We start from the raw sequence: 54,682 nt of genomic DNA, 5'->3' as shown, positions 1-54,682 counted from the left end.
GCTGGCCGGGCCCGGGGACGTGCTGATCGCGACAGTCGGCCCGTTCGAGCGGATCGGCCACGCGGCCGCCCAGGCCGCCGCCGACGCCGGAGCGCACTACCTCGACTCGACGGGCGAGGTCGGTTTCGTCCGTACTCTGCGTGCCCGGCACCACGAGCGAGCGACCGAAACCGGCGCGGCAATGGTCCCGGCCTTCGGGTACGACTACGTCCCCGGCATCCTCGCCGGCGCCCTGGCCGCGCAAGAAGCGGGCGAGGGCGTGCGCTCGCTGGAGATCGGCTACTTCGCCACCGGTCCGTTCGCCCGGGGTCTGAGCCAAGGCACCCGGGCGACCATGCGCGACGGGCTGACCCTGCCTTCGCTGCGCTGGCGAGGACGGCGCTTGGTCGAGGAGCGAACCGGCAGCCGGGTGCGTTCGTTCCCGGTTCGGGGCCGGTCGAAGGCGGCTTTTCTGGTCTCCGGCACGGAAGTGCTTTTCCTGCCGGGAATTTCCCGTCGCTGGACGAGGTCACTGTCTACAATGGATGGGTTCCCCGCGTTGAGCCGGGCGATGCCGGTGGTGTCCGCGCTCGCCTCGGTGGCCGGACCGGTGCTGCGCGCGCTGAGCGGACCGATGGCGGGCCCGCCCGGCGGACCGGACGCGGCCGCCCGCGCGAAAACCGGCGCACAAGTCGTCGCGATCGCCGATTCCCGGATCGAGGTACGGCTCGAGGGACCGAATGCGTACACGCTCACCGGGGACCTGCTGGCCTGGGCCGCGATCCGGCTGAGCGTGGACGGTCCGGCGACGCCGGGAGTGGTGGGTCCGGTCGACGCGTTCGGCCTGGAGCCGCTTCGGGACGGATGTGCGGAGCTGGGCCTGGTGCGGCAAGTGCCGTGAAGGGCTCCCCGAAGGAATCAGATTCCCTCAAGGAGCCCTTCACGGACCACTGGGCCTACTCCGACCGCAGCGTGTCCAGCCGGGTCACCTGGCGCAGCAGCGGCAGCGTCAACGCCGTCACCAGCAGCACCGCGGCCACCGCGGCGCCCGCCAGACCGGCCAGGACCGTGCCGTCCACCATCATCGGCAGCTTCGCCAGCCGCAGGATCGGCGCGGTCAGGCCCAGCCCGGCCCCGACCGCCAGCACGACCCCGACGACCACCGGAACCGCGGTCTGCCACAGCGATCCTCGGGCCAGCACCCCGATCGGCACGCCGGCCGCGGAGAGCGCGGCGAGCGGGCGGCGGCGTTCGCTGATCTGCTCGATCGACAGCATCAGCAGGCTCATCGCCGCCACCGCCAGCACGAACAGCGACGCGGTCAGCAGCACCGCGCGGAAGTTCTCGACCATCCGCTGGTCGCGGCCGGCGTAGTCGGACAGGTAGTCCGTCTTGCCGACCTCGGCCTTCCACGCCAGCGGACGCACCGCGGTCGCGACCCGGTCGATCAGCGATTCGACGCTTCCGGGGCCTGCCACGAACAGTTCGATGCGCTCCGTAGGCAGCTTGTGGTCGCCGAACGCGCCCGGCGTGACCAGCAGGCTGCTGGCCGCCGCCTTCGCGGTGTTGCTGGAAGGCACGACCCGGACGTGGTCCGGCACCGTCCACTGTGGACCGGGCACCGGCTTGCCGTCGCGGTAGCTGGTCAGCTGGTAGTCGCCCTTTGGCGCGGCCTGGGCCGACGAGCCCGCTACATAGAAGACGTCCCCGTCGGCGCAATCGCCGATGTCCGCCTGCGTCTTCAGCGCCACGCAGTCCCCGACCGTGCCGTAGACCTCCCGCTCGCCGGAGGTGAGCTGCAGGGATCTGGCGCTGTGCACGCCGGTCACCCCGGGCACGCCGGACAGCCGCTGGCGGACTTCCGCCTCGTGCGCGCTCGTCGTGTCCACCCGCACCGGCGCGGCCGCGACCCCGGCCGGCGTCTCGAACGACCGGGAGGTGCGGGCGGTCATCGACGTGAGCACGCCCTGGATCAGGATCGTCCCGGCCAGCACGACGACCAGCCCGGACACCACCCGGCTGGCGGTGCCGCTGTCGAGCTGCAGCCGGCGCACCGCGAGCTGCCACGACGGCGGGCCGCCCCGCAGCCGTTCCACGATCCGCTCCACCAGCCACGGCAGCAGCGCCGCCACGCCCATGAGCAGGAACACGCTGCCCGCCGCGAGCGCCAGCGCCGCGGCCTGGTCGCCGGATCCCGGGGCGAAGACGAGCGTGCCGAACAGGAACACCGCGCCGACGCCGGTGATCGTCCAGCGCCACCACATCCGCCGCCGAACCGGCTTGCCCTGCCGGACCACGCCGAGCGGTTCGACGATCGTCCGGCGCAGGCCGAACAGCGCCGAGCCGACCGCGAGGCCGGGCACGAGCAGCACGATCACCAGCAGCGCCACCCACGACGGCGTGAAATCGTCCGGGAACACGCGGAGGCCGAACGGGAGCCAGTCCCCGATGAACGGCCGCAGCGCGTAGAACAGCGCACCGCCGGCCACGAGCCCGAGCACCGCGCCCACCAGCGATTCCGCCGCCGCGACCCGTTTGATCTGCCGGGCGTCCACCCCGATCAGCCGCAGCGCGGCGAGCCGCCGTTCGCGTTGCGCCGCGCCCATCCGCGACGCGGTGGTCACGAAGATCAGCAACGGCAGCAGCAACACGGCGGCGATCGGCGCGACGACCATCCACATGATCGCCGACAGCGCGAACCCTTCGACGGGCTTGCCGTAGGCGTACACGCTGCTGGCGTTCTCGCCCTCGGCCTTGATCTCCGCGGCGGTCGACCCGTAGTACGCCGTCAGGTCGGCCGCGTCGCTGACGCCCTGCTCGGCGATCTGGCCGACGACAGTCCCCGGCAGCCCCGCCCGGAGCGACGCGCTCTGGGCCGAATTCAGCTTCTCCGCCAGCGCGGGCGACACGATCAGCTCGCCCGGCGCGGGCAGCCGGGAAAGGCCCGGCGGCACCGGCGAGTTCGGCCCGGTCGCCGCGACCGCGGTCAGCTGGAGGAAATCCTCGCCGACCGACGGGTACCAGCGGTAGGTCGCCAGCGGCGCGATCCCCTCCCGCGGCGTCGTGTCCTGCTTGATCGCCGCCGCCCGGTCCGCCCTGGCGTCCACCAGATGGCTCACCGAGGCGGCGGGCAGGAGCACGGCGACCGCGAGCGCGATCCCGAACGCGGTCATCGCGAGCCGCAGGAGCGCCGACCCGGACATCCGGCCGCCCCCGACGGCCAGCCGGAGTCCCAGCAGCAGATCCCGCGTCATGCGACCAGCTCCCGGTCGACCGTGCGCCCGTCCCGGACCACGATCTCGCGGTCGGAGTACGCCGCGACCCGCGGTTCGTGGGTCACCAGCACCACCGCGGCGTGCGTTTCCCGCGCCGCCTGGGTGAGCATCTGCATGACCTTCTCGCCGTTGAGCGAGTCGAGCGCGCCGGTCGGCTCGTCGGCGAAGACGACCTTCGGTCCGGTCACCAGCGCCCGCGCCACCGCGACCCGCTGCGCCTGCCCGCCGGACACGTCGCCCGGACGCCGCTTCGCCAGGTTGTCGACCTCCAGCCGGGCGAGCCATTCCTTCGCCTTCGCCTCGGCCGGCCGCCGCTTCGCCCCGGTCAGCCGCAGCGGGAGCGCGACGTTCTCCAGGCAGGTCAGCTCGGGCACGAGCTGGCCGAACTGGAACACGAAGCCGAATTCGGTGCGCCGCAACGCGCTCCGGCCCTTGTCGTCCATCGCGACGAGGTCCTGGCCGCCGTAGCGGATGGTCCCCGAATCCGGCCGGACGATCCCAGCGAGACAGTGCAGCAGCGTCGATTTCCCCGAACCCGACGCGCCCATGATCGCGAGCACTTCCCCCGCCGAAACCGCGAGCGCCGCCCCGTCGAGCGCCCGCGTCTGGCCGAACGATTTGTGCAGTCCGCTGCCCGCGAGCAACGCGGTTCCCGGCCTGGTCATCAGCGCACCGCCGTCTCGAGTTCGCCGAGCCGGGCCGCGGTGAGCTCGAGCCACCGCAAATCCGCCTCGAGGTGGAAGAGCGCGTGGTCGCAGATCAGCTGATCGGCGAGGTCGCCCTCGTACTTGCGTTTCGTGAGCGAGCGCATCGCCTTGAGGTGCTCGCCGCGCTGGACGTCGAGCACGTCGGTGGCGTCGCGTCCGGACAGCAGTGCCAGGACCACCTTCGTGTACAGCGTGTTCTGCAGATACGGCTCCGGGTTTTCCGGAGTGCTCAGCCACTTCTCGACGTCGGTGATCCCGGCGTCGGTGATCGTGTAGCGCTTCCGCTCCGGCCCTTCGCCGCTCTCGACCCCCGCGACCTCGACCATGCCGTTGCGCAGCAGGCGCGACAGCGTCGAGTAGACCTGGCCGTACGCGAGCGGGCGGTCCTGCCCGAACTGCTCGTCGTACGCCCGTTTCAGGTCGTACCCGTGCCTCGGACCCGACTCGAGCAACCCGAGCAAGGTGTGTGAAACCGACATTCCCCTGTTCCTCCCTTGACCCCGGAATCCCGAGGGTGAAGATCACTATACAACAGAGGTATACGCACCGTGTATACCTCCATAGAGTAGTGCTTCTCCGCAGGTCAGCGAGGCAATGCGGTTAGCGTCCGACGGTCACCGCGAAGCTGGTGCGAGCCAGCGGATCTGGTCTAGCGCGTCCCACACCGGCAGCCCGGTGGCGGCACGCAAGGCGGCGCTGTACGGCGGGAGGTTGGCGCATTCGACGACGAGCGCGCCGACCTCTGGGCTTGCCGCGTGAACGCACTCGCAGATCTCCCGTTCCGCGAGCTGCGGGTCGATGGCGAGGCCCTCGCGCAGCGCCGGGACGAAATGCCGCGCGCCGGAGAGGTCCAGCACTTCGACACGCTCCGGCGCGATCCCCGCCGCGGCAAGCCTCCCGGGGGTGAGGAGGTCGGCGAGCACCGTGACCACACCGATCTTCCGCGGCGCGATGGTCTCCAGCAATCCAGGGACCTGCAGCAACGGCGATACCGCCACCGGAACGTCGAAGCGCGCGGCCAGTTCGGGTTGGAGAGTGGTCAGCAGGCCGCAGGTAGTGGTGAGGACCGTCGCGCCGCGCTCGACCAGCGTTTGCCCGGCCTGTTCCAGGGAGGACAGCATGTCCCGCTCGCGGCCGTCGAAGACCTGTTGCATCGACGTGCCTGCTGCGGTCTCGAACAGGACCGGTTCCGAGTAGGTCTCCGGGCAGCCGACGTCGCCGCGGACCCGTGCTCGGCGGCCGCCGATCGCGATCACTCCGAGCAAGAGCCGAACTCCGCACGCAGCACCGGCAAGACCTCCTTGCCCAGCAGCGCCACCGCGGCCAGTGCGTCCGGGCCCATCGGCGGGCCGAACGACAAATGCCGCGCGCCGGCTTCGGCCAGCGTCCCGCACTGCTCGATCACCTCCGCCACTCCACCGGCGACCCCCAGGGTGAGCATCGTCGAGGACGTGCGCACGGTGTGGATCGCAGCGTCTTCGTCGCCGTCGAGCACCAGTTGCTGGGTACGCGCGAATTCCTCCGGATCGAGGCCATTCGCGACCAGTGCGTCAGTGCTCAGCGAGCCGCTGTAGTGCGCGATGTGCCGGGCGAGCAGGTGCCGTGCCGCGTCCGCGTCGGTGTCGATCGAGCACCACAGGCACGCGGCGACATCGAGATCCGCCACCAACCGTCCCGCCTTTGCCGCGCCAGTGCCGATTTGCTCCATCGCGCGGTACACCTGCCTCGGCGGCAGGCAGAGCGGCAGCGCGCCGTCGGCGTACCGGCCGGTCATCTCCAGCATGCGCGGACCCATCGCGCCGACGTAGATCGGCACCGGCCGCGGCTGCTGGATCCGGGCTTGCTCCGCCCAATAGTCCCCGGCCCCCGGCACGCCGGCCGGGCTGCGGCCGTGCGTCAGCTCCCGGATCGCGACGATCGCCTCCCGCGTGCGCACCACGGGTTTCGCCGGTTTCAGCCCGCCCCAGCTCAGGAACAGGTCCGAGCCCGCGCCGAGACCGAGCAGGAACCGGTCGCCGGACATCTCCTGGAACCCGCTCGCCAGCTGCGCGATCTGCGCGGGGTGGAGCGACACCGGGTCCAGCACGCCGGCGCCGACCGCGATCCGGCTGGTCCCCAGCAGCATCGACGCGAGCCCGGCGATGCCCGGCGGGCCGAAAATGTCGTTGCCCGCCCAGACCTGGTCGAATCCGGCCTCCTCGGCGTTGACCGCCGCCGCGGTCAGCCCGCGCGTGCCGTGGCCCGCCGCGCCGACCCGCACGCTCAATACGAGGTCACGTCCCATGTTCACGATCCTTTCTCCGGCAGCGCGCGCACCCGCAGCACCAAGTTCTCCGGCGGATCCGGACAAGCCACGAGCGGTTCGCGCGCCAGCCACGCGTCGAGGGATTCCGCACCGTCCCGCCCGGCGAGCGCGGACGCGACCGCGGCGATCGCGAACATGCAGAACCCGCGTCCTTCCGGCAGCGAGACGCCGCGGTCGCCGAGGTCGAAGCTGTCCCCGACGGCCAGGTCGCACGCCGAGTAGTTCATCGATTCGACCGTGCACCGCAAGCGCGCGGTCACGGCCCGACCCGATCGAGGCGCAACAGGACGTCGTCGGCCGGGTCCGGACAGCACACGAACGGCTTGCGCTCCAGCCAATCCCCCGGCGGCCGTTCGTCCATTTTGGACATCACGAGCGGAACCGCCGCCAGCATCGCCTGCAGGCAGAACGGCTTGCCGGAAGGGATCCGCAGCACCGGCCCGGTCACCTCGAACGCGTCGCCCGCCGCCAGGCCGCAACGCGGCGAACCGCCCTCCTCGACCACGACCCGGACCGTCGTCACGACGCCGCCCCCAGCAATTCCTCGGCATACCCGGCCCAGTGGAATTTCTTCGCGCCGAAGTGCGCGAGCGCGCCCCACGCGTCGCGGATGACCCGTTCCAGCGGATCGGACTGGTAGATGTAGCGGGAACCGTAGAGGTCGGCGCACAGGTCGAGGACCCGCCGCAGGGTCTCGCCGGCCTGGCTGTTCGCGACCCGCAGCCGCGCTTCCTCGACCGGATCCAGCACGCGGCCCGGCGTGAAGATCGCCTCGTCGGCGCGCCGGGCGACCTCCTCGATGCCGCGGTACACGAGGTCCGTTTCGGTCGCCGCCTGCCCGAGCTGCTGCTTCGTCGCGGTGTCCAGTTTGGACACGTCGCCGCGGCAGCGCGCGCGGACGGCGTCCAGGGTCAGCTCGACCACGTGCTGCGCCAGTCCCAGGCACACTCCGGTGAGCGGGAAGAACAGCAGCCCTACGTGTTTGTTGAGCGGATCCGCGTCCGGGTTAGGCGGCGCTTCGCGGTCGAAAACATGCGTCTGCGGAACGAAAACCGGCTCGGCGATCTCGTAAGAACCGCTGCCGGAACCGCGGATTCCCAGCGCCTGCCAGTTCCCGGTGTGCCGGACCGCGGCGCGCGGAAGCCAGACGCCCAGCAGGAGCTGGCGGCCGTCGGCGCGCCGCACGGGTTCGCCGTCGCGGTAGACGAGGCAGCCGCCGACGACGTGTTCGGCGGTCGGGGTGCCGCTCCCCCAGTCCCAGCGCCCGCTGACCAGGTAGCCGCCGTCGACGACCTCCGCGCGGCCGGGCGGGTGGAACGAGCCGCCGGTCGGCAGGTCCCGCGTCGGGTACAGCTCGTCGTACGCGGCCTGTCCCAGCCGTCCGGCGTAGTAGCCCGAGGCGTTGAGGACCGCGACGTTCCAGCCCGCACCCGCGTCGTGGCGCGCGATTTCCGTGACGACCGCGAGCTGGTCCGCAAGCGGCATTTCGAGCCCGCCGCGGCTCGCCGGGAAGCCCATCTGGAACAGGCCCGCGGCGCGGAACGCACGCATCAGCGCGTCGGAAAGCCGGGCTTCGGATTCGCAGCGGTCCGCTTCGGCGCGGACCAGCGGGCCCAGCGCGACGGCGTTGGCCCGCACCGCCGCGCTCGACAACGGGGCCTGCCAGTCGTTCCCCCGGACCTCGCCGGGCGTTGCGTAGGTCGACGTCATAGCCGGTATTCTTCATCGCACCGGAGCGCACTGTCAACTATCTGGGACCGGCCGGGCGTCGCGGCGGCTGGGCTATGCTGGCGGCTTGCGCACCTCGACCGACGATCCGCTGTTCGACCCGAAACCGCAGGGCCTGCTCTTCAGCATGTTCGGCGCCTACCTGCAGCCGAGGACGGCGCCGATGTGGTCCGGCGGGCTCGTCGTGCTGCTCGAAAAGTTCGGCGTCACCACCGCGACCGGCCGGATCACGCTCAACCGGATGGTGCACCGCGGGCTCGCCGAACGGCACCGCCGCGGCCGCGCGATCTCCTACACGCTCAGCCCGCGCGCGCTGCACCTGCTCGAGGACGGCGACAACCGGCTCGCCACCCTCGCCGCGGTCGACGACACGCCCAAGACCTGGACCGTGGTGTGGCACAACCTCGGCGACAACCGCAAGGCCGACCGGTCGAATTTCGTCAAACAGCTGCGGTTCCACGGGTTCGGGCAGTTGCAGGAAGCCGTGTGGGCCTCGCCGAAGGACTATCTGCGCGAGGTGAAGGACTACGCGAAACTGCTCGGCATCTCCGACGAGGTCGCGATTTTCCAGTGCCGCCTGGACGAGGAGACGGTGCCCGCCGCGCTGCTGAGCCATCTCTGGCAACTCGACGACCTCGCCGGACACTACGAACGGTTCGCCGGGCGCTACGCCGCTCTCGCCAGCGAGCCCGAGGCGACGCCGGAGGAAGCGTTCCTCGCGTGCACCACGATGCTGCACACGTTCCGCTCCTTCGCGAACCTCGACCCGGAGCTCCCTCCTCTGTGGACACCGCACGCCGGAGCGCGCGCGAAAGCCCTCACGGTCTACCGCGAAGCCCTCGACGCACTCCGGCCGCGCGCGGCCGCCTATTTCACCGAGGCCGTCGACCCCGCCTCCGCGACTCCCTGACCAGGCAGCACCCGGTACTGTCCATTGTAGAACAACAACGGGTCCCGCTCGGCCAGTTTGGTCGCCACCACGCAGCCGATCACGATCACGTGGTCGCCCTTCACCAGGGTCGAGTCCACTCGGCACAGCAGCCCGGCCGGAGCGTCCCGAATCACCGGCAACCCGTGCGCGACTTCGAAGGCTTCGTCGTCCACAGTGGGCTGAGAACGCGCCAGCCGCTCGGAATGCCGCCGGTGGTCGTCAGCCAGCACGCACACGCTGAAGAATCCTCGCCGCTCGATCGCGGCGCAGGTCCGCGAGCCGACCTTCAGGCAGACCAGGATCAGCGGCGGGGCAAGGGAAACCGAGGTGAACGAGTTCACCACCGCGGCGAACGTCCGGTCCTCGTCCGCGGTGGCCACGACCGTCACGCCGGTCGCGAATCCGCGCATCACCGCGCGCAGGCTGCCCGGATCCACCGGATCGGTCTCGCGCGCCACCACGCTGGCGCCCAGCCGGTTCGCCGTCATCGCCGCTCCCCTTCCGTCTCGAATTCCTTTGCGCTGCCCCGCAGCAGCAGCGTGCAGACCGCGAGGATGCCCGCCAGCAGCACGCCGAACAGCGGCACCGACCACGCCGCCTGCCCGGAGACGTCGAAGAGGAACACCGCCGCCGCGGGGGCGAATCCGCTGATCGCCGCGCCGGTTTGGTACGCGAGCGAAACGCCGCTGTAGCGGACTTTCGTCGGAAACAGACTCGCGAAATAGACTGGCGTGGGCCCGGTGATGAGCGCGTTGATCACCCCAGCGACGGCGAATGCCGCGAAGAACGCGATCTGGCTGTGTCCCGCGATCACGCCGAAGAGCACGAAGTTGAACACCGCGGTCAGCACCGCGCCGAGCACCACCGCCTTGTGCGCGCCGATCCGGTCGGCGAGCGCACCGGCGAAGAGCACCGCCGCGGCGACCGCCGCCACGAGCACGACCTGCCCGACCAGCGCCTGCGAACCGGACCAGCCGTTGTCCTTGCTGTAGGTGATCGCGAACGTGAGCAGGATGTAGATGAGGCCGTTCGTGCCGACGCTCAGGCCGGTCGCCAGCAGCAGCGCACGCGGATGTTCGCGGAACAGCACCCGCAACGGGGTCCGGTCGGCCTTTTCGGTCCCGCCTTCCGAGACGAAATCCTTGGTGTCGCGGGTGCGTGCCAAGGCGAGGATGCCGATCAGCGTGACGATTCCGCCCGCCAGGAACGGGATTCGCCAGCCCCAGCTGAGCAGCGTGCTCTCCGGCATCGCCGCCGATACGACCGTGAACGCGCCGATCGCGAGCAGCGCGCCGAAGCTCTGGCCCATGCCGGAGTAGCTGCCGAACACGCCGCGTTTGCCCGCCGGCGCGTTCTCCACGCCGTAGACGATCGCGCCGCCGCTTTCGCCGCCGGTCGCCAGTCCCTGCACCAGTCGCAGCACCACCAGGAGAACGGGAGCCCACCAGCCGATTTGGCGGTAGCCGGGCAGCAGGCCGACGAGCGTGGTCGCCGTGCCCATCGCGACCAGCGAGGCGAGCAGCACCGGACGGCGGCCGTAACGGTCGCCGAAATGCCCGGAAAGGATCCCGCCGAGCGGCCGCGCGACGAAACCGACGCCGAAGCTCGCGAGCGCGAGCAGCGTGGCCGTCAACGGATTCGCCACCGGGAAGAACACCGGGCCGAACATGATCGACGCGGCGATGCCGAACAGCATGAAATCGTAGTATTCGAGGGCCGTCGCGCCCGCCGCCACGAGGAACGCGGAGTTGCCCCTCCCGCGTTCGGTCGCCGCGTTTTTCCTTGGGTCGATGGTGATTTCGCGAGAGTTGTCCGCCACCCCGCACCTCCTGTGCGCCCGGTCGTCTTCGCCGACGTGGTGTGGTGGGCGGCGGCCGAAACCGCACTGCCCGGGTAGCGCGGTAATCTACATCACAGCCTACTGCGATGTCTATTAACCGCGTACGGTACCGGCATGGCAGACGATCCCGCGTCCCGTTTCTTCGCCGAGCGGTTCCGCCCCGCCGGAGTCCGGCTGGGCTTGCTGCTGCTGTCCGAATGCGACCCGGCCGCCGCGGAAGCCGCCGCCGGGACCCTGGCCGCGCACGGCCTGCGCCCGGCCCGGCGGCTCGCGAAACTCCGCCCTCGCCTTGGTCTTCCCGCCGTGACCACGCGGGAGCTGGTCGGGTTCCTGGACCGGTACGGGCACGAGTACTGCGCGGCCTGGTTACCGGTCGCGACCGCGGACGGGCAGGCTCTCGACCAGGTCGCGATCGAGCAGGCCGGGCGGGCGTGCGGCTGTGCTGTCGGCTGGTACTAGCGCGCTTCGCCCGCAACCGACGTACGCTCCCCGGATGAACCGTGTCGCCGGGATCGCCGAGCTCGTGCGGATGCGCGGGCAACGGATCGTGAGCGCCGCCGACGACGTCGACCAGGTCGTCGGCGCGTGCAGTTCCGCACTGCGCCCGCATACGTTGCGGGTCCGCGACCGGTTGTCCGCGCGGCTCGACCACCTCGCCGCCGGTTCGGTTTCGGTGAACCGGCTGCGGTACGGCGCGGCCGTGCGCATCTCGGAACTGGCGCCCGAACAGGACGAGTTCCTGCTTTCGCTGCCGGTGGCCGGCCGGGCACGGTTCGCCTACGGCACCGCGAGCGCGGTGCTGCGACCGGGGACGGCGTCGGTGGTGAGCCCGTACCGCGCGTTCCAGCTCGATTTCGACGACGAGTTCGAGCAGGTCGTGCTCCGCCTCGACCGGCCGCTGGTCGAGCGGACCGCGGCGCTGCTCGCCGGGCGGCCCGGTCCGGTCGCGGTGCAGTTCGACCTTCGGGCGGACACCGTCTCCCCCGGCGTGCTGGCGCTGGTCGAAGCGGCGATCCACCTGTCCGCCGAGGGTGCGCGGCCCGGTCATCTCGAGGCGCTGCTGGCCGAGACGCTGCTGCTCGGCCACCCGAACACCCTCAGCGAAACCCTTGCCGCCGACGGGAAACCACCGTCTTCAGCACGCGTGCGGCGCGCGATGGACTACCTGCGGGCACATCTGGCGGAGTCGTTTTCGATGGCCGAAGTGGCGCGGCACTGCGGGGTGTCGCTGCGCAGCCTGCAGATCGGCTTCCGCCGCGAAACCGGCCGGACTCTCAGCGAATGGCTCCGCGAACAGCGTCTCGACCGGGCCCGCGCGCTGCTCGCCGCCGCGGATCCCGCCAGCACCACGGTGACCGCGACCGCGATCGCTTGCGGCTTCGTGCATCTCGGCGATTTCGCCGCCCAGTTCAAACGACGGTTCGGCGAATCGCCGTCGGCGGTGCTGCGCGAAACCGACGACGGCGGTTCGCGCAGGCGATAGTCCCGGCGCGGCGGGCTGCGCAGACTCTGCGCAACGCAAGTCCGCACCGGCAAAGGAGATCGCCGTCATGCCACTATCCACTGAGGACAAGCTCGCGATCGTCGAGCTTTCGAACGCCCAGATGCGCGCCCTCGACAACCACGACGTCGACGGGTGGCTCGACGCCTGGGTCCCGGACGGGCAGTTCATTTCCACCTACGGCACCTTTGCCGGCCGCGCCGAACGCGCCGAGTTCATCAAGGGCCACATCGCCGCGGGCAAGGAGGACGGTGCCCGCCACCTGCTGACCAACTACGTCGTCACCGGCGACGCCGACCGCGCCGCCGTCGCCTGCCTGGTCGCCAAACTGCAGGTCGACGCGCCGCCGTTCGTCATCGCCACCGGGGTCTACCAGGACGTGGTGGTCCGCACCGCCGACGGCTGGCGTTTCGAATCCCGCCGCCTGGACATCGACCGCGGCGTCTTCGCCCGCGCCGAGGCGGCCGCCCGATGACGGACCTGGCCGCCGAACGGTGGGGAGAATCCGGCCCGCCGATCGTCATGGTCCACGGCAGCCTGAGTTCGGCCGCCGCCGCGTTCGGCGAGCAGAAGGCGCTCGCCGACCGGTTCCGGATCGTCGCGCCGTACCGCCGGGGCTACCAGCCGAGCCCGCCGACCAGCCGGATCGACCCGGACCGCGACGCCGCCGACGTAGCCGAACTCCTCTGCGACGGCGCGCATCTGCTCGGCACGTCGATGGGCGGGGTGGTGGCGATGCGGGCCGCCGCGCTCGCGCCGGACAAGGTCTGGTCGCTCACCGTGGTCGAGCCGCCTGCCCTGCCGAACGGCTCCGGCCGTCCCGCCGCCGACCGGCTCGCTGCTGCCCTCCGCGACTACTGGGCGGATGCCGGGGACAGCGACCCGGCGACGTTCGTGGCCGGGTTCCTGCGGGTGCTGAACGTCGACCTGCCGCTGCCGTCGCCGCTTTCGCCGCCGTTGCGGGAGGCCGCCCGCAACCTGAGGACGGAACGGCCGTGGGAAACGGGAGTCCCGGCGGAGGCGCTGGCCCGCACGTCGTTCCCGAAGCTGGTGGTGACCGGAGGCGGTACTCCGGGATTCGAGGACGTCGCCGACGCGCTGGCGGAAACGCTGTCCGCCAAGCGGGTGCTGTTCCCCGGCAGTCCGCACGCCGTGCAGCGGATCGGGCAGCGGTTCAACGACGAGTTCCTGGCTCATCTGGGCGGCTGAGGCGAGGGAGGGCCTGCGCGGCCCTCCCTCGCTCCCCCGAACCTGAAAGCCGTCGCCCGCACCTGATCGGACGACCCCGAGGTTTCGCGTCCGGCGCGGCGAGGTATCGCGTCGGACGAGGAGCATCCGCAAGAGGAGGAACCATGCACGCACAGCGCGGAGACTGGCTGGTCGTGAAGGGAATCCACGTGGACGTGCCGGAGCACCGGGGCCGCATCGTGGCCGTGGGCTCGCCGGACGGCGCCCCGCCGTTCACGGTCCGCTGGCTCGGAGCGGACCACGATTCGACGGTCTTCCCGGGCCCGGACGCGATCGTGCTGACCGACGACGAACTGGCCGCCCAGGACCAGCAGGCCCGGGAACGGGTCGAGGGGCTGGGAGCGTTGCAGCACCATCTCCCGACTGACGCGTAACAGTCAGCGCGCACTGCAGAGTCCGCGCGACCGACGCGCGCGCGGACGCTTCGGCGTGCCCTGCCGACTTCTCAGCCGCGCTGCGTCCCGATCCGGTTCCCGATCCACCGCCCGATCTCGATCAGCACCACGCCAGCCGCGGCGCAGCACACCGCCGTCAGCGTGTAGCGGGCGTTGCTCGGGTCCAGCTGGAAGATCTCCCGCGTCCACGGCAGCAGGAACATCAGCGCCGAAACCACCGCCATCGTCGCGACCAGCGCGGCCTTCCACCAGGTGTAGGGCCGCGCGACGACGGCCAGCACCCACAGCGCGAGCGCCATCAGCGTCATCAGCGCGGTGGTGCTCGCCTGGACCTGTTCGGCGTCGGTGGTCGCGTTGCCGGGGTGGACCAGGATGTAGGCGACGAACGACGCGGCCCCGATCACCACCCCGGCCGGGACCGCCATGCGCAGCACGCGGCCGACGAATCCCGAGCGGGCGCGATCGTTGTTGGGGGCCAGCGACAGCACGAACGCGGGCAGGCCGATGGTGAACCAGCCGACGATCGTCACGTGCCGCGGCAGGAACGGGTACGGCATCGCGTCCAGGCCGATCAGCCCGGGCACGCCGACGATCAGCGCCAGCAGCACCGAGTACACGGTCTTGGTGAGGAACAGGTTCGCGACGCGTTCGATGTTGCCGATCACCCGGCGGCCCTCGCCGACGACGTGCGGCAGGGTCGCGAAAGCGTTGTCCAGCAACACGATTTGCGCGACCGACCGGGTCGCCGGGCTGCCCGCGCCCATCGCGACGCCGACGTCGGCGTCCTTCAGCGCGAGGACGTCGTTGACGCCGTCGCCGGTCATCGCGACCGTGTGCCCGCGTGCCTGCAGCGCGGCGACCATCGCCCGTTTCTGCGCGGGCGTCGCGCGGCCGAACACGGCGGTGCCTTCGAGCTGGTCGGCAAGCTTGCCGGGATCCTCGGACAGCGTCCGCGCGTCGACCGGGGCCTCGCCGCCGGGCAGGGCCAGCGCGCGGGCCACGCCGCCGACCGACACCGCGTTGTCGCCCGAAATCAGTTTCACCGCGACGCCTTGCGCGGCGAAGTAGTCCAGGGTCTCGCGGGCGTCGCCGCGGATCTTCTGCTCCAGCACGGCCAGCGCCACCGGCGTGACCTTGCCCGGTCCGTCCGGCGCGTCGACCGCGTTCGCGGCCCGGCCGAGCAGCAGCACTCGCAGGCCCTGCGCGCCGATCCGCTCCGCTTCCGCGCGCTCCTCCGATTCGGCGGGCAACAGCACGTCCGGCGCGCCGAGCACCCAGTCGCCGTGCTCGCCGAACGCCGCGCCGCTCCACTTGCGCGCCGACGAGAACGGCACCACCGCGGTCGGCGTCCAGTCCGGCGCATCCGGGCAGCCCTCGGCGATCGCGGCCAGGCTGGCGTTCGGCCGCGGGTCGGCGGCGGCGAGCGCGGCCAGCACGGTCTCCGGGGCCTCGCCCGCGTCGTGCAGCCGCCGCAGCTCGGACAGCCGCATCGTGTTCTCGGTGAGCGTGCCGGTCTTGTCCGCGCAGACGACGTCCACGCGGGCCAGGCCCTCGATCGCGGGCAGTTCGTTGACCAGGCACTGCCGCCGGCCCAGCCGGATCACGCCGACCGCGAACGCGACCGACGTCAGCAGGATCAGGCCCTCCGGGACCATCGGGACGAGCGCCGCGACCATCCCGCGCAGCGCGGCGGGCAGCTCCTGCGAACCGGAAAGCTGGTTGTAGATCGACAGCGCGCCGGCCGGGATCAGCAGGTAGGTGATGACCTTGAGGATCTTGTTGATCCCGTTCCGCAGCTCCGAATCGACCAGCGTGAACCGGCCCGCCTCCTCGGCCAGCTTCGCCGCGTACGCCTCCGAGCCGACCTTCGTCGCCCGGTACGCGCCGTTGCCGGCCACCACGAAACTGCCGGACATGATCTCGTCGCCCGCGCGCTTCACCACCGGGTCCGATTCGCCGGTGAGCAGCGATTCGTCGACCTCGAGCGCGTCCGCGGACAGCACCTCGCCGTCGACCACCACCTGGTCGCCCGCGCCGATCTCGATCACGTCGTCGGCCACGACCTCCTCCGGGGCCAGCTCGGCGCTGGTCCCGTCGCGGCGCACGCGCGGGCGCACCTGGCCGACGATCGCGAGCCGGTCCAGCGTCCGCTTGGCGCGCAGCTCCTGCACGATGCCGACCACGCTGTTCGCCACGATCACCCCGGCGAACAGGCCGTCCAGCAGGTAGCCGGTGGAGAAGATGATGACCGCGAGCACCGCGAAGATCGCGTTGATCCGCGTGAAGACGTTCGACCGGACGATCTCCCACGCGCTGCGGCTCGTGCGCGAGGGCACGTCGTTGGTCCGTCCCGCGGCGACCCGCTCGGCCACCTCGGCCGCGGTCAGCCCGCGCGTGCTGTCCTGCGTGAGCAGGCCCTCGTCCCCTGACATGGGGTCGACCTTACGCAATTTCCGGGCAAACCCGTCACGCCGCCGCCCCTGCCGGGTCCGCCCGTTCGGGTGACCCTGGGCAGGCCGGCGGCCAAGACGGGGCGGGCGGGGGTCAGCTCAGCCACTGCTTCGGCGGCGGGTAGACGTACCGCGCGATGGTCGTGCTCGCCCAGCCGATGCAGAAGCCGCCGAAGACCGGCAGCACGACCCGCACCTCGTGCCCGCCGCGAAGCAGGCCGAGGAGCAGGAAGACCAGCCCCCAGGCGACGAGCAGCCCGGCGCTGTAGGTCCAGTAGGTGCGATACCTGCGCATGGCGACCTCCCGATGCTCTTGTTCCCGAGTGTTCCTCGCGCAGATCTCGTTTGCAGGTTCACCGCGAGATTTTCGGTATTCGAGCGGCTAAACCGGTCTTTTGCCGCCTTTCCGCCGGAAACCGAGAGCACCGGAATACGGCTATGCTCAATTCCGTGGTGCCGGAAACAATTGCGCCTTCACGCGGCGGCCGTCGGGTGGGACTGTTGCTCGCGCTCGTCCTCGCCGCCGCGGGCTGCTCGTCCGCGCCGTCGCCTCCGCCGCGCCTGTCGCCGCCGCTCCCCGACGCCCCGCTCGACCTCACGCAGTTCACGGCCAAACCCTGCGACCTGATGACCCACGACCAGCTGGTCACCTTCTTCGTCAGCGACAAGGGAACGACCGCTCCGGCCGCCGGGAAAACCGTCTGCACCTGGATTCCCCACGACACGAAGGCGCTGACTTACACCGCGTCGGTCGACACCGCCTCCGGCGGGCTCGAAGCCCTCTATCGCCACCGCGCCGCGATTCCCGGCTTCGCGCCGACCTTCGTGCACAGCTACCCCGGGATCCACCGCGACAACCGCGACGGCCAGTGCACCGTCGAAACCGGCGTCGCCGACGACACGCTGCTCAACGTCACCGTCACGGCCACCGACCCCAAGCTGGACGCCTACAGCGACCCTTGTTACGAGGCCGACCGGTTCGCCGGAATCATGATCGCTTATCAGGCCAATCGAGCGCCCTGACCGTTCAGACCAGCACGCAATCCCCGCATTTCGGGCCGTCGCGATCCGGCGTCGCGCGATAGAACAGACAGCAGCTGCGGCGGCGGAACCGCCCGTTTTCCCGAGTCGCGGTACCGGCCAATTCCGGCAATTCCTCCAGTGCGGCGACGATCCCGGCGACCCGGTCAGTCCACTCCGGACGCTCGGAACGCAACACCGTCAGCGCGCCGTTCAGCGCCGACGCCACGTTCCCCCGCCGGACGTTGCGCGCCAGCGAGAACTGCGCCATCGCCGTGTCCAACCGCGCCAACGGCCCGCGCAACACCCGCGCGGCGAACGCACTGACCACATCGGACTCAACCGGCGGATTTTCCTCCAGGGACAACGGAAACGCGCCGCCCAGCTTCGGCTGCCACCACGCCGTCGCGTAGTCCGGCACCGCTCCCGCGCCGACGGCGAGGCCCAGCGCGGGCGAAATGATCCGCGCCGCCAGCCCGAGATGCGCGATCGACGCCGCGACCCGCGGTTCCACGAAATCGCCGCCCAGCACGGCCCGGTTGTGCGCGACGCGTTCGCGCAGCACCGGGCCGTCGTCCAGGACCTCGGACAGAAGACGCCACGGCTCGGCTGGTTCCCCGGCCGCATGCGTGTCGACGGCGAAGAACGGGCCCAGTCCGGTCAGCGGATTCACGCCTCGACGGTAACCGCGCGCCCGCGGTCCAGCACGCGTTCGGCGAGCGGGCCGAACACGAGCGCGATGGTCCCCCACAGGATGACCTGCGCCAGCACCGAGTACAGCCGGAATCCGACGAGCGTGTCGGCTGGGAAGCCCGGGTACACGATCCGGCCGTCGGGGCCCTTGAGCGGCAGCGGGGTTTCGCTGGTCTGCGGGCCGTACTCGGCGACGTTGGCGGCCAGCGAACCGAGCGACGGAAGCAGCGCCATCAGCAGCGCGGACAGCACGACGAACCCGGCGCCGGCGACGAGCGTCGCGTTCCAGTTGCCCAGCTTCGGCGCGAGCCGTTTGCCCGCGACGACGGCCGCGACCAGGAAGAGCACCGACCCGACGACCATGGTCAGGTACAGCCCGGTGCGCGCGCCTATGGTGGCCTCGTGCCCGATCGCCGGCGGGTTGGCCGGGTACTTCAGGAACGGCACGAGGTACAGCGTCAGGAAGCCGGCCCCGGCCACGAGCACCGCCAGCACCCGTGCCCGGATCCGGCCGACGCGGCCCAGCAGCACGGTGTAGGTCACCGCGAACAGCAGGCCCATCGCGACCCCGAAGAGCACCATGCCGAGCCCGATGCCGAGGTTGCCTTGCACGGCTCGGCTGAAAATCTCGTGGCCCTCGTGCTCGCTCGGCATCCCGGCGGCCTTGTCGAGCGCCATCTGCGCCTCGTCGCGGCCGGATTCGTAGTCGATGGCCGCCTGGGTCAGCGGTTCGGCGAAGATCCGGGCGAAGACGAACGCCAGCGCTCCGCCCAGCGCTCCGGCGAGGAGGCCGCGCAGAATCAGCTTGTTCTGCATTGTCCAGTTGTCCGTTCCGGGCGCGTCAGTGGCAGGGGAAGCCGAGGAAATGCCGCGCGTCGTGGACGAACTCGTGCACGTGCGTGTCGCTGCCGAAGATCGAGACCGCGCCCTGGTCGACGCCGATGAAGTAGTACAGCAGCAGCGCGCCGACAATGGTGGCGCCGAGCAGCAAAGCGGCTTTCGACACGGGCAGAACGACCGGGGTGGACCGGTCGGCCGGAATGGTGGCCATGGCTCTCCTTCGGGATGACGCGTCCCTTGCGGGTGGACCTGACGACGGCTCCTCGACCTGACTCGCCCGGGATGGGCACACAGTGGCGCGACCGTGCCGGAATCTCACCGGCTTCGGGAAGCCGTCGCGCGAGCAGCACGGTACGGCGGTGTCCGGCCGGTCGTCAATCGCCCGAGCGTCCGGGGTGTCCGCTATCGCCTGGTTCGCGCGGCCGGTGTGCGCGGGGTCGCACCGAACGGAGCAAGGGCGCTCACGCCGGGTCGCGGCAGCGCCGCGACCGGGCGTGAGCGGATCCGGCGTCGCCTCCCCGCCGCGAGCGAGGCGTTGCGCGTCCAGCGGGAAAGCTATACCGTGCCTGAACTAGAACAGGTTACAGTTTCGGCGGGGCGCGGGACTAGGAGCGGACATGGCAGCCAGGGTGGCCCGGAGCAACGAAGCCGACTACGTGGTCGTCGGGTCGGGCAGCTCGGGGGCTGCCGTCGCCGGGCGGCTCGCGGAGTCCGGGGCCAGCGTGATCGTGCTCGAAGCGGGCAAGAGCGACGAGCAGCTGCTGTTGCGCAAGCCGGGGTTGGTCGCGCCTCTGCACGCGGTGCCCCAGCTGAAGAAAATGAGCGACTGGGGGTTCTACTCGGTCCCGCAGAAACATGTTCTCGATCGACGCCTGCCGGTGCCGCGCGGGAAGGTGCTCGGCGGCTCCAGTTCGGTCAACGGGATGGTCTACGTCCGCGGCAACCGGGCGAATTTCGACTCCTGGGCGGCCGAGGGCAACACCGGCTGGGACGCCGACAGCGTCAACGCCGCGTACAAGCGCATGGAGGACTTCGAGGACGGCGAGAACGCCTTCCGCGGCGCGGGCGGGCCGATCAAGATCACCCGCAACAAGATCCCGCAGGAAGGCACGCTGCAGTTCCTCGACGCGACGGCCGACGCGATCGGCTGCGACATCATCGACGACTACAACGGCGCATCGCAGGAGGGCGTCAGCCGGATGCAGCAGAACGCTGCCGACGGCCTCCGCTACAGCGCCTCGCGCGGCTACCTGCACCACCTCGCTCCCCGGACGCTCGAGGTCCAGTCCCGCGTGTTCGTGCGGAAGGTCGTGATCGAGAACGGCCGCGCGACCGGCGTCGAGGTGACCGACGCCAACGGCAAGCGCCGCACGGTCCGGGCGGGCAAGGAGGTCATCCTCTCCGCCGGGTTCGTCGGGTCGCCGCAGCTGCTGATGCTCTCCGGGATCGGGCACGCCGAGCATCTCAAGGAGCACGGCATCGACGTGCTCGCCGATCTGCCGGTCGGCGACAACCTGCACGACCACATGTTCCACGCGCTGACGTTCCAGGTGTCGTCGTGCAAGAACAAGGGCACCGCGCCGTATTTCGCCCGCGGGATGGCCCGCGAGCTGCTCAAGCCGGGGTCGACGTTCCTGGCGAACTCGGTGTTCGAGGCGCTCGCGTTCCTCAAGACGTCGCAGGCCTCGGACGTGCCGGACCTGCAACTGCACCTGCTGCCGTGGGCGTACGTGTCGCCGAACCAGGACGCGCCGGTCCGGCACCCGGTCGACAAGCGGCCGGCCCTGACCGTGCTCGCCACGCTGATCTACCCGAAGAGCCGCGGCACGATCCGGCTCGCGTCCGCCGATCCGGCCGCCGCCCCGCTCATCGACCCGCAGTACCTCTCCGACCCGGCCGACCTCGAAGTGCTCGGCGAGGGATCCGAGATGGTGCGCGAGATCTTCGCGTCGAAGGCGTTCAAGGGCTCGGTCAACGAGGAGATCCACCCGGGGCGGCACCTGCGCGGCCAGGAACTGCGCGACGCGATCCTCAACCGCGCGACGTCGGTGTACCACGGCGTCGGCACCTGCCGGATGGGCGTGGACGACCTGGCCGTCGTCGGCCCCGACCTCAAGGTGCGCGGCGTGGACGGGCTGCGGGTCTGCGACGCCTCGATCATGCCGTCGATCACCGGCGGCAACACCAACGCGCCCTGCATCATGATCGGCGAAATGGGCGCGCAGCTGGTCCTTTCCGGCAACTGACGGGAGCGGAAGCATGACCCTCACCCCGGTCCGGCCCACCCGCCCGGCCACGGCGACCGACGACTTCCTCCGCGGGCTCGTCGCGCGCGTGCCGGGCTCGGGCGGGGCGGTGTGGCCGCTCACCGAGGTCTACACCGGCGACGTCCTCGTGGACCTGCCGCAGTCGACGCCGTCGGACATCGAGCAGGCCTTCGCGACCGCGCGGGCGGCGCAGGCGAAATGGGCCGCGACGCCGCTCAAGCAACGGCTCGCGGTGTTCCGCCGGGCGCATTCGCTGTTCATCGACCGCGCCCGGACGATCGCCGACCTGATCCAGGTCGAAAGCGGCAAGAACCGGCGGATGGCGATCGAGGAAACGTGCGATCCGCCGATGATCATGAGCCACTATCTGCGCCGGGCACCCAAACTGCTGGCTCCGACGCGGCGCGGCGGTCCGGTGCCCCTGGTTTCTTCGTCGACCGAGATCCGGGTGCCCAAGGGGGTCGTCGGGATCATCGCGCCGTGGAATTTCCCCTTCGCCACCGGCATTTCGGACGCCGTTCCGGCGTTAATGGCGGGCAATGCGGTGGTCTTGAAGCCGGACAACAAAACCGCGTTGTCACCGCTGTACGGCGTGCAACTGCTGGAAGCGGCCGGACTGCCGAAGGGCTTGTTCCAGGTCGTGTGCGGCGAGGGCCCGGACGTCGGCCCGACACTGATCGACCAGGCCGACTACGTGATGTTCACCGGCTCCACCGCCACCGGGAAGGTGATCGGCGAACGGGCGGGCCGGAACCTGATCGGCTGCTGTCTCGAACTCGGCGGCAAGAACCCGATGATCGTGCTCCCGGACGCCGATTTCGCCGAGGTGGTCCCGGGCGCGGTCTTCGGCGCGTTCGGCAACACCGGGCAGATCTGCATGCACATCGAGCGGATCTACCTGCCGGAGTCGCGCTACGAAGAATTCAAGGAAGCCTTTGTCGCCAAGGCTTCTTCGCTCGACGTGCGGGCGGCTTACGATTTCGGCCCGGAAATGGGTTCGCTGGTCTCGGTGGACCACCTGCACCGGGTCAAGTCCCATGTGGACGATGCGGTCGAGAAGGGAGCCACCGTGCTGTGCGGCGGGCGGCCCCGGCCGGATCTGGGCCCGGCGTTCTTCGAGCCGACCATTCTGGAAGGCGTCACGAAGGACATGCTGTGCGGGGTCACCGAAACGTTCGGCCCGGTGGTCGCCTTGCATCGCTACCGGACCGTGGACGAGGCCGTCGAACTGGCGAACGACACCGACTACGGACTGAACGCTTCGGTGTGGGGCAAAGACCTCCGCGCGGCTTGCGCCGTAGCCGCACGACTGGAGACGGGCAACGTCAACGTCAACGACAGCCTGGCGACCGCGTACGCCGCCAAGGGAACCCCGTCCGGCGGCGTGAAGACGTCCGGAGTGGGCGCTCGCCACGGGGATCAGGGGCTGTTGAAGTACACCGACGTGCAGAACCTGGCGGTGCTGAAGAAACCGGTGATGAGCCCGCGCCCAGGACAGAAGTACGAGAAGTACGTGGAAGGGATGCTGTCCGGGCTGAAGATGATGCGACGGCTCAGGATCCGGTAGTGTCCGCAATGGACTGTCGGACAACCTGAGCCACCTTTCCGTCCACTTCGGTCAATCCGCTGAGCCGGGTGCGGCGCGTCAACAGCCCGCCTAGGACCAGATCGACCAGCTGCGCGCCCACCTGCTCCGCCGACACCGGACCGGCCGGGTCGAACCACGTCCACGCCCACTGCGCCGAGCCGAAGATCAGCAGGCTCTGCACTTCGACGTCGCACGAACGAAATTCCCCCGACGCGATCCCCTCGGACAACGTCGCCCGCACCAGATCGAGGTATTCCGCACGCATCCGGCGCCCCTCGGCCATCGCCTCGTGGTCGGCGAGCCGGACGACCTCGCGCTGAAACGCGACGGTCGCCTCCCGGTCCACCACTTGATAGAGCACGAACGCGTAGAGCAGCCCGGCCAGCCGCTGCGTCGGCGTCGCGAGGCGGTCACGGATCAGCTTGGCCTCCGCGAGCCGCCGGCGCATGTACGACTCGTGCAGCGCGGCGAGCAGCCGGTCCTTGGTGCCGAAGTGGTGCACGATGGTGCCCTTGGACATTCCCAGCTCTCCGGCGATGTCGGAGAAGTTCGTGGCGTCGTACCCGCGCTCGGCGACGCAACGGGTGAACGTCGCCAGGATCTCGCCGGCCCGGCCTTTCGGTGGCATCGGACCACTGTAACCGAGAGTTTGACCGCTGACCGTCCGTACGGTTACCTTCGTCGTGGTCCCCGGCGACGAAGGAGTCTCGGCATGGCATCGAGCTTGGCGCAGTGGGTTGCCCGGCGCGGCACCGTCACGCCCGAATCGGTCGCGCTCGTGGCCGCGGAGACCGGCGAGCGGATCACGTACGCCGACCTTGAACGCCGGGTCGCGCGCCGGGCGGCCACGCTGCGGGAACTGGGCGTCCGCAAGGGCGACCGGGTGGCGTTGCTGGGCTTGAATTCCACCGGATACCTCGAAACGCTCTTCGCGGCGGCCTGGCTCGGCGCGATCACGCTGCCGATCAATTTCCGGCTCACCGCACCCGAAATCGAATACCTCCTCGACGACGCCCGGCCGGCGGTCGTCGTGCACGACGACACCTTCGCCGCGCTGGCGAAGGCGGCTTCCGGCACCCGGACGCTGGTCAACATCGGCGAACTCGGCCGGACCGAGGACCGCGTCGAACCCGAACCGACCGGAGCGGACGAGGTCGCGGTGCTGATGTACACCTCCGGCACCACCGGCCGGCCCAAGGGAGCCATGCTCACCCACGGCAACCTGGAGGCGAACGCGATCAACGTGCTCACCTCCGGGGAAGGCATCCTGCCCTCGGACGTCACGCTCACCGTGGCCCCGCTCTTCCACATCGGCGGGCTGGCGCTGTTCACGCTGCCGTTGCTGTACGCGGGCGGCACCGTCGTGGTCGCGGGCAAATTCGATCCGCAAGAGACACTCGCGCTGCTCCAGCGGGAAAAGATCACCGTCCATTTCATGGTGCCCGCGATGTGGGCGGCGATGACGCAGGTCCCGGACTTCGATTCCTACGACCTGTCGCGGCTGCGCTATCTGTTGTGCGGCGGCGCGCCCTGCCCGCTGCCGGTGATCGAGTTCTACGAGGGCAAGGGACTGACCTTTGTGGAGGGTTTCGGGATGACCGAGCTCTCCCCCGCCGCGCTGGTGCTGGAATCGGCGTTCGTGCGCTCGCGCGCCGGGTCCGTCGGGCGGCCGTTCCTGCACGTCGAGGCCCGGATCGTGGACGAACGCGACGACGACGTGCCCGCCGGGACGGTCGGCGAACTCGTGCTGCGCGGCCCGAACGTCTTCGCCGGGTACTGGGGCCTGCCCGAAGCGAGCGCCGAAACGATGCGCGGCGGCTGGTTCCATTCCGGCGACCTGGCCCGCCGCGACGCCGACGGTTTCGTGACTTTGGTGGACCGCAAGAAAGACATGATCATTTCCGGCGGCGAGAACGTCTATCCGATCGAGGTCGAACAGGTGCTGCACCGGCATCCGGACATCGCCGACGTCGCGGTGATCGGCGCGCCGGATCCGCAGTGGGGCGAAACCGTGGTGGCGGTGGTCGTGCCCGCCGCCGGCTCTCTCGACGGGGACGCGGTGATCGCTTACTGCCGGGAACGGATCGCCGCGTTCAAATGCCCCCGCCGGGTCGAGATCGTGGACGAGCTTCCGCGCAACGCGACGGGGAAACTGCTCAAACGCGAACTTCGGGCCCGGTACACGAGTTCCGCGGAATCGGTCTCCCGGTAGGCCGGGAGTTTCCCCGCGCGGCACGGCACCGGGTCACCGTCCCGCGGCGTACCCCTGCGCGCCCCGCGAATTCGCCGCCGCCGAAAGCACCCCGGTCTCCGGATCCCGCGCCACCGCGCACAACCGGCCCTCCGACCACGGTTCCCCCACCGTCACGTCGTGGCCCCGGCTTTCCAGCGCGGCGATCGCCTCCGCGCCGATCCGCGATTCCACCGTCACGCTCCCCGCCGCCATGCCGCGCGGGTAGAACGAGCTCGGGAAGCTGTCGGTGTGCCAGTTCGGCGCGTCGATCGCACCCTGCAGGTCGAGCCCGCCGCGGACCTTCTCGCGCAGGGCCGTGCCGAGGAAGAAGTGGAAGTTCCACTGGTCCTGCTGGTCTCCGCCGGGGGTGCCGAACGCCATCACCGGCACGCCGTCGCGCAGCGCGAGCGACGGCGAAAGCGTGGTGCGCGGCCGTTTGCCCGGGGCGAGCGAGTTCGGCAGGCCCGGGTCCAGCCACGCCATCTGCAGCCGGGTGCCGAGCGGGAAACCCAGCTCCGGCACCACCGGGTTGGACTGCAGCCAGCCGCCGCTCGGGGTCGCGGCGATCATGTTGCCCCAGCGGTCGACGACGTCGAGATGGCACGTGTCGCCGCGGGTCAGGCCGTCCTTCGCGACGGTCGGCTCCCCCGCCCCGATCGCCGACGCGGTGACTCCGCCGCCCGCGACGTAATGCACGTGCCGGCTCAACCGAGGCGTGCGGCCTTCCGGGCTGCCCGGCCGCAGGTCGAAGGACGCGCGCTCGCCGATCAGCTTGCGCCGGGCGGCGGTGTACTCCGGGGAAAGCAGCGCCTCGACGGAGACTTCCGGGCTGTCGCCGTACCAGGCTTCCCGGTCGGCCATCGCGAGCTTCGTGCCCTCGATGAGCCGGTGGTAGTACTCCGGCGTTGCGTACTCCAACTCGTCCGGCAGGAGGGCCAGCTGCTGTAAGAAGGACGGACCTTGGCTCCACAGCCCGGCTTTCGCCACGGTCCAGCCGTTCCAGGTGTGGGTGACCGGGTCCTCGTAGGCCGCGCGGAACGCGGCGAGGTCGTCGGCGGTGAGGGTGCCCGCGTGCCGTTCGCCGGAAGAGTCCATGACCGGTTTCGCGGCGAAGGCGGCGAGCGCTTCGGCGACAAAGCCCTCGCGCCACGCCTTCCGCGCCGCCTCGATCTGCGCTTCCCGGCCGCTCCCGGCCGCCTCCGCCTCCGCGATCAGCCGCCGCCAGGTTTCGGCGAGCGCGGGATTCTTCAGCAGCCCACCGGGTTTCGGCGCGACCCCACCGGGCAGATACAGCTCGGCCGACGTGGTCCATTCGTTCTCGAACAGCTCGCGGACGGTCTCCACCGTCGCGCCGACGCGCTCGACCGCCGGGTGACCGTCGGCCGCGTAGTGAATGGCGTACTTGAGGACCTCGCGCAGCGATTTCGTGCCGTGGTCGTGCAGCAGGAGCAGCCACGCCTCGACCGCGCCGGGCACCGCGGCGGCGAGCGGGCCGGTGCCGGGCACGAGGTCCAGGCCGAGCGAGGTGTAGTGCTCGATCGTCGCCCCGGCCGGCGCGGGACCCTGCCCGCACAAGACCTTCGGCGCGCCGCCCGCCGGGGCGAGGATCATCGGCACCTCGCCGCCGGGGCCGTTGAGGTGCGGTTCGACGACGTGCAGCACGAACGCGCCGGCGACCGCCGCGTCGTAGGCGTTGCCGCCGTCCTCGAGCACCGCCATCGCGGCGGCCGAGGCGAGCCAGTGGGTGGACGAGACCATGCCGAAGGTGCCCTGCAGCGTCGGGCGCGTCTGGACCATGGGCCCTATCGTCGCGCGCGGGCGGGCGGTACGTCAAAGGCATCTGAGGCACCAGTCCGATAGCGTATCGCTATGGAACGCCGCCAGCTGGAGTACTTCGTCGCGATCGCCGAGCACGGCGGGTTCACGCACGCGGCGCGGGCTCTGCGGGTGGCGCAGCCGTCGTTGTCGCGAGCGATCGCGAAGCTGGAGCAGGATCTGGGCGTCGAGCTGTTCCATCGGGTCGGGCGCAACGCGGTGCTGTCGAACGCCGGCGAGCTTCTCGCCGAACGCGCCCGGCTGGTGCTGCGCGACCTCGACGCCCTGCGCGCCGCCGCGCGGCTGGCGGGCGACGGACCGGCCGGGCGGATCGACGTCGCGGCCACGTCGTCGTCCGCGCTGGAGCCGGTGATCAGCATCATCGCCGAGATGCGCACGCGGTATCCAGGCGTTCTGGTGAGCACGTCGGCGGCGTTGTCGGCGGCCGAGGTGGTCGCGATGGTGGTGCAGGGCCGGTGCGAGGCCGGGGTGTGCGGGAGCGCGGAACGTCCGGTCGGACCGGGCCTGGTCGCGCACCACCTGCGGGACGAGGAGCTGCTGCTGGTCGCCCCGCCCGGCACGGAAATCGGCTCGGGCGGGACCCTCGAGCGGGCCGAACTCAGCGGCATGCAGTTCGTGGTCACGACTTCGCCGACCGCGGTGCGCGGGTTCTTCGACCGGCTCGCGGCGAGCGTGCCGGACCTGTCGATCGCGGCCGAGGTGGGCGACCGGAGCGTCGTGCTGCCGATGGTGCTGCGCGGAATCGGCGCGAGCCTGATGCCGGACGGCTGGACGGATCTCGCCCGCCGGGCCGGCGCCGAGGTGCTCCGGTTCTCGCCGCCGGAGACGCTCCCGCAGTGGCTGATATATCGGTCCGGGCCGATCAGTGCGGCAACTCAGGCGTTTCTCGACATCGCCACCGGCGGGGCCGACCGCAGCGGCGCGTAAGGGCCGTCCCGGTGCGGCTCCCCGCCGGCACGCGGGACTTCCCTTTCGTACCAACAACTTTACCGGCCCACCCGCCAGACCACTGTCAGCCGATTCCGAGACCGCGCCGGCCGGTTTCGTTCAGCTGCGCGAGAGGGAACCGGTCCGGCCACGACCGTTCGTAATGCTCGGGCGGGAAGTCCGCCGGGCTGGAGCCGGACTCGAACGCCTCCCGCACCGCCCCGGCGTACGCCTCGTTGCGCGGGCACCACGGCGCGGCCGGGATGTACATGACGTTGCCCCAGCCCCGCTGGTCCTTGACCGGCGCGACGCTGTGGATGAGATCGCAGTGCCACCACACGGAATCCCCGGCCCGCACGTCCGGAATCCCGCTGGAAGCCCGCAGCAGCAAGGAATGCCACTTTTCGCTGGCCGGGAACACCTGGTTCACCGTGACGCCGCACATGTCGTCGTCGGGCACGTCGGCCAGCAGCGGGCGCAGCAGCAGATAGCCCATCGCCTCCGGGATCGGCACCGTGTGCAGCACGCCCTGGTCGTGCTCCATGTCCGACAGCGCGGTCCAGCCCTGGAAGGTGCGGAACACCGAACACATCGTCGAGCCTTCGAACTGCGGCCCGGCGGTGCGATGCGCGGCGTCCCACGGATCGTAGGACTCGACGGCGCCGTCGAACAGTTGCCGGAACGCCCGCTGGTACGCCTCGGTCATCCAGAGGTCGAGCGTGCCCGGGTCGAGATGGGTGCCGAGGCCGCCGGAATCCGCGCCCGGCGGGCGGCGGCGGATGCGGTCCGGGTACAGCGAATCCCGGCCGGGGTCGAACCACCGGACGCCGTCGGATTCGGAGCGCCACTGCGCGTTGAGGAACGCCTGCACGCGAGCCATCCGGTCGCTTTGCCGCGCCTCCATCTGCGGCGGCGACCAGTAGATCGGGTAGATCTCCGGCCGCGAGCCGACGGTGCCGAAGAAATCGTCGCCAGGACCGCGGTAGTGCTCGAAGAACCGGTTGCCCTCGACGTAGTCGACGATTCCCTGGTCCCAGGCCAGCGCCTGCTCGCGCGGGAAATGCCCGCGCACGACCAGGCACCCGCGCTTCCGCAGCCGGGCCAGGTCGTCTTCGGAGACCCGGCCCGCCTCGAGGTCGGCGTACTCCAGCACCGGCCAGATCTCCTCGCCGCGCGCTTTCGCCGCCTCGATCTCCTCGACCGCCGCGGCGACGCGGGCCTCGACGACCGCGAACACCTCTTCCACGGTGCGCCCGGACGCCTCGATCCGCGCCCGCAGCGCGGCTTTGGTCTCGCGAATCGCGGCCGGGAGGTCGTCCGGCGTGGTCTCCCAGTGCGGCAACGGGGGCAGCGGCATGGCACTCGCTCCATTCAGGAAGGGCTCCTTACTGAACCGACGGTAAGGCACCCGCGCCGATTCAGGCAACAGTCCTGACTAAATCGGCTAGACTCGCGCCGGTGACCCCGGCCAAGCCCTCCCTCGACCTGCTCCGGTCGCTGACCGACGAGCACGTCCTGCGGGCGCTGCTCGCCGAACGGCAGCTGACGCGCGCGCAAATCGCCGCCCGCACCGGCATTTCCAAGCCCGCGGTCGGCGACAGCGTCGCCCGGCTCGCCGAGGCCGGCCTGCTTCGCGACACCGGCGAACGCACCACCGGCCGCGGCCGCGTCGGCACCTATTACGCACTGGCCGACGACCTCGGCACGGCGCTGATGGTCAGCATCGCCCACGACGGCGCGGTCGCCGAAGCCGTCGACGTGTTCGGCGAGGTGCTCGCCCGGGACGTCGAAGACCTCGGCCGCCCGGTGCGCCCGCGGAAGGTCGCGCAGGCTTTGCGCAAGGCCGCCGCCCAGGTCGCGGACGAGGCCGGACCGCTCCGGCTCGCGGTCGTCAGCGCCGCCGATCCGGTCGACCGCGCGACCGGGAAGCTCGTCCACCTGCCCGATTCCCCGTTCCTGCTCGGGGAACTCTCGCCCGCCGACGTCCTCGCGCCGCTGGTGGCGGGCCCGGTCACGGTGGACAACGACGTCAACTGGGCCGCCCGCACCGAACGGGCGGCCGACGATTTCGCCTATCTGTTCCTCGGCGAAGGACTCGGCTGCGCGGTGGTCGCTGACGGCGAAGTGCGCCGGGGCCACGCGGGTTTCGCCGGGGAAATCGCGCACGTCCTCACCCGCGGCCCGGACGGCCGGGCGATGGCCTTCATCGACGTCTTCGCGGATCTCGGTGTCCGCCAACCGGATTCGACCACGATCGACGTCGCCGCCCTGCGAACCGCGCTCGCCTCCGACACCGTCCGCGCCACCCTCGCCGACGCGATCTGCGGCGTGCTCCTGGCTTTGGTGACCGTGTCCGACCCCGAACTCATCGTGCTGGGCGGCCCGTGGGGTCCTGACGTGCTCGACGCAGTGTCAGACCGTTTCGCGCGGCTCCCCCGCAACGTTCCCCTGCGCGCCCCGCACGCCACCGACTCCCCCGCCCTGACCGGCGCACGAGACGAAGCCGTGCGTGCGTTGCGGAGCGCCGTTCTGACGGTCAGCTCTTGACGGTCATCCTGATCCGCTCCAGCACCGCCGGTTGACATGTCGGGAACTTCCGACGTAACGTAGCGTCATGCCCGACGACGTCTTCCTCGCCCTCGCCAATCCCGTCCGGCGGCGGCTGCTGGAGATCCTCGCGGACGGCCCGTGCACGGCGGGCGACCTCGCGGCGCGGTTCGAGCTGAGCCGTCCGGCGGTCGCCGAGCATCTCAAGGTGCTGCGCGACGCCGCGCTGGTCCGCGACGAACCCGTGGGGCGGCAACGCTTCTACCACCTGGAAAGCGAACCGCTGGAGCAGGTCGGCGAATGGCTGCACCCGTTCGAACGGTTCTGGCGCGGCCGGCTGCGCAGCATGGCCGACCTGCTGGAAAACGAGGAGGAAACCCCGTGACGTACGCCCGGACCGGCAGTATCTCGGTCGACCAGTTCATCGCCGCCGCACCGGAAAAGGTCTGGCGCGCGCTCACCGATCCCGAGTTGCACGCGAAGTGGTGGGTGCCCGGCGACGTCGGCCCGGACGTCGGCCCGGACGTCGGCCACGAGTTCCACCTGGAAATGCCCGGATTCGGCTCGATCCCGTGCCGTGTCGTCGAATCCGAGCCGCCGGTGAAATTGGTCTACACCTTCAACGACAACTGGACCCTCGCCTGGACGCTGGTCGCCGAGGGCCAGGGCACCCGCCTCCTGCTGAACCACTCCGGCTTCGACCTCGACGACAAACGCCAGGCGGACGCGTGCGAGCGGATGGGCCCGGGCTGGCGCGACGGCGTGCTGCCGCGGCTGGCGAAGCTCGACCTCGGCTGAAGTCCTCAGGCTGGACGGCGAGCGTAAACGACCGCTTGCGGCACCTCGCTGTCCAGCTGCTCCACCCATTCCGCCTCGACGGTGAACCCGGCCTCGCGCAACCACTCCGACACTTGCGCGGGACGGCGGCGATAAACGTGCACCTGCATCGGATGCCCGCCGTAGCCCTGCGTCTTCAACCGGGCGACGGCACCGACGTGGAAGCCGATCGCGACCGGCGCTCCCGGCCGCAGCACGCGGTAAAACTGCGCGAGCGCCGTCGGCACCTCCTCGTCCGGGACATGAATCAGGGACCACCACGCCAGCAGACCGGCCACCGAAGCGTCGGGCAGCGGAAGGGCGGTCATCGAGCCGACCGCGAACCGCACCGCCGGGTGGTCTCGCCGGGCCACCTCGATCATGCCGGGCGAAAGGTCAAGGCCGAACGCTTGCAGGCCAAGGCCGTTCAGGTGCGCGGTGACGTGTCCGGTGCCGCAGCCGACGTCGGCCACCGGACCCGTTTCGCGCACCAGCGAGGCGAACAATCCCAGGGTCATCCGCAGCGAAGGGCTTCGGGCGATCGAGTCGCGCAACCGGTCGGCGTAGCTGGCGGCGACGGTGTCGTACGAGGTCCGGGTGTCGGTCAGCCAGGTCTGCACGACGGCCACGCTAGCCCACCGGCGCGCCGAACCACCGGCGAATCGCTGGCTCCGCCCCGTCCGGGTCGCCGGCCCACGCCACATATCCGTCCGGACGGACCAGCATCGGCTCGGTTCCCGTCTCGACGCGGTCGACCCGGTCCGCCCACCGCGCCGCGAGAGCGCCCAACTGCCTTTCGGGATCGACGAGAACACCGCGTCCGGCTCGCAGTCCCGGACCGAGGCCGGAGGCGGGAAGCCCCACCAGCGGATGGTCCTCGCTGCCCGGGACGGCGTAGCGGAAACCCATGCCGGACAGGAGGTCGTCCAGGAAGTACTGGACTTCCGGCAAGCGCACCAGATCCGCGAACAACGACCGGGCCGCGGCCGCGTCGGGACCGTCGTCCAGAAGCAGCGTCTGCGCTTGGACATTGCGCAGCACCGCCGCGCCGACCGGATGCCGTTCCGCGTGGTAGCTGTCGAGCAGGCCCTCGGGCGCGGTGCCGCGCACCGCCGCGGCGAGCTTCCAGCCGAGGTTCAGCGCGTCCTGGATTCCGGTGTTCATGCCTTGCGCGCCAAGGGGAAGATGCACGTGCGCGGCGTCGCCGGCGAGGAAAACGCGGCCGTGCCGGTACCGGACGGCCTGCAGCGCCGCGTTCGTGATCCGCCGCGCGTACCGGAGTTCGACCAGTTCCACCCGGTCGCCGAACACCGTCTTCAGCCCGGCGCGGATTTCGTCCTCGGTGACCGGCACGTCCCGTTCCCGCGACCAACCGGGTCCCCCGAACGTCAGACGGCGCAGCGGTCGTCCTTCGGAGTCGGCGCCCAGCGGGAACACCTGCGCGCGGTAACCCTCCGGGGTGATCGTGTGCATCGGAACCTCGGCGCTCAGCCGCACGTCGGCGGCCACCGTCGTCGCGGTCCCGGGACGCCCGGCGAACTCCGCGCCGAGCAGCTTTCGTACCGTGCTGCGCCCGCCGTCGGCCGCGACCAGGTACTGGGCCCGGACCACGACCCCGTTGGCGAAAGTCGCGGTGACGCCCTCCGCGTCCTGCTCCAGCCCGACCAGTTCGTGGTTCCGCCGGACGGGAACACCCTGCGCGGCAAGGTGTTTCTCCAGAAACCCTTCCAGCGCCACCTGCGGCAGCGACCGCCACGGGAACCGGTGCCGATCGCGGACCAGCGGCAGCAGATTGCCCGCGAAATGCGCGGTGGTGACCGGATAGTCGCCGGTGGCCAGCAACGGTTCGAGCAGGCCGCACTGGTCGAGCGCCTCCTGCGTACGGGACTGCAATCCTCCTGCTTTGGACAGCTCGCCGGCTCGCGGCAGCCGGTCCGCCAGCACGCAGGACACCCCGGCGAGCTGGAGTTCGTTCGCCATCGTCATCCCGGTCGGACCGGCTCCGACGACCAGCACCTCGGCAGTCATGGTCTCTCCTCTCGTAGGTCGTTCGGAACCGACTCTCGGCCCGGCAGCAGTCCGCGAGCCAGAAAGCGACGTGCGAACGGCGGATTCCGACACGAGTACCCTCATGGAGGTGGATTCCGACTACGACGATCTCGACCGCCAACTCGTGCACGCCCTCCAGATCGACCCCCGTGCCCCGTTCAGCGCGATCGCCGACGCGCTCGGCGTGTCGGATCGCACCGTCGCCCGCCGCTACGCCCGGCTCCGGTCGACCGGAGCGGTCCGGGTCATCGGCGGCGTCAACGAGGCAGCTTTCGGTGCGGTGCAATGGTTCCTCCGCATCCGGTGCGCCCCCAGCGCGACGGGCGCGGTCGCCGAAGCCCTCGCACGACGGCCGGACACCGCTTGGGTGAGCCTGACGTCCGGCGGCACCGAAATCACCTGCACAGTCCGGATCGAAAACTCGGCCGACAGCGAAGCGTTGCTGCTGGCCAAACTCCCGCGCACGCCCCGGGTCGAAGGCGTCACCGCGCATTCGGTGCTGCACGCGTTCTACGGCGGTTCCGACAGCGTGGTCGCCAAAATCGGCACGCTGGACGACGCCGCTGTCACCCGGTTGCGCCCGCCGCCGCTCCCCCTCCGGCCCGGACCGGCGACGCTCGACGACGGCGACCGCGCACTCCTCGCCGCGCTCGCCGACGACGGCCGCGCCGGATTCGAACAGCTCGCCGCCGCGACCGGCTGGTCCGCGACCACCGTCCGCCGCCGCATGGCGGAGCTGCGCGAACGGGGCGTGCTGTATTTCGACCTCGACCTCGACTGGCGGTTGTACGGCAAGGGAATCCGGACCCTGCTGTGGCTTTCGGTCGCCCCGGCGGCACTGGAAGAAACCGGCACCGCGCTCGCCGCGCACCCCGAAGTCGCCTACGCCGCCGCGACCACCGGCCCCACCAACCTGTACGCGACCGTGGTGTGCGCCAGTCACCAAGAGCTGTACCGCTACCTCACCACCAGCGTCGCCGCGCTGCCCGCGGTCACCCACGTGGAAACGGCCCCGGTGATCAAGACGGTGAAACAGGCAGCAAACCGGCGGTGACGCAGTACAAACGGGCGCCATCCCGGTCGGCGGTTGACAGCGCACCGGCGATCCGTCGATGATTCGTTCGGCTTTCCCGGTGGGAAATTCCCGAACGCGTCCGCGACTTGTCGAGGAGACACCGATGTCATCGGTCAGCCGTCGCAGATTCATGCAGCTCGCCGCGGCGACCGCCGCCGGCACTGCGCTGCCCGGGAGCATCGCGCGGGCAGCCTCGGTGCCGGCCGCCGTGCGCACCGGCACCCTCGCGGACGTCGAGCACGTTGTCGTGCTGATGCAGGAAAACCGGTCGTTCGACCACTATTTCGGGACCCTCAACGGCGTCCGCGGCTTCGGCGACCCGCGTCCGGTTTCGCTGCCGAACGGAAAACCGGTGTGGCATCAGGCCGATTCCAGCGGCGCCGTGACGCTGCCGTTCCGGCCCGCCGAGGACAACCTGGGCCTCACCTTCATCGAGGATCTCAACCACGACTGGAACGGCACGCACACCGCGTGGAGCACCGGCCGGTGGGACAAGTGGATCCCGGCGAAAACCCGCACCACGATGGCGTATCTGACCCGCAAGGACATCCCGTTCCACTACGCGCTCGCCGACGCGTTCACCGTCTGCGACGCGTACCACTGCTCGATGCTTTCCTCGACCGATCCGAACCGGTACTACTTGTACACCGGATGGACCGGAAACGACGGCTCCGGCAACGGACCGGTGCTGGGCAACGAAGAAACCGGCTACGGCTGGACCAGTTTCCCGGAAATCCTGGAAAAGGCCGGGATTTCGTGGAAGATCTACCAGGACGTCGGCGACGGCCTCGACAAGGACCACGGCTGGGGCTGGACGAAAGACCCGTACATCGGCAACTACGGCGACAACTCGCTGCTTTACCTGACCCAGTACCAGAAATCGGCTCCGGGCACGCCGCTCTACGACAAGGCCCGCACCGGCACGCACGCCACCGCGGGCGAGGGCTTCTTCGACCACCTCACCGCGGACGTCAAGGCGAACCGCCTGCCGCAGGTTTCCTGGATCGTGGCCCCGGAAGCGTATTGCGAGCATCCGGCGTGGCCGGCCAATTACGGCGCCTGGTATGTCTCCGGCGTCCTCGACGCGCTGACGGCCGATCCGGACGTGTGGAGCAAAACCGTCCTGCTCATCACTTACGACGAGAACGACGGTTTCTTCGACCACGTCGTGCCGCCGTATCCGCCGCGCGACGCGAACTGGGGAAAGTCGACGGCGAGCGTCGCCGGCGAATGGTACGAAGGCGGCGCGGCCGCGTCGTACGCCAAAGGAATGCCTTACGGACTCGGCCCGCGCGTTCCGCTGCTGGCCATCTCGCCGTGGAGCACCGGCGGCTGGGTCTGCTCGCAGACTTTCGACCACACCTCGCTGATCCAGTTCGTGGAAAAGCGCTTCGGCGTGCACAACCCGAACATTTCGCCGTGGCGCCGCGCAGTGTGCGGGGACCTCACGTCGGCGTTCGATTTCACCGGAGCCAACAGCGGTGTCCCGTCCCTGCCCGGCACCGGCGGATACCAGCCGCCCGCCGATCACCGCACCCCGCCGACCTATCACCCGGTGCCCCCGTCGAACGGTTCGCTCCCGAAACAGGAACCCGGCACCCGCAAAGCGCGCCCGCTGCCGTACGACCTGGCCGCGGACACCGAGGCCCGCGATGGCCGGATGTACTTCACCTTCGCCAACCTTGGCGACGCCGGAGCCGGATTCCACGTGACGTCCCGGATGCGTTCCGACGGTCCGTGGCCGTACACCGTGGAAGGCCACAAGTCGGTCACCGACAGCTGGCAGTTGCCCAGCGGCGCGGGAGATTGGTACCAGTACTCAGTTTTCGGCCCGAACGGCTGGCTCCGCGAACAGGAGGGAACGGTCGGCGGCTTGGGCCCGGAGGTGACCGCCCGGCACTACGACGGCTACGTGACGGTGACGTTCAAGAACCCGACCAGCCGCACGGTCACCTTCACCGGCGTGGACGCGTACGCGCCTTCGGAGTCGTACCACTACACGCTCGCCCCAGGCACCTCACGCGCGGTTCCGAAGTGGGGTGTGGCCAACGGCTGGTACGACATCACGGTCAAGGCGGATCACGACGGGAAATACGTCCGGCGCTTCGCGGGCCACGCGGAAACCGGCCGGGCCTCGACGAGCGATCCGGCTATCGCTACCAGCTGACCTCCCGATCACCGCCTTCGGAAGCCAGCCACCACCAAGCCCAGCACGGCCAGCACTACCGCCAGCCCGCCGAATCCCGCCCCCAGCGTGGCCGCCGACGCGAGCGCGCCGACCAACAGCGGACCACCGGCATCCCCCAGTTCACGACCGACCTCGGCCGCCCCCATCGTCTGCCCGAGCCGTTCCTTCGGTGCGGAACCAGCGAGGTGCGCGAACCCGATCGGCGTCGCCACCCCGACCCCGGCGCCGATCGCCACCGCCGCGACCACCACCCCCACGACGCCCGGCACGAGCGCGCCCAAAGCCAACCCGGCCGCGGTCAGCAGCAGCCCGCCGGCCATCCCCCATCCGTCGGGGATCCGTCCGGCGTCCCGCAGCCGACCGGCCCACGGCTGCACCAGCGCGGAGCACAACGCCAGCACCGACACCACCGCGCCGGTCGCGACCGTGCCGAGCCCGCTCGCCGCCCCGGTCACCGGCAGGAATCCGATGCCGACCGCGAGCGCTCCGGTCGTCCCGGCCAGCACCGCGGTCGGCCGGAGGAACCCGGGCTCAGCCAGCCGGCGGGCAAGGTCGAGCACGGTCTGCCGCTGCCGAGGCAACGGCTCCGGCGCGGGCACCGCCAGCGCGGCCCATCCGGCGACCACGAAGGCCAGCACCGCAAGAGTGCCGAACAGCAAGGAAAATCCGCCTACCGTGATCAGCACGCCGCCGAGCAACGGGCCCAGCGTGTACCCGACGCTCTTCCACGCGCCGTAACCGCCGAACGCGCGCCCCTGCCGTTTCGTCGGCGACAGCCGCGCGACCAGCGCTCCGGCCGCGGGCGAGAAGGCCGCCGCGGCCGCGCCCTGACCGAATCGCGCGAGCCCGACCGCCGCCGGATTTCCCGCGACGACGAAGGCCGCCGACGCGAGCGCGAACGCCAGCAGCCCGCCGAGCAGCACCGGCCGCGGCCCGATCCGGTCGGCCAGCGAACCGAACACCGGCTTGAGCACGACCTCGGCCCCGTCGTAGACCGCGAGCAGCAATCCCAGGGTCAGCAAGGAATCGCCGTGCGTGTACGCGCCGAGGCTGGCGGCGATGCTGTGCGCACCGAACGCCGTGACGAACCCGGCGGCGTACAGCGGACGCAGCTCAGCAGAACGCATCGGAAATCCTCACCTCCGGTCCGGGCCGGAAGACCCGCTTTGGTGTCGCCTGCGAAGGGAGCCGCTCAACCCGGGAACGCACGTCGGCCCCTCGCCGCCGCGGGCGGCCCTTCACATCTGGTGCAGGGCTTGGAAAACCTGCTCGGTGTAGTCGGCGAGCCGCTCCGCGCACTGCTTCAGCCGCTGCTCGGCCTCCGCCGCCGAGGGCGCGCCGAACACGTCGCGAGCCTTCAAGTCCCGATGCCAGCGCCGCAACCGCTCGAGGCTCTGCTCTTCCTCCTCCAGCTCGGCCATCGTGAACTTGCCGATCCGGATTTCCTTGGCGATCTCCGCGTCGAACTTCCCGCAGTCGGCCAGGAACTCCGCCCACTCCTCTTCCCGCTCGGCAGTGAACAGCTCCGCCAGCCGCGAGCCGTCGCGTTCGGCGGCGTCGAGCGTGATCACCTCGCCCTCGCCGCGTTCGGCCAGCTCGACGACCCGCGCGACGCCTCCGGCGAACCCGGGCACGTCCGGCACCGCCCAGGCGCCCTGCCCGATCGACAACGCGCCTGCCCGCCGCAGCTCCCGCCACACGGCGACCCGGTGCCGCGACGGCGCGGACGGCACCCGCACTACCAGCACCAGCCATCTGTCCCCTGCCACAGCGGTGAATGTAGCACGTGTTACATGCGTCCAGGTAGCGCACTGGTGCAGCTCGCGATCGAGGTTCGCGCTTTCCTTCTGCCGCACCGGATCCACCGCGCAGGACTAAGCGGCCTTCCGCGCGGCCACCCGTTCCACGATCCCGGCCTTGCTCCGCTCCGCCCGCTCCACCTCGAACCCGGCCGCGGCGAGCAACGGCAGCGGCCGCCGGGTCAGGTAATCCCCCAGCTGCCAAACGGTGAGCTTCTCCAGCAGCCGCTGAGCAGCGAGAACGAACCGGCGGTGGCTGCCGACGTGGTCCAGCAGCAGCAACTGCCCGCCCGGCCGCAGCACCCGGTGCATCTCCGCGAGCGCGCCGCGTTCGTCCGGCACGCCGCACAGGCCCAGCGTGCAGACGACCGTGTCGAACGTGCCGTCCGGGAACGGAAGCGACTGCGCGTCGGCCTCGGTCAGGGTCACCTCCCGCCCGGTCTCGGCGGCCCGGCCGCGGGCCAGGTCCAGCATCGACGGGCTGAGGTCGATTCCGGTCAAGCGCACGTCCGGCGGATACCAGGGCAGGTTCCGGCCGGTCCCGACCGCGACCTCCAGCACTTCCCCCGAAGCCTGCCCGCACACCCATTCGCGGCCGTCGGCGAGCAGCGCCCGCTCGAGCCACGCGATGTCGCGGTCGTAGCGCGGCGCGGCCTTGTCCCACGTCCGCCGCAGCCAGTCCGGTCCCCGCTCCGCCATCGTCGCGAACTCCTCTCCGCCGAGGTCTTCTCCGGCTACCCTCGCATCCCGCGGGGGACTTCGGCCACGACGCCGACCGGACCTGATGTCACAAACTCCCGGCGGCCGGCGTCCTGTGGGCGATCGACCCCGGAGCACGAAGGAGCCACCCATGACAGCGCCCGGCGAAGCGAGCCCGGACCTCGCCACCGAGACCTTCCTCGCCCACCGGAACCTCCTGTTCACCGTCGCGTACGAGATGCTCGGCTCGGCCGCCGACGCCGAGGACGTGCTGCAGGAGACCTGGCTGAAGTGGGCGGGCGTCAACCTCGACGAGATCCGCGAGCACCGCGCCTACCTGGTCCGGATCACCACGCGCCAGGCGCTGACCCGGCTGCGCACGCTCGGCAGGCGCAAGGAGTCCTACGTCGGCACCTGGCTGCCCGAGCCGCTGCTCACCGCGCCGGACGTGGCCGAGGACGTCGAACTCGCCGACCACGTGTCGATGGCGATGCTGCTGGTGCTCGAAACGCTGCGGCCGACCGAGCGCGCGGTGTTCGTGCTGCGCGAGGTCTTCGACCTGCCGTACGACGAAATCGCCGAGGCGGTCGGCAAAACCCCGGCCGCGGTGCGGCAGATCGGGCACCGGGCGCGGTCGCACGTGTCCGCCCGCCGTCCGCGCGGCGACGTCACGCCCGCCGAAACCAGGGGTGCGCTCGAAGCGTTCCATCGGGCCGTCGAGACCGGCGACCTGCAGGGACTGCTCGATCTGCTCGCCCCGGACGTCGTCTTCCTCGGCGACGGCGGCGGCGTGAAACAGGCGGTGCTGAGGCCGATCGTCGGCGCGGACAAGGTCGCGCGCCTGCTGGCCGCCGGGAGCGCCCAGATCCCCGCACCGCTGCGCCCGATGCAGGTCAACGGGCACCCGGCGCTGGTGCTGAAGCTCGACGGCGAGGTCGACACGGTGCTCACGCTCCGCATCGACGAGGGCAAGATCACCGGCCTGTACGCGGTGCGGAATCCGGCCAAACTGTCGCATATGGACACGGAAACCTCCCTGCGCCGCTGAATCCGGCCGGGGCCGCGGAAAGCGGCCCCGAAGCTGGCGCGCGCCACCCGGTCGGACCATGCCATCCTGGTCCGACCAGAGGCGGCCCGCCGGGCCGCCGCCGTACCGAGGAGAGGACCGACGTGGGCGTTGTCAGCTGGATCGTGCTGGGCCTGATCGCCGGATTGATCGCGAAGGCCCTCATGCCGGGCAAGGACCCGGGCGGCTGCATCATCACCATCCTGCTCGGGATCGGAGGCGCGTTCGTGGGCGGCTGGATCGGCAAAACGCTGTTCCACACCCAGCTCGGGACGTTCTTCGACCTGCGCACGTGGGGTCTCGCGGTGCTCGGCGCGCTGGTCATCCTGACCGGCTACCGGCTCATCGTGGGCGGCCGCCGCCGCGACTGACCCGTGCGGGCGGCCGGCCGCATCCGGCGGGCCGCCCCTTCGCTTTCGCGGCGCACCGGCCGCATTCCGCGCCCTCGCCCGCACGGAGCTTCGAATCGAACTCGACCCCGGATTCCGGCCGCGTTTCGTGGCAGAATCAGCGGAGAAGTCCCGGCCAGGTCGACGGGCGGAGCGGACGATGGCGCTGCGCGACCACGAACAACAGCAGCTGGACGAGATCGAACGCCGCCTCGCCCAGGAAAATCCGCGCCTTGCCCGCCGCTTCGAGAAGTTCCGCCCGATGCCGGTCGTCACCTTCGCCGCGGCCGCGCTCGGGGTGCTCAGCGTGTTCCTGACCGGCCTGGTGACCCTGGTGGTCGGCTTCGGGATGGGCTCCGCCCCGCCGATCATCGTGGGCGCCGTGCTGACGACGGCGATCCCGCTCGCGCTCGTCTGGTTCTACCGCTGTCATTGGCGCTGACTCGCGCCCGTGCCTGGATCGGGCGCTGGTTCGCCGGGAAGATCCGCGCCTTTGCCCGCTGGCTCGACAAGTTCCTCCCGAGTTCGGCAGCCACCCCCCGCCTCGACTGGCTTGGCCACGCTGGCAGTCAGGCTCGACGTGGGCTTCACCGCAACGAACCCCTCGCGATCATCCAGGCCTGGTGCCGCCTCGCCGGGAAGATCCGCGCCCTCCGGCAGTCACCACCGGCTTGACCACGCGCACAGCCGAGTCCGGCAGAAGCTTCACCGCGCCGAGCGCAGTACCGCAGCGATCCCCCGGTTCTGCCGCCATCCCCTCACGCGGCGACGCGCCCCCGCGAGAAACGGCGGTACAGCGCGAATCCCGCGATGGCGGTGACCAGTTCCCAGGCGATCGTCGTGATCAGCGACACCGACAGCACGTCGAGCCGGTCCGGCGACGAGGACCGGAGCTGGCCCCGCGCGTCGACGCGGACGCGGGTCAGGCCGCGGGCCGCCGGGTCGGAGCGCAGCGGGATGGTCGCTTCCTCGGCGCCGCCGTCCGGGGCGGTCCACCGGACGCGCCGGGTGTCGGGCACCGCGGCGCCCTCGGTCCCGCGCAGGGCACCGGATCCGGGCTGGACGGCGGCAACTACGGACCGGCCGGGCGCGCGGTCGATCGCCGCCGAGCCCTGCCGGTGGATCCACAGCCCCAGCGCGACCCCGGCCAGCGCCGAGACCGCGACCGCCGCGGCCAGGACCGGGAGGAGGAACACGCGCCCGCGCACCGCGGACCCGCGGAAACCACCAGAAGCCATGCTCCGAGAATGCCGGGAAAACCGGGAACCCGGGAGGGTTTGCGAACAAATGTGCCCAAGTCGCGGGAAAAAGCGTCCGCGGCGGGCAATCGGCACCGCGCCAACACCCGATTTCACCCGTTCTTTTCACTCATTCGTGCGTAACGCCACACAGAGGCAACCTCGGACGACCCTGGTCGCCCCGTTTAGCCGCGTCGTTTATTGCCGCCGTCGTCCGCCAGTACGTGGGATTCTTCCGAACCGCGCCCTTAAGCGCCGGACGCGCTCAGCAACGCCAGCCCGGTGGCCGTCACCGCGTGCCGGACGGTATTCCCGTCCCGCTGGCTTTCGACTAGCCCCGCGCGGCGCAGGACACTCGTGTGTTTGCTCGCCGCGACCGGGGTCACGCCGATCTCCCCGGCCAGTTCGGCGGTGGACCGCGGGACCGCCAGCGCGTGCAGGGCCCGGGCCCGGATCTCGCCGAGCAGGTCCGGCAGCGGGTCCGGGGCGGCCTCGAGCGCACGCTCCTCGGCCCGGGCCAGTACCACCGGCTGCTCCGGTCCGGTCGCCGGATCCGGTTCCACGACCCGGAAATACGCCGGGATCACGAGCAAGCCTCCGAAGTAGACACTGCGGTCCGCGGAAGGCCCTCCGGAGAACTCCGGGCTCTCCCAGCGAATCGGCGCGACCTGTCTGTTCCCGGCGGACGGCCGCACCGGAGTCTCGCGCGCCGCGCCGTACGACGTGAGCGCCGATCCGAGCAGCGCGCGGGCCCCGTCGGCCACCTCGCCGACCCACGACGGCGCGACTCCGTGCACGAAAAACGTCTGCAGGTCGGCGCGCAGCCTCGTTTTCTCCACGCGCACGACGCCGTCTCCCGCGACCGGGCCGAGCTGCCGCCGCTCGGCCGGTCTCCCTATCCCCGTGCCGCGGCCGGACGGCAGCGCCTTCGCGGCCCGGGCGGACAACTCCAGTGCGGGCGCCGGACGCGGATGCGGCAGCAGCCCCTCCCGGCGAAGCTGCTTGCGGACGCGCGCGGACCAGACCCGCGGCCCGGCCGCCGGGCGGCGGCTCTGCAGCGCGGTGAGGCTCAGCACCAGTTCCCACAGCGGATCGGGGCCGGTGCGCCCCCTCGCCCGGCCGAAATCGTCGTCGGTGAAATGAATGCGCAACGCCATGTGGCTCCCCCTGCCCCCCGACATGGTTGCTCTTCCAGGGTGCCGCGCCGGTCCGGCTCTGTCCAGGCGCTTTTTCCGTTCGGGGAAAGAACCCACCGAATGCCAGCGAATCTCGCTGAATCAGGTGGTCCTTGTGCCGGGGAGGCGAGGCAAATCGGGTCGTTGGATCGGAGTCCGCATTCGGCGAACGTGCCGCGGGCACGCCCGGATGCACTCCGATCCCGCCGGTGCGAGCGGCTTCCGGGCGGCGCGGCGAGTGCCGACAGACCAGCAGTTCCCGACATTTGCCGCAGCGATTTCCCCCACCCGGGCGACAAAAGCCGCGCCGCAATAGCGAAACGGGGCCCGGCCGCGTGGGCCGGACCCCGTTTCCGGTGCCTTCAGTGCGTCGGACTCAGCCGAGCAGGAGGCCGTTGCCGCCGGCGACGGCGTTGTCGAAGCGCTTGCTGATCTCGGCCCAGTTGAAGATGTTCCACAGGGCGTTGACGTAGTCCGGCTTCACGTTCTTGTAGTCGAGGTAGAACGCGTGCTCCCAGACGTCGACCAGCAGGATCGGCACGGTCGGCAGGATCAGGTTGTTGTGGTGGTCGCGCAGCTGCTGGGTGATCAGGGTCTTGCCGATCGGGTCCCAGGACAGTGCGCCCCAGCCGTTGCCCTGGATGGTGGTGGACACGGCGGTGAACTGGGCCTTGAACTTGTCGAACGAGCCGAACGCCTCGTCGATCGCCGCGGCCAGCTCGCCGGTCGGCTTGTCCCCACCCTCGGGGGAGAGGATCTTCCACCACACGACGTGGTTGGCGTGCCCGGCCAGGTTGAACGCCAGCGTGGTCTCCAGGCCGACGATCGAGCCGAAGTCGCCCGCCTCGCGCGCGGCGGCGAGCTTGTCCAGCGTGTCGTTCGCGCCCTTGACATAGGTCGCGTGGTGCTTGCTGTGGTGCAGCTCGTTGATCTCGCCGGAGATGTGCGGCGCGAGGGCGCCGTAGTCGTAGTCGAGTTCGGGCAGCTCGTACCGGGCCATGGGGCCCTCCTTCTTTCTTCGACATCAAGTCTTGCCCCCTCGAACCTAGTAGCACACCCCCGCCCCGGGCGAGCGGGGGCGGCCTCGGCGCCACAGGCTGGAACCTGGTTGAGTGAATGTTCAACTTCCAGTACTGAACGGCTTCGCCGACCACTCAGCGTGACCGGTTTGTCCGGCCCGCGCCGGTCCCCCGGCACCCGGTACGGTGAGTCCCATGGCGACGTCCCGGCTCGGCAGCGTGCAGCGGGTGCTGCTGCTGTTCGCGCTGGCGCTGGGCATCGCGGTGATGCACCACGTGCCCTCCCCCGGCACCGGGCACGCCATGACGAGCCAGGTGTCGGTCGAGACGCACTCGTCCGCCCCGGCCGCCGACTCCGGCATGCCCGCCGGCGAGCATTCGATGCTGCACCTCTGCCTGGCCGTCCTGTACGCGGCCGGCGCGCTCGTGCTCGGCCTGCTGGCCTTCCGCCGCCGCCCCGCCGCGAAGGCGGTGTTCGACGGCACGCGCGGCTCCCCCGCCGCCGACCGCCCTCCCGACAGACGGGGCCGCGTCGTCCTGGCTTCTCTCTGCGTGTTGCGAACCTGATCGGCATTGCGCTTTCCGGTCTTTCCTCGCAATTTTCCTTTTGAGAGAAGGTTTTTTCGTGCGCAAAATCTTTTTCAGCGGCGCCGTGCTGGCCGCGTCGCTCCTGCTCGGCGCGTGCGGCAACGCGGAAACCTCCGCGCCCGCGCCCAGTGCGCAGGCGGGGCACAACGCCGCGGACGTCGCGTTCGCCCAGCAGATGATCCCGCACCACCAGCAGGCGCTGGAGATGGCGAAAATGGTGCCGTCGCGCAGCAACGACCCGAAGGTGGTCGACCTGGCCGGCCGGATCGACCGGGCGCAGGACCCGGAAATCCGGCAGATGCAAGGCTGGCTGGCGACCTGGGGCGTCCCGGCAACCAGCCACTCCATGCCGGGCGGCCACGAAATGTCCGGCGGCCACGCGATGACCGGGATGATGTCGGACGCCGACATGAAAAGCCTGGACGCGGCCAAGGGCCCGGCCTTCGACCGGTCGTGGCTGGAGATGATGATCAAGCATCACCAGGGCGCGGTGGAGATGGCGAAGACGGAACTGGCCCAGGGCGCGGATGCCGGGGCCAAGGCGCTGGCGCAGCGGATCATCGACGCGCAGCAGGCGGAGATCGCCGAGATGCAGGGGTTGGTGAAGGGCTGACGGCGTGGGGTGCCGGGGTCGCCGGTGCGGCTCCGGCGCCCTTGCCCGCCGACTCGTGGTCGAGAGCGGCGGACGCCGTGCGGCAGGTCCGAGCCACCCGGCCGGGCAGAGGTCCGGGCCGATCGGCCTAGGTCAGTCCGCCTTCACCGGACGCCGCTCCCGGCCCGCGACGCCGTCCGGAGCGGAGTTCCGACCTGGTGCAGATGCCGCAGGACGTCCGCGTAGGTGCGCAGCAGTCCGCCCTGGCTGTAGCTGATCCCGCGGGCCAGGCAGAAGTCCCGCACCAGCGGCTGTGCCCGGTGCAGGGTCGCCATCGGGATGCTCGGGAAAAGGTGGTGCTCGATTTGGTAGTTCAGCCCGCCCAGCGCGTACGTCATCCAGCGGCCGCCGCGGACGTTGTGCGACGTCAGCACTTGGCGGCGGAGGAAGTCCAGGCGGTGCCCGGGTTCCAGGTGCGGCATCGCCTTGTGGTTGGGCGCGAACGAGCATCCCATGTAGACACCCCAGGCGGCGTGGTGGACCACGATGAACACCGCGGCGATTCCCGGCGGCAGCAAGAGAAACACGGCCGTGAGATAGGCGGCGACGTGGACGGCCAGCAGGATCGCGTCGAGCCTGGGGGGACTTGGTTCCGCCGTGCCGCACCGCTTTGATCCCCGACCAGTGCAGGTCGACGCCTTCCAGCAACAGCAACGGGAAGAACAGGAACGCCTGGTATTTCGCCATCCAGCGCAGGAAACCCGCCTTCGCGCGGCTTTGCCGGGCGCTGAACGCCAGCGCGGGAATGTCGATGTCCGGGTCGGATTCTTCGAGGTTCGGGTTCGCGTGGTGGCGCGTGTGCTTGCCGACCCACCAGCCGTAGCTCAGCCCGACCAGCGCGGCCAGCGCCGTGCCCGTCGCGTCGTTCGCGCGGCGGCCGCGGAAGATCTGCTTGTGGCCGGCGTCGTGGCCGAGGAAGGAAAGCTGGGTGTAGCCGACGGCCAGCAGCGCCGCGGTGCCGAGCTGCCACCAGCTGGCGGCGCCGAGCGCGAGCAGCACCCACGCCCCGCCGAACGCGAGCAACGCCGCCGCGCCGCGCACGAGGTAGTGCACCGGACGGCGGCGGAACAGCCCCGCGTCTTTCACCAGAGCCGAAAGCTCGGCGAACTCGCTCCCGTGCCCGGTGCCCTCTGCCGGTCTGTCCATTTCCCGCTCCGCATCGGATGGTGTGCCGGACAACCGCGGTGGTTCGACAAGGATGAAGGCCCGGCGCGCTCCCGGCGCCGGTACTCGCGGGAAGGTCCCGCGCCCCTCGGTCGCGGCGGCCGGACGGCGCACTCGCACGACTGAGGTCTCGCCGCCGAGCCTACACCCCGGACCGTTGGCGAAGGGGAATCCGGCCCGGCCGGGGGAACTTTTCCGCCGCGCCCGGCCAGGTCCATTCGAGTGTTCCCGCCGGTGCCGCGCCTCGCTCCGGAATTCCCTTGCGACCACGGGATCCTTGGACTTCTCGCCAGTCCTCCCGCCGGGTGTCCGGGACGCGGCGGCGCGCCGGGTGCGGCCGAGGGTGTACCGTCAGTGGTGTCCGAGAACATCTCGTGCGCCGGCAGTCCCGGCTGATCCGGTCAGGGCGCACGCACGCCATGTCGTCGGGCCCACGGCACACCGCCGTCACTCCCTCGCGGCCTGTCAGCCGCCGAGCTGCCCTCGCTTCGGCCGCCCCGCGCGGCATCAGCCAGTGGCGCCCTCCCGGGACGACGGCGGTGCGACGTGGACCAGCCGCCCGGTTCGTCTTGTTCCGTCGCGGTTCTGGCTTTGCCGAAAGGAAAACTCATCACTGCCGCAGTCAGTTCGCCGCTCTTCAGCCATCCCGTCGCCGAAAGCCCGCGCCCCGGCGCGCTCGTCCGGCCGCAGGAGGACCGCTACGGCGGCCTGTTCCGCCAGCCCGGCTCTCCCGCGTCGCCCGCCGGACCGGCGGAATCGCAGCCGATTTCCCGGCGAGCGCGCCACCGTCGCTGATTCCGCCCCTCGACCCTCGGCGAAGACGGAACTTTTTGGTTGACTCGAAGCCATGGCCGAGACTTTCGGGGTTCCCCGTCCGGACAAAATCGACTACTACGCCCAGGTCGCCGAAGCCGGACGCGACTACAAACGGCAGGTAGTGGCCGCGCTCGACCTGCGCCCCGGCCTGACCGTGCTGGACGTCGGCTGCGGTCCCGGCACCGACCTGCCCGCCATGGCCGACGCGGTGGGCGCCACGGGTTCGGTCCTCGGAGTGGACACGGAACCGGCGATGGTCGCGGAAGCGGAACAGCGGGTCTCGTCCCTGCCGCAGGTGTCGGTCCGGCTGGGCGACGCGCAAGCGCTGCCGCTGGCCGACGCGAGCGTCGACCGGGTACGGGCGGACCGGATGGTCCAGCACGTCGCCGACCCCGCCGCGGTTTTCGCTGAACTGCACCGCGTCCTGCGGCCGGACGGGCTGGCGGCGATCGCCGAACCGGATTGGGACAGCCTGGTGGTCGACCCCGGAGAGCGCTCGACGAACCGTGCGTTCAACCGGTTCGTGTGCTCGACGATGGTGCGGAACGCGACCGTCGGCCGTTCCCTGGCGAGGCTGGCGTTGGCTGCCGGACTGGAGGTGCGCGACGTTTCCGTTGCCACGCCAGTGTTCCGCGATTTCGGGACGGCGGACAAGATTCTCGGGCTGAGCCGCAACACCGAACGCGCGGTGCGCGCGGGCCAACTGGACCGGACTGCCGCCGACGAATGGCTGGCGGCACTGGCCGCAGGCCCGTTTTTGGCGGCGAGCATGGTTTTCATCGGGGTCTTCGTCAAGCCTTCCGCTTGACCATCTCCGAGATCCACACCGGCGCGTACGGCGACGTGCAGTTCGGCGGCGTCGGATAGTCCTTGAGCACGCCGAGCCGCTCGCCGATGCCGATCGCGCGGGCGCACAGGCCGGGGTTTTCGATGCCGATCTGGGCGAGACACTGGTTCATCGCCCACTGCAACCTCTCCGGGGCGTCCTTCATCTCGGCTTCGATGACGTCGAGCAACCCGGAAAGGTCGAGCCCCGCGGGCTTCTTCGCGACGCGGTCCGCGGTCAGCGCCCATCCCGCGCTCGCGACCACCGGGTCGGGGTCCTCGAGCCAGACGACGCGAAGATCCTCGGCGTGGCGGCTCTTCTTGACGATGTTCGCGAGGAGCCAGTCGTGGACTTTGGGCTTGCCCGCCTCGCGCAGCATCCGGTCGAGGTCGTCGCGCTCGAACTGCTTCGGCCTGGCAACGAGGATCGCGAGCAGGCGGGCATTGGTGTCCCCGGTCTGCCAAAGTTCGCGGGCGAGATCGGGCTGGGCTTTGAGTTCTTTGGCGAGGGCGCGAAGCTTGCCGAGGTTGACGCTGTGGTCGTCACCGTGGTTCTCGTTGACGGCCCGGATCCTGGGATCGTCCATCTCCGCGAGCCGGTCGAGGACCCCGTCGAGGGTTGCGTCGGCCACGAGAACCTCCCTGCTCAGGTGCGGACAGCGCCGAGGTTACGCGAAAGGGCGCGGTAACGCGGACGGACTCAGGGACGTCTCTCTGACATGACCCGGGTCCGCTTCGCCGTCGCCGCCATCGCAGTGACCTTGACGCTGGCCGCGTGCACCGAGAACCCGCCCGCCCAGCATGCTGTCGCGGCAGCGCCGCCGACGAGCCAGCTCAGCCCGGAACCCGCCCAGACCACGGCCCCGACTACGGCACCGCCGGCTGCCTCAACCTCGGCCAAGGCGACCAGCGCACCCAAGACCAGCACGCCGAAAGCCAACCAGCGCGACCTCTCGACCGGCCCCGGTTGCGGCCAGCGGGCGGTCACCGCGGGCAAGTTCAACCCTCGCTGCAAGGAATACCAGGGCTACCTCGACCCCGGCGGGCCCGGCCGTCCGAAGACCTCCGGTGAAATCCAGCACGATTACCTCTGCCAGCAGGGTCAGCTGCCCAAGTCGGAGTGCTGACTCCCGGCCAGAAACTCCTCCGGAGCAGGAATCGGCACCCGCACCCAGTTGTTCACCCGGGTGAACGTCGCGCCGCCCATGCGGCCCACCGGCTGGTACGCGTCCTGGTCCAGCCTGCCGTCCGGGCGCAGCAGGCGGTCGTCCACCGCTACCCCGACGACCTCGCCGAACACCAGGTGCGCGCCCCGGAACTCCTCGATTTTCACCAGCGTGCATTCCAGGCTCGGCCCCGTCCCGGCGGGATGGGGTGCGGCGATCCTCACCCCGGATTCCCACGACAGCCCCACGTGCTCCGCCTCGTCCACCGAAGAGTCCACAGTGGACGCAGTGCGCGCGACCAGTTCCTCTTGCCCGCTCAGCGCTATCGTGATCGCGAACTCTCCCTGAGCCGAGATATTGGTCAGTGTGTCCTTCGGCGCTTCGGAAATCGAGAAGACCACCGTCGGCGGGTCCATCGTCAGCGGCGCGAAGTAGCTGAACGGCGCGAGGTTCCGCACGCCCGCGCCGTCCACCGTGCTCACCCACGCGATCGGGCGCGGGACGACGGCGTTCTTCACCATCCACACGAAAGCACCGCGATCGGCGTCGGTGTTGCTGCTGTACACGGAACCTCACTCTGTCACTGTCCGTCCCCCGAGCATGGTCAATTCCGACCGTACGCTCAGTAACTCGGCCGCCGCAGCGGTGACCGGATCGTGGGCGAAGACCGCCAGATCGGCGAGGGAACCGACACTCAGTGTGCCCTTGACCGACTCCGCGTGTTCCAGCCACGCCGGGCCGATGGTCCACAGCCGCAGCGCTTCTTCCCTGGTCAGCGGGCTGGCGACGGCGGAGTAGGCGTTCGGGCCGGGCGAGCCGGTGAAGGTCGCGACGCCGCGGCGCCAGTCCGGCACGGTCACCGGGGCGTCCGAGCTGTCGGCGACCGCCACGCCGTGGTCCAGCAGCGCCCGCGCGGGGAACGCGTCAGCCCACCGCGCCTCGCCCAGCACGCGGACCATCGACGGGCCGCTGTAGGTGCGCATCAGCGAGCTGGTGATGACCCCGATGCCGGACCGCGCCAGCCGGGAGAGCACCGCGGCGGACAAGAAGGTGCCGTGGATCAACGCGTGCCGGGCGTCTGGCCACGGGTCGGCCGCCTGGGCCGCCTCGATGGCGTCGACCACCGCGTCCGCGGCCCGGTCTCCGGTCACGTGGACCTGCACCCGGACCCGCCGGACGTGGGCGGCCAGGACCAGTGCGTGCAGCTCACGGACCCGCGCGTCGTCGTCGGGGCCGAAGGTCACCAGGCTGCCGTGCCCGCCGGACGGGTACGGCGAGTGCATCCACGCGGTGCAGTGCGTCGGCACCCCGTCGGCGAACAGTTTGATCCCGCCGATCCGCAGCAGGTCGTCGCCGACCGAGAAATCCGTCTCGTCCAGCAGGCGCGCGAGCGAGGCGGCGGACGTCGCCGGCGACGGCCAGTTCCAGTGCAGCAGCGCGGTGATCCGCATCCGCAGGCGGCCGGCGGCGTGCAGGTCCCGGTAGTCCTGCCACAGGTCCGGCGGGACGATCGGGTCGGTCACGCTCGTCATCCCGAGCGCGTTCAGCCGTTCCATGGTGCGCACGATCGAATCCAGCCGGACGGACCGGCTCGGCTTCGGCACCAGCGAAGCGACCAGTTCCTGCGCACTCTCCACGAGCACCCCGGTCGGCTCGCCCGCGGCGTCCCGCACGATCTCCCCGGCTTCCGGATCCGGTGTCGCCGCGGTGATCCCGGCCCGCTCGAGCGCCGCGCTGTTCGCCCACACCTCGTGGGACGACGCGTGATGCAGCACCGCCGGCCGCCCGCCGGTCACCTCGTCGAGCCAGGCGCGCGTCGGCGCCGCTCGTCCGTCGGCGAACTCGGCGATCGTCGTTTCCCGCCAGCCGCGGCCGACGAGCCACTCCCCCGGCGGCGCGTCGGCCAACGCGCGAGCCACCGAAGCCAACGAAGAGGCAGCGGAAAGGTCCACGGCGAACTCCGGACCGGCGGCCGCGTGGAAGGCCAGGTGCAGATGCGCGTCGTTCAGTCCAGGAAGGACAGTCCGGCCCGCCAGTTCGATGACCCGCGCGTCCGGTGCGGCCGCGGCGGACACCGTCTTGTCGTCGCCGACCGCGGCGATCCGGCCGTCCGAAACCAGCACCGCGGAAGCGGTCCCGACCTCCGGGTCGAAGGTCCGGACCACTCCGCCGCGCAGCAGTACCTGCTCGGTCATACCGCCGCCAATTCCGGGACGTCGCCGCTCGGCACCACGGCCTGATGCTCCGGATGCCAGGCCACGACCACCTCGTCCCCCGGCCGATGGTCGTGCGCGACCCCGGCCGCCAGCACCGCGCACCCGCGCGCCCCGTCGGAATACCGCAACCAGATCCGCGTGTGATCGCCGACGTACACGATGTCGGTCACCCGCGCGCTCGCCCTCTGGTGTCCGCTCGGGACTGGCGCCGCGGGGGCGTGCAAGGTCAACCGCTCCGGCCGCACGATCGTCACCTCCCCCGGCGTCAGCGACAACGCATTGGACTCGCCGACGAACTGCGCGACGAACAACGTTTCCGGCCGCTCGTACAATTCCTCCGGCGTGCCGATCTGTTCGATCCGGCCGTCGTTGAACACCGCGATCCGGTCCGACAACGTCAGCGCCTCCTGCTGGTCGTGCGTCACGAAAAGGAACGTCATGCCCAGTTCCCGGTGCATCCGCGCGATCTCGCGCTGCAATTGGTCCCGCAGTTTCTTGTCCAACGCGCCGAGCGGCTCGTCCATCAGGAGCGCACGCGGTTCGTACACGACCGCCCGCGCGAGTGCGACGCGCTGCTGCTGACAAAAAGGAAAGCTGGCGCGGCAACCGGTCCCGCACCGCCGACAGCCCGACCAGCTCCAGCACCTCGTCCACCCGCCGCGCGACCTCCGCCTTCGGCACCTTGCGCTGGGTCAGTCCAAACGCGACGTTGCGCGCCACCGACAGATGCGGAAACAGCGCGTACTGCTGGAAAACCACGCCGAGGTTCCGCCGGTGCGGTTTGAGCCGCGAGATCTCCTGACCGTCCACAGTGATCGATCCGGACGTAAGCGGGGTGAACCCGGCGATCATCGACAGCATGGTCGTCTTGCCCGAACCGGAAGGGCCGAGGAAGGTCATGAACTCGCCGTCGGCGATGTGCAGCGAAACGTCGTCCACGGCGGGCCGGTCGACGCCGGGGTAGGCCTTCGTCACGTGTGCGGTCGCGATTCCGTCAGTCATGATTGCTCTTTTCGGCGCAGAACGGCGGGGACGAACAGCAGAACGGTGGTGAACACGACGATCAGGCTCGACGCGGCGGCGATCGTCGGGTCGATTTCCAGCACGATCGATTCGTACATTTTCACCGGAAGCGTTTTGATCGCGGGCGTCTGCAGGAACAACGCGACCACGACCTCGTCGAACGACGTGGCGAAGGCGAACACGAATCCGGAGAGCACGCCGGGCGCGATGATCGGGAGCACGACCTTCCGCATGGTCGTGAACCGGGGCGCGCCGAGGCTGGCCGCGGCCTTCTCCATGATCGGGTCGTACCCGGCCAGGCTCGTCCGAACGGACGTGAGCACGAACGGCAGCCCCAGCACCGCGTGCGCCAGCACGAAACCGAGCATCGTGCCGTTCAGCTGCCAGCGCAGGAAAACGCCGTAGATCGCGACCGCCACCACGATGCCGGGCAGGATCATCGGAGCCATCAGCAGCTGCCGGACGACGCCCCGGCCGCGGCCGCGCATCCGGTCGAGCGCGAAAGCGGCCGCCACGCCGAGCACGGTCGCCAGCGCCGCCGCGAGCAGGCCGACCTGGACCGAATTCGCCAGCGCGGCCAGCCATTGCTTGCTGGTGAAGAACTCCGCGTACCAGTGCCACGACCAGTCCTTCGGCGGGAACTCGAACGTCGAGCCCGCGCCGAAGCTCATCGGGATCACCACGAGCGTCGGGGCGACGAGCACGAACGCGACGAGGACGACCCATGCGCGCAGGCCCCAGCCGAGGCTCCGCTGCCGCACCGCGGCGGCCCTGCTGATCGACGGATTGTCAGCCACGGCCGGCACCTCCCGCCGCACTCGTGCCCAGCGGCGCGGCCACGCGGCCGAGCACGGCGAGCACCACGAGAGTGACGACCAGCAGGATCGTCCCGAGCGCACCGGCGCCCGCGAAGTCCAGCAGGTCGTTGACCTGGGTCCCGATCACCTGCGCGACCAGCGCCTGCTGCGGCGTGCCGAGCAGCGCCGGGGTGATGTAGAAGCCCAGCGACATGATGAACACCACCGACACGCCGGCCAGCACGCCCGGCATCGACAGCGGCAGGTAGACCCGCAGGAACGCGATCGGACGCCGCGCGCCGAGGCTGCTCGCCGCGTGCAGCAGGGTGCGGTCGATGCCGAGCATCGAGCTTTGCAGCGGCAGCACCATGAACGGCAGCATCACCTGCACCATCGCGACCGTCACGCCGGCCACCGAACCCAGGAGCACGACGCCGTCGAAGCCGATCGCCGACAGCGCCTTGTCGAGGACGCCGCCGCGCTGTTCGAGCACGTACCAGGCGAAGTTGCGCGCCATCAGGCTGGTCCAGAACGGCATCAGCACCAGCAGCGTCAGGAGAGACCGGGCGCGACGGCCGACGAGCGTCATCGCGTACGCGTACGGATAACCGATGACGAGCGTGGCCGCGGTGATGATCAGCGCGGTCCGCAAAGTCCGCAGCAGCACGCGAAGCTGCACCTCGTCGCCGAGCACCGCCAGGTAGTTGCCGATCCCGAACGACGGTTCGGCGAAGCTCCGCCAGAGGATCACCGCGAGCGGGTAGAAGAAGAACACCAGCACCACCGCCGCGGCGGGGAGCAGCAGCCACGAAGTCCGCCGTTTTTCGCGCCCGGCCCGCGGCACGGCCGGGGCGCGGGTGGCCGCGGCGGTCATCCGGTCGTCCAATCCGACCACGCCTTCACCAGCGCGGGCCGGTTCGCCGCCCAATAACGCACGTTGCTGAGCACTCGCAAGTCCTCCTTGCCCTCGCCCCAGATGTCGAGCTGGCGGGCGATCTCCGAGCGGGCGGCGGGGGCGGCCGTGTTGGCCGGTCCCACGCCCGCCCGCGCGGCGAAGTCCGCCGCCTGCGCCGGTTGCGAGGCGAAGCGGATGAGCTTCTTCGCCTCCTCGGCGCGTGCCGTCCCCTTCGGCACCACCAAGACATCCCAGGTCACCGGCACTGGGATGCCAGGCACCACTTTCCAGTTCGTCGCCCCCGCCTTGAGCAGCGAGAACGCCCGCGCGCTGACGATCAGCGCCAGATCCGCCTGCCCGCCGGCCATGCGCTGCTGCTGGTCGCCGTACGTGCTGCTGATCGCCAGTTGCGGCCGGATCCGGTCGTACATCCGCAGCGCGCGGCGCATGTCGAGCGGGTACAGCCGGTCTCGCGGCACGCCGTCGGCCAGCAGCGCCGCCTCGATCGTGCCGACGCTCGGGTCGCCGCCGTAGATGATGCGGCGGCCCGGGAACTGCTTGGGATCGAAGAAATCCGCGAGTTTCGTCGGCGGATGCTGGCCGTAGACCTTCGAGTCGTACATCAGCATCATGCCGAAGAACGCGTCCGGCACCCCGCAATCGGTGAGCGAGCCCTCCGGGAACCCGGCGGCCTGCGCACCCATGTCGACGGGTTCG

58 protein-coding genes, 2 pseudogenes and 1 riboswitch (2 of these 61 running past the window's edge) are annotated in these 54,682 nt (G+C 70.6%); of the genes and pseudogenes, 24 read left to right on the top strand and 36 right to left on the bottom strand.

The window, feature by feature from the left end; genetic code table 11:
• Window positions 1-880, top strand: partial view of a trans-acting enoyl reductase family protein gene (locus SSMG_RS15030; protein ID WP_009077147.1) — the 3' portion only. 191 nt of this gene lie to the left of the window's left edge; the window shows 880 of its 1,071 coding nt (coding positions 192-1,071); its start codon lies beyond the left edge, outside the window; its stop codon occupies window positions 878-880.
• A gap of 55 nt (window positions 881-935) precedes the next feature.
• On the opposite strand, the gene SSMG_RS15025 is transcribed toward SSMG_RS15030, so the two are convergent.
• The 8 genes from SSMG_RS15025 to SSMG_RS14990 form a co-directional block, all read right to left on the bottom strand.
• The gene (locus tag SSMG_RS15025; RefSeq protein WP_009077145.1) at window positions 936-3,233 is read right to left on the bottom strand and encodes an FtsX-like permease family protein; all 2,298 of its coding nucleotides are present in this window, start codon (window positions 3,231-3,233) and stop codon (window positions 936-938) included.
• Entirely contained in the window at window positions 3,230-3,919 is a 690-nt protein-coding gene (locus tag SSMG_RS15020; protein WP_009077143.1) for an ABC transporter ATP-binding protein, read from the bottom strand. The genes SSMG_RS15025 and SSMG_RS15020 overlap by 4 nt, the downstream gene beginning before the upstream one ends.
• Window positions 3,919-4,440: a PadR family transcriptional regulator gene (locus SSMG_RS15015; protein ID WP_009077141.1), complete on the bottom strand. Its 522-nt coding sequence runs from the start codon at window positions 4,438-4,440 to the stop codon at window positions 3,919-3,921. Before SSMG_RS15015 ends, SSMG_RS15020 begins: the two co-directional genes overlap by 1 nt.
• Before the next feature lie 135 nt (window positions 4,441-4,575).
• Window positions 4,576-5,226, bottom strand: a complete 651-nt coding sequence (locus tag SSMG_RS15010; protein WP_063631944.1) for a hypothetical protein — start codon at window positions 5,224-5,226, stop codon at window positions 4,576-4,578.
• Window positions 5,214-6,245: an LLM class flavin-dependent oxidoreductase gene (locus tag SSMG_RS15005; RefSeq protein ID WP_009077137.1), complete on the bottom strand. Its 1,032-nt coding sequence runs from the start codon at window positions 6,243-6,245 to the stop codon at window positions 5,214-5,216. Before SSMG_RS15005 ends, SSMG_RS15010 begins: the two co-directional genes overlap by 13 nt.
• A gap of 2 nt (window positions 6,246-6,247) precedes the next feature.
• Window positions 6,248-6,526 (bottom strand): TIGR04076 family protein, encoded by a 279-nt coding sequence (locus tag SSMG_RS15000; RefSeq protein WP_009077135.1) that lies wholly within the window; start codon window positions 6,524-6,526, stop codon window positions 6,248-6,250.
• Window positions 6,523-6,789: a TIGR04076 family protein gene (locus SSMG_RS14995; RefSeq protein WP_009077133.1), complete on the bottom strand. Its 267-nt coding sequence runs from the start codon at window positions 6,787-6,789 to the stop codon at window positions 6,523-6,525. Before SSMG_RS14995 ends, SSMG_RS15000 begins: the two co-directional genes overlap by 4 nt.
• Window positions 6,786-7,976: an acyl-CoA dehydrogenase family protein gene (locus tag SSMG_RS14990; protein ID WP_009077131.1), complete on the bottom strand. Its 1,191-nt coding sequence runs from the start codon at window positions 7,974-7,976 to the stop codon at window positions 6,786-6,788. The genes SSMG_RS14995 and SSMG_RS14990 overlap by 4 nt, the downstream gene beginning before the upstream one ends.
• A gap of 85 nt (window positions 7,977-8,061) precedes the next feature.
• Here SSMG_RS14990 and SSMG_RS14985 point away from each other — a divergent pair, with 85 nt between their 5' ends.
• Window positions 8,062-8,904, top strand: coding sequence for a PaaX family transcriptional regulator C-terminal domain-containing protein (locus tag SSMG_RS14985; protein WP_078560784.1), 843 nt, complete (start codon window positions 8,062-8,064; stop codon window positions 8,902-8,904).
• Here the strand turns inward: SSMG_RS14985 and SSMG_RS14980 are convergent.
• Entirely contained in the window at window positions 8,862-9,413 is a 552-nt protein-coding gene (locus SSMG_RS14980) for a flavin reductase family protein (RefSeq protein WP_009077126.1), read from the bottom strand. The two genes, SSMG_RS14985 and SSMG_RS14980, sit on opposite strands and share 43 nt — an antisense overlap.
• Window positions 9,410-10,744 (bottom strand): MFS transporter, encoded by a 1,335-nt coding sequence (locus SSMG_RS14975; RefSeq protein ID WP_009077124.1) that lies wholly within the window; start codon window positions 10,742-10,744, stop codon window positions 9,410-9,412. The genes SSMG_RS14980 and SSMG_RS14975 overlap by 4 nt, the downstream gene beginning before the upstream one ends.
• 135 nt (window positions 10,745-10,879) lie before the next feature.
• Between SSMG_RS14975 and SSMG_RS14970 the strand changes: the two genes are divergently transcribed.
• The 5 genes from SSMG_RS14970 (at window position 10,880) to SSMG_RS14950 (ending at window position 13,888) form a co-directional block, all read left to right on the top strand.
• Window positions 10,880-11,224: a hypothetical protein gene (locus tag SSMG_RS14970; RefSeq protein WP_009077122.1), complete on the top strand. Its 345-nt coding sequence runs from the start codon at window positions 10,880-10,882 to the stop codon at window positions 11,222-11,224.
• A gap of 34 nt (window positions 11,225-11,258) precedes the next feature.
• The gene (locus tag SSMG_RS14965; protein ID WP_037713735.1) at window positions 11,259-12,248 is read left to right on the top strand and encodes an AraC family transcriptional regulator; all 990 of its coding nucleotides are present in this window, start codon (window positions 11,259-11,261) and stop codon (window positions 12,246-12,248) included.
• A 67-nt stretch (window positions 12,249-12,315) separates the two neighbouring features.
• Entirely contained in the window at window positions 12,316-12,741 is a 426-nt protein-coding gene (locus SSMG_RS14960) for a nuclear transport factor 2 family protein (RefSeq protein ID WP_037713734.1), read from the top strand.
• Entirely contained in the window at window positions 12,738-13,475 is a 738-nt protein-coding gene (locus tag SSMG_RS14955) for an alpha/beta fold hydrolase (protein WP_050788190.1), read from the top strand. The genes SSMG_RS14960 and SSMG_RS14955 overlap by 4 nt, the downstream gene beginning before the upstream one ends.
• Before the next feature lie 143 nt (window positions 13,476-13,618).
• Window positions 13,619-13,888, top strand: a complete 270-nt coding sequence (locus SSMG_RS14950; RefSeq protein ID WP_009077115.1) for a DUF1918 domain-containing protein — start codon at window positions 13,619-13,621, stop codon at window positions 13,886-13,888.
• Between the two features lie 71 nt (window positions 13,889-13,959).
• Here the strand turns inward: SSMG_RS14950 and SSMG_RS14945 are convergent, their stop codons facing one another.
• Together SSMG_RS14945 and SSMG_RS14940 are read right to left on the bottom strand one after the other, a co-directional pair.
• Window positions 13,960-16,341 (bottom strand): HAD-IC family P-type ATPase, encoded by a 2,382-nt coding sequence (locus SSMG_RS14945; RefSeq protein WP_037713731.1) that lies wholly within the window; start codon window positions 16,339-16,341, stop codon window positions 13,960-13,962.
• A gap of 112 nt (window positions 16,342-16,453) precedes the next feature.
• Complete coding sequence (locus SSMG_RS14940; protein WP_009077111.1) at window positions 16,454-16,654, bottom strand: hypothetical protein; 201 nt, start codon at window positions 16,652-16,654, stop codon at window positions 16,454-16,456.
• 197 nt (window positions 16,655-16,851) lie between these two features.
• Here SSMG_RS14940 and SSMG_RS14935 point away from each other — a divergent pair, with 197 nt between their 5' ends.
• Entirely contained in the window at window positions 16,852-17,382 is a 531-nt protein-coding gene (locus tag SSMG_RS14935) for a DUF3558 domain-containing protein (RefSeq protein ID WP_037713728.1), read from the top strand.
• A gap of 4 nt (window positions 17,383-17,386) precedes the next feature.
• Here the strand turns inward: SSMG_RS14935 and SSMG_RS14930 are convergent, their stop codons facing one another.
• From SSMG_RS14930 to SSMG_RS14920, 3 genes are read right to left on the bottom strand one after another with little or no spacing between them, the layout of a single operon-like run.
• Window positions 17,387-18,052, bottom strand: coding sequence for a (2Fe-2S)-binding protein (locus tag SSMG_RS14930; protein WP_100266793.1), 666 nt, complete (start codon window positions 18,050-18,052; stop codon window positions 17,387-17,389).
• A complete protein-coding gene (locus tag SSMG_RS14925; RefSeq protein WP_009077105.1) occupies window positions 18,049-18,888 on the bottom strand; it encodes a CbtA family protein in 840 nt (279 codons plus the stop codon). The genes SSMG_RS14930 and SSMG_RS14925 overlap by 4 nt, the downstream gene beginning before the upstream one ends.
• A gap of 25 nt (window positions 18,889-18,913) precedes the next feature.
• Window positions 18,914-19,123, bottom strand: coding sequence for a CbtB-domain containing protein (locus SSMG_RS14920; RefSeq protein ID WP_009077103.1), 210 nt, complete (start codon window positions 19,121-19,123; stop codon window positions 18,914-18,916).
• A gap of 56 nt (window positions 19,124-19,179) precedes the next feature.
• Window positions 19,180-19,235: riboswitch (cobalamin riboswitch) on the bottom strand.
• A 294-nt stretch (window positions 19,236-19,529) separates the two neighbouring features.
• Here SSMG_RS14920 and SSMG_RS14915 point away from each other — a divergent pair.
• The gene (locus SSMG_RS14915; protein WP_037713726.1) at window positions 19,530-21,158 is read left to right on the top strand and encodes a GMC family oxidoreductase; all 1,629 of its coding nucleotides are present in this window, start codon (window positions 19,530-19,532) and stop codon (window positions 21,156-21,158) included.
• Window positions 21,159-21,171: 13 nt separating this feature from the next.
• Window positions 21,172-22,746 carry a succinic semialdehyde dehydrogenase gene (locus tag SSMG_RS14910; RefSeq protein ID WP_009077098.1) on the top strand — a complete coding sequence of 525 codons (1,575 nt, stop codon included), beginning with the start codon at window positions 21,172-21,174 and terminating at the stop codon, window positions 22,744-22,746.
• On the opposite strand, the gene SSMG_RS14905 is transcribed toward SSMG_RS14910, so the two are convergent.
• A complete protein-coding gene (locus tag SSMG_RS14905) occupies window positions 22,733-23,395 on the bottom strand; it encodes a TetR/AcrR family transcriptional regulator (protein WP_009077097.1) in 663 nt (220 codons plus the stop codon). The two genes, SSMG_RS14910 and SSMG_RS14905, sit on opposite strands and share 14 nt — an antisense overlap.
• Window positions 23,396-23,479: 84 nt before the next feature.
• Between SSMG_RS14905 and SSMG_RS14900 the strand changes: the two genes are divergently transcribed.
• A complete protein-coding gene (locus SSMG_RS14900; protein WP_009077095.1) occupies window positions 23,480-24,979 on the top strand; it encodes a long-chain fatty acid--CoA ligase in 1,500 nt (499 codons plus the stop codon).
• 33 nt (window positions 24,980-25,012) lie between these two features.
• Here the strand turns inward: SSMG_RS14900 and SSMG_RS14895 are convergent, their stop codons facing one another.
• Window positions 25,013-26,797 (bottom strand): gamma-glutamyltransferase family protein, encoded by a 1,785-nt coding sequence (locus SSMG_RS14895; protein WP_009077093.1) that lies wholly within the window; start codon window positions 26,795-26,797, stop codon window positions 25,013-25,015.
• 72 nt (window positions 26,798-26,869) lie between these two features.
• On the opposite strand from SSMG_RS14895, the gene SSMG_RS14890 reads away from it, so the two are divergent.
• A complete protein-coding gene (locus SSMG_RS14890; RefSeq protein WP_009077091.1) occupies window positions 26,870-27,763 on the top strand; it encodes a LysR family transcriptional regulator in 894 nt (297 codons plus the stop codon).
• Between the two features lie 85 nt (window positions 27,764-27,848).
• Here the strand turns inward: SSMG_RS14890 and SSMG_RS14885 are convergent, their stop codons facing one another.
• Complete coding sequence (locus SSMG_RS14885; RefSeq protein WP_037713724.1) at window positions 27,849-29,120, bottom strand: YbiU family protein; 1,272 nt, start codon at window positions 29,118-29,120, stop codon at window positions 27,849-27,851.
• Between the two features lie 101 nt (window positions 29,121-29,221).
• Between SSMG_RS14885 and SSMG_RS14880 the strand changes: the two genes are divergently transcribed.
• The 3 genes from SSMG_RS14880 (at window position 29,222) to SSMG_RS14870 (ending at window position 31,108) form a co-directional block, all read left to right on the top strand.
• Complete coding sequence (locus SSMG_RS14880) at window positions 29,222-30,310, top strand: ROK family transcriptional regulator (protein WP_037713722.1); 1,089 nt, start codon at window positions 29,222-29,224, stop codon at window positions 30,308-30,310.
• 67 nt (window positions 30,311-30,377) lie between these two features.
• A complete protein-coding gene (locus tag SSMG_RS14875; protein ID WP_009077084.1) occupies window positions 30,378-30,695 on the top strand; it encodes a helix-turn-helix transcriptional regulator in 318 nt (105 codons plus the stop codon).
• A complete protein-coding gene (locus tag SSMG_RS14870) occupies window positions 30,692-31,108 on the top strand; it encodes an SRPBCC domain-containing protein (protein WP_009077082.1) in 417 nt (138 codons plus the stop codon). Before SSMG_RS14875 ends, SSMG_RS14870 begins: the two co-directional genes overlap by 4 nt.
• Before the next feature lie 5 nt (window positions 31,109-31,113).
• Here the strand turns inward: SSMG_RS14870 and SSMG_RS14865 are convergent, their stop codons facing one another.
• Both SSMG_RS14865 and SSMG_RS14860 read right to left on the bottom strand, forming a co-directional pair.
• Window positions 31,114-31,746 (bottom strand): class I SAM-dependent methyltransferase, encoded by a 633-nt coding sequence (locus tag SSMG_RS14865; RefSeq protein WP_037717201.1) that lies wholly within the window; start codon window positions 31,744-31,746, stop codon window positions 31,114-31,116.
• Window positions 31,747-31,756: 10 nt separating this feature from the next.
• Window positions 31,757-33,154, bottom strand: a complete 1,398-nt coding sequence (locus SSMG_RS14860) for an FAD-dependent monooxygenase (protein ID WP_037713720.1) — start codon at window positions 33,152-33,154, stop codon at window positions 31,757-31,759.
• Window positions 33,155-33,257: 103 nt separating this feature from the next.
• Here SSMG_RS14860 and SSMG_RS14855 point away from each other — a divergent pair, with 103 nt between their 5' ends.
• Both SSMG_RS14855 and SSMG_RS14850 read left to right on the top strand, forming a co-directional pair.
• Complete coding sequence (locus tag SSMG_RS14855) at window positions 33,258-34,229, top strand: Lrp/AsnC family transcriptional regulator (RefSeq protein WP_199785911.1); 972 nt, start codon at window positions 33,258-33,260, stop codon at window positions 34,227-34,229.
• Window positions 34,230-34,353: 124 nt separating this feature from the next.
• Complete coding sequence (locus tag SSMG_RS14850; protein ID WP_009077078.1) at window positions 34,354-36,417, top strand: phosphocholine-specific phospholipase C; 2,064 nt, start codon at window positions 34,354-34,356, stop codon at window positions 36,415-36,417.
• A gap of 8 nt (window positions 36,418-36,425) precedes the next feature.
• On the opposite strand, the gene SSMG_RS14845 is transcribed toward SSMG_RS14850, so the two are convergent.
• The 3 genes from SSMG_RS14845 to SSMG_RS14835 form a co-directional block, all read right to left on the bottom strand.
• On the bottom strand, window positions 36,426-37,565 hold the full coding sequence (locus tag SSMG_RS14845) for an MFS transporter (protein WP_009077077.1): 1,140 nt from the start codon (window positions 37,563-37,565) through the stop codon (window positions 36,426-36,428).
• Between the two features lie 111 nt (window positions 37,566-37,676).
• On the bottom strand, window positions 37,677-38,207 hold the full coding sequence (locus tag SSMG_RS14840) for a Chromate resistance protein ChrB (protein WP_037717196.1): 531 nt from the start codon (window positions 38,205-38,207) through the stop codon (window positions 37,677-37,679).
• A 105-nt stretch (window positions 38,208-38,312) separates the two neighbouring features.
• The gene (locus SSMG_RS14835) at window positions 38,313-38,936 is read right to left on the bottom strand and encodes a class I SAM-dependent methyltransferase (RefSeq protein ID WP_009077075.1); all 624 of its coding nucleotides are present in this window, start codon (window positions 38,934-38,936) and stop codon (window positions 38,313-38,315) included.
• 151 nt (window positions 38,937-39,087) lie between these two features.
• Between SSMG_RS14835 and SSMG_RS14830 the strand changes: the two genes are divergently transcribed.
• The 3 genes from SSMG_RS14830 to SSMG_RS14820 all read left to right on the top strand — a co-directional run bounded on the left by SSMG_RS14830 (window position 39,088) and on the right by SSMG_RS14820 (window position 40,833).
• On the top strand, window positions 39,088-39,984 hold the full coding sequence (locus SSMG_RS14830; RefSeq protein ID WP_037713717.1) for an RNA polymerase sigma-70 factor: 897 nt from the start codon (window positions 39,088-39,090) through the stop codon (window positions 39,982-39,984).
• Between the two features lie 122 nt (window positions 39,985-40,106).
• Entirely contained in the window at window positions 40,107-40,373 is a 267-nt protein-coding gene (locus SSMG_RS14825) for a GlsB/YeaQ/YmgE family stress response membrane protein (protein WP_009077073.1), read from the top strand.
• 178 nt (window positions 40,374-40,551) lie between these two features.
• Complete coding sequence (locus SSMG_RS14820; protein ID WP_037713714.1) at window positions 40,552-40,833, top strand: DUF3040 domain-containing protein; 282 nt, start codon at window positions 40,552-40,554, stop codon at window positions 40,831-40,833.
• 316 nt (window positions 40,834-41,149) lie between these two features.
• Here SSMG_RS14820 and SSMG_RS14815 read toward each other — a convergent pair whose 3' ends face one another.
• From SSMG_RS14815 to SSMG_RS14805, 3 genes are all read right to left on the bottom strand, one after another.
• Complete coding sequence (locus tag SSMG_RS14815; protein ID WP_100266791.1) at window positions 41,150-41,629, bottom strand: hypothetical protein; 480 nt, start codon at window positions 41,627-41,629, stop codon at window positions 41,150-41,152.
• Between the two features lie 248 nt (window positions 41,630-41,877).
• A complete protein-coding gene (locus SSMG_RS14810; RefSeq protein WP_037713712.1) occupies window positions 41,878-42,786 on the bottom strand; it encodes a helix-turn-helix transcriptional regulator in 909 nt (302 codons plus the stop codon).
• A 394-nt stretch (window positions 42,787-43,180) separates the two neighbouring features.
• On the bottom strand, window positions 43,181-43,804 hold the full coding sequence (locus SSMG_RS14805) for a superoxide dismutase (protein ID WP_009077066.1): 624 nt from the start codon (window positions 43,802-43,804) through the stop codon (window positions 43,181-43,183).
• A gap of 214 nt (window positions 43,805-44,018) precedes the next feature.
• On the opposite strand from SSMG_RS14805, the gene SSMG_RS14800 reads away from it, so the two are divergent.
• Window positions 44,019-44,390, top strand: coding sequence for a hypothetical protein (locus SSMG_RS14800; RefSeq protein WP_037713710.1), 372 nt, complete (start codon window positions 44,019-44,021; stop codon window positions 44,388-44,390).
• Window positions 44,391-44,448: 58 nt separating this feature from the next.
• Window positions 44,449-45,024 (top strand): DUF305 domain-containing protein, encoded by a 576-nt coding sequence (locus SSMG_RS14795; RefSeq protein ID WP_037713707.1) that lies wholly within the window; start codon window positions 44,449-44,451, stop codon window positions 45,022-45,024.
• A gap of 143 nt (window positions 45,025-45,167) precedes the next feature.
• On the opposite strand, the gene SSMG_RS47635 is transcribed toward SSMG_RS14795, so the two are convergent.
• Window positions 45,168-45,590: a fatty acid desaturase gene (locus SSMG_RS47635; protein WP_353611755.1), complete on the bottom strand. Its 423-nt coding sequence runs from the start codon at window positions 45,588-45,590 to the stop codon at window positions 45,168-45,170.
• A 154-nt stretch (window positions 45,591-45,744) separates the two neighbouring features.
• Window positions 45,745-46,209 (bottom strand): annotated as a pseudogene (locus SSMG_RS47630) (fatty acid desaturase); the annotation flags it as partial.
• An 865-nt stretch (window positions 46,210-47,074) separates the two neighbouring features.
• On the opposite strand from SSMG_RS47630, the gene SSMG_RS14780 reads away from it, so the two are divergent.
• Complete coding sequence (locus SSMG_RS14780) at window positions 47,075-47,851, top strand: methyltransferase domain-containing protein (RefSeq protein WP_009077057.1); 777 nt, start codon at window positions 47,075-47,077, stop codon at window positions 47,849-47,851.
• On the opposite strand, the gene SSMG_RS14775 is transcribed toward SSMG_RS14780, so the two are convergent.
• Window positions 47,835-48,500, bottom strand: coding sequence for a DNA alkylation repair protein (locus tag SSMG_RS14775; protein WP_037713705.1), 666 nt, complete (start codon window positions 48,498-48,500; stop codon window positions 47,835-47,837). The two genes, SSMG_RS14780 and SSMG_RS14775, sit on opposite strands and share 17 nt — an antisense overlap.
• Window positions 48,501-48,587: 87 nt before the next feature.
• Here SSMG_RS14775 and SSMG_RS14770 point away from each other — a divergent pair, with 87 nt between their 5' ends.
• The gene (locus SSMG_RS14770) at window positions 48,588-48,995 is read left to right on the top strand and encodes a hypothetical protein (protein WP_009077054.1); all 408 of its coding nucleotides are present in this window, start codon (window positions 48,588-48,590) and stop codon (window positions 48,993-48,995) included.
• On the opposite strand, the gene SSMG_RS14765 is transcribed toward SSMG_RS14770, so the two are convergent.
• From SSMG_RS14765 to SSMG_RS14740, 7 genes and pseudogenes are all read right to left on the bottom strand, one after another.
• Entirely contained in the window at window positions 48,971-49,600 is a 630-nt protein-coding gene (locus tag SSMG_RS14765) for a flavin reductase family protein (RefSeq protein ID WP_009077052.1), read from the bottom strand. The genes SSMG_RS14770 and SSMG_RS14765 overlap by 25 nt on opposite strands.
• Before the next feature lie 6 nt (window positions 49,601-49,606).
• Window positions 49,607-51,229, bottom strand: coding sequence for an amidohydrolase (locus tag SSMG_RS14760; protein WP_009077050.1), 1,623 nt, complete (start codon window positions 51,227-51,229; stop codon window positions 49,607-49,609).
• A complete protein-coding gene (locus SSMG_RS46890) occupies window positions 51,226-51,798 on the bottom strand; it encodes an ABC transporter ATP-binding protein (protein ID WP_009077047.1) in 573 nt (190 codons plus the stop codon). Before SSMG_RS46890 ends, SSMG_RS14760 begins: the two co-directional genes overlap by 4 nt.
• A 100-nt stretch (window positions 51,799-51,898) precedes the next feature.
• Window positions 51,899-52,150: pseudogene (locus SSMG_RS46885) on the bottom strand (ATP-binding cassette domain-containing protein); the annotation flags it as partial.
• A gap of 98 nt (window positions 52,151-52,248) precedes the next feature.
• Window positions 52,249-53,070, bottom strand: a complete 822-nt coding sequence (locus SSMG_RS14750; RefSeq protein WP_009077045.1) for an ABC transporter permease — start codon at window positions 53,068-53,070, stop codon at window positions 52,249-52,251.
• Entirely contained in the window at window positions 53,063-53,965 is a 903-nt protein-coding gene (locus tag SSMG_RS14745) for an ABC transporter permease (protein ID WP_199785910.1), read from the bottom strand. The genes SSMG_RS14750 and SSMG_RS14745 overlap by 8 nt, the downstream gene beginning before the upstream one ends.
• Window positions 53,941-54,682: the 3' portion of an extracellular solute-binding protein gene (locus tag SSMG_RS14740; protein WP_009077041.1), read on the bottom strand. 299 nt of this gene lie beyond the right edge of the window; only the last 742 of its 1,041 coding nucleotides appear in the window; the start codon falls outside the window, past its right edge; its stop codon occupies window positions 53,941-53,943. The genes SSMG_RS14745 and SSMG_RS14740 overlap by 25 nt, the downstream gene beginning before the upstream one ends.

Origin of the sequence: Streptomyces sp. AA4, from assembly GCF_000158875.1 — a bacterium.
In the GTDB taxonomy this organism is placed as follows: domain Bacteria; phylum Actinomycetota; class Actinomycetes; order Mycobacteriales; family Pseudonocardiaceae; genus Amycolatopsis.
Note: the sequence above shows the minus strand (reverse complement) of the source record. Positions and strands in the feature narration are given on the sequence as shown.

What these genes read in the sequence shown, in the direction of transcription:
- SSMG_RS15025 (WP_009077145.1), bottom strand. Translation starts at nt 3,233, where the DNA reads ATGACGCGGGATCTGCTGCTGGGACTCCGGCTGGCCGTCGGGGGCGGC.
- SSMG_RS15020 (WP_009077143.1), bottom strand. Translation starts at nt 3,919, where the DNA reads ATGACCAGGCCGGGAACCGCGTTGCTCGCGGGCAGCGGACTGCACAAA.
- SSMG_RS15015 (WP_009077141.1), bottom strand. Translation starts at nt 4,440, where the DNA reads ATGTCGGTTTCACACACCTTGCTCGGGTTGCTCGAGTCGGGTCCGAGG.
- SSMG_RS15005 (WP_009077137.1), bottom strand. Translation starts at nt 6,245, where the DNA reads ATGGGACGTGACCTCGTATTGAGCGTGCGGGTCGGCGCGGCGGGCCAC.
- SSMG_RS14990 (WP_009077131.1), bottom strand. Translation starts at nt 7,976, where the DNA reads ATGACGTCGACCTACGCAACGCCCGGCGAGGTCCGGGGGAACGACTGG.
- SSMG_RS14980 (WP_009077126.1), bottom strand. Translation starts at nt 9,413, where the DNA reads ATGACGGCGAACCGGCTGGGCGCCAGCGTGGTGGCGCGCGAGACCGAT.
- SSMG_RS14970 (WP_009077122.1), top strand. Translation starts at nt 10,880, where the DNA reads ATGGCAGACGATCCCGCGTCCCGTTTCTTCGCCGAGCGGTTCCGCCCC.
- SSMG_RS14965 (WP_037713735.1), top strand. Translation starts at nt 11,259, where the DNA reads ATGAACCGTGTCGCCGGGATCGCCGAGCTCGTGCGGATGCGCGGGCAA.
- SSMG_RS14960 (WP_037713734.1), top strand. Translation starts at nt 12,316, where the DNA reads ATGCCACTATCCACTGAGGACAAGCTCGCGATCGTCGAGCTTTCGAAC.
- SSMG_RS14955 (WP_050788190.1), top strand. Translation starts at nt 12,738, where the DNA reads ATGACGGACCTGGCCGCCGAACGGTGGGGAGAATCCGGCCCGCCGATC.
- SSMG_RS14950 (WP_009077115.1), top strand. Translation starts at nt 13,619, where the DNA reads ATGCACGCACAGCGCGGAGACTGGCTGGTCGTGAAGGGAATCCACGTG.
- SSMG_RS14945 (WP_037713731.1), bottom strand. Translation starts at nt 16,341, where the DNA reads ATGTCAGGGGACGAGGGCCTGCTCACGCAGGACAGCACGCGCGGGCTG.
- SSMG_RS14940 (WP_009077111.1), bottom strand. Translation starts at nt 16,654, where the DNA reads ATGCGCAGGTATCGCACCTACTGGACCTACAGCGCCGGGCTGCTCGTC.
- SSMG_RS14925 (WP_009077105.1), bottom strand. Translation starts at nt 18,888, where the DNA reads ATGCAGAACAAGCTGATTCTGCGCGGCCTCCTCGCCGGAGCGCTGGGC.
- SSMG_RS14920 (WP_009077103.1), bottom strand. Translation starts at nt 19,123, where the DNA reads ATGGCCACCATTCCGGCCGACCGGTCCACCCCGGTCGTTCTGCCCGTG.
- SSMG_RS14915 (WP_037713726.1), top strand. Translation starts at nt 19,530, where the DNA reads ATGGCAGCCAGGGTGGCCCGGAGCAACGAAGCCGACTACGTGGTCGTC.
- SSMG_RS14910 (WP_009077098.1), top strand. Translation starts at nt 21,172, where the DNA reads ATGACCCTCACCCCGGTCCGGCCCACCCGCCCGGCCACGGCGACCGAC.
- SSMG_RS14905 (WP_009077097.1), bottom strand. Translation starts at nt 23,395, where the DNA reads ATGCCACCGAAAGGCCGGGCCGGCGAGATCCTGGCGACGTTCACCCGT.
- SSMG_RS14900 (WP_009077095.1), top strand. Translation starts at nt 23,480, where the DNA reads ATGGCATCGAGCTTGGCGCAGTGGGTTGCCCGGCGCGGCACCGTCACG.
- SSMG_RS14895 (WP_009077093.1), bottom strand. Translation starts at nt 26,797, where the DNA reads ATGGTCCAGACGCGCCCGACGCTGCAGGGCACCTTCGGCATGGTCTCG.
- SSMG_RS14890 (WP_009077091.1), top strand. Translation starts at nt 26,870, where the DNA reads ATGGAACGCCGCCAGCTGGAGTACTTCGTCGCGATCGCCGAGCACGGC.
- SSMG_RS14885 (WP_037713724.1), bottom strand. Translation starts at nt 29,120, where the DNA reads ATGCCGCTGCCCCCGTTGCCGCACTGGGAGACCACGCCGGACGACCTC.
- SSMG_RS14875 (WP_009077084.1), top strand. Translation starts at nt 30,378, where the DNA reads ATGCCCGACGACGTCTTCCTCGCCCTCGCCAATCCCGTCCGGCGGCGG.
- SSMG_RS14860 (WP_037713720.1), bottom strand. Translation starts at nt 33,154, where the DNA reads ATGACTGCCGAGGTGCTGGTCGTCGGAGCCGGTCCGACCGGGATGACG.
- SSMG_RS14855 (WP_199785911.1), top strand. Translation starts at nt 33,258, where the DNA reads ATGGAGGTGGATTCCGACTACGACGATCTCGACCGCCAACTCGTGCAC.
- SSMG_RS14850 (WP_009077078.1), top strand. Translation starts at nt 34,354, where the DNA reads ATGTCATCGGTCAGCCGTCGCAGATTCATGCAGCTCGCCGCGGCGACC.
- SSMG_RS14845 (WP_009077077.1), bottom strand. Translation starts at nt 37,565, where the DNA reads ATGCGTTCTGCTGAGCTGCGTCCGCTGTACGCCGCCGGGTTCGTCACG.
- SSMG_RS14835 (WP_009077075.1), bottom strand. Translation starts at nt 38,936, where the DNA reads ATGGCGGAGCGGGGACCGGACTGGCTGCGGCGGACGTGGGACAAGGCC.
- SSMG_RS14830 (WP_037713717.1), top strand. Translation starts at nt 39,088, where the DNA reads ATGACAGCGCCCGGCGAAGCGAGCCCGGACCTCGCCACCGAGACCTTC.
- SSMG_RS14820 (WP_037713714.1), top strand. Translation starts at nt 40,552, where the DNA reads ATGGCGCTGCGCGACCACGAACAACAGCAGCTGGACGAGATCGAACGC.
- SSMG_RS14815 (WP_100266791.1), bottom strand. Translation starts at nt 41,629, where the DNA reads ATGGCTTCTGGTGGTTTCCGCGGGTCCGCGGTGCGCGGGCGCGTGTTC.
- SSMG_RS14810 (WP_037713712.1), bottom strand. Translation starts at nt 42,786, where the DNA reads ATGGCGTTGCGCATTCATTTCACCGACGACGATTTCGGCCGGGCGAGG.
- SSMG_RS14805 (WP_009077066.1), bottom strand. Translation starts at nt 43,804, where the DNA reads ATGGCCCGGTACGAGCTGCCCGAACTCGACTACGACTACGGCGCCCTC.
- SSMG_RS14800 (WP_037713710.1), top strand. Translation starts at nt 44,019, where the DNA reads ATGGCGACGTCCCGGCTCGGCAGCGTGCAGCGGGTGCTGCTGCTGTTC.
- SSMG_RS14780 (WP_009077057.1), top strand. Translation starts at nt 47,075, where the DNA reads ATGGCCGAGACTTTCGGGGTTCCCCGTCCGGACAAAATCGACTACTAC.
- SSMG_RS14770 (WP_009077054.1), top strand. Translation starts at nt 48,588, where the DNA reads ATGACCCGGGTCCGCTTCGCCGTCGCCGCCATCGCAGTGACCTTGACG.
- SSMG_RS14760 (WP_009077050.1), bottom strand. Translation starts at nt 51,229, where the DNA reads ATGACCGAGCAGGTACTGCTGCGCGGCGGAGTGGTCCGGACCTTCGAC.